At 52.2% G+C, this 57,671-nt stretch carries 53 protein-coding genes (2 of these 53 only partly in view); 42 read left to right on the top strand and 11 right to left on the bottom strand.

The window, feature by feature from the left end; all coding sequences use genetic code 11:
• A protein-coding gene (locus tag K6V98_RS02275; protein ID WP_222198928.1) for a LacI family DNA-binding transcriptional regulator crosses the window boundary here: on the bottom strand, nucleotides 1-450 show its 5' end (the start). The gene continues 741 nt to the left of window position 1, outside the view; the window shows 450 of its 1,191 coding nt (coding positions 1-450); the start codon lies at nucleotides 448-450; the stop codon falls past the left edge of the window.
• Between the two features lie 549 nt (nucleotides 451-999).
• Between K6V98_RS02275 and K6V98_RS02270 the strand changes: the two genes are divergently transcribed.
• From K6V98_RS02270 to groL, 19 genes are all read left to right on the top strand, one after another.
• Nucleotides 1,000-1,314 carry a PTS fructose transporter subunit IIB gene (locus tag K6V98_RS02270; protein ID WP_222198927.1) on the top strand — a complete coding sequence of 105 codons (315 nt, stop codon included), beginning with the start codon at nucleotides 1,000-1,002 and terminating at the stop codon, nucleotides 1,312-1,314.
• Between the two features lie 21 nt (nucleotides 1,315-1,335).
• Complete coding sequence (locus K6V98_RS02265; protein WP_222198926.1) at nucleotides 1,336-2,376, top strand: PTS fructose transporter subunit IIC; 1,041 nt, start codon at nucleotides 1,336-1,338, stop codon at nucleotides 2,374-2,376.
• A gap of 131 nt (nucleotides 2,377-2,507) precedes the next feature.
• Nucleotides 2,508-3,782 (top strand): class II D-tagatose-bisphosphate aldolase non-catalytic subunit, encoded by a 1,275-nt coding sequence (locus K6V98_RS02260; RefSeq protein WP_222198925.1) that lies wholly within the window; start codon nucleotides 2,508-2,510, stop codon nucleotides 3,780-3,782.
• A 28-nt stretch (nucleotides 3,783-3,810) separates the two neighbouring features.
• Entirely contained in the window at nucleotides 3,811-4,494 is a 684-nt protein-coding gene (locus K6V98_RS02255; RefSeq protein WP_222198918.1) for a transaldolase family protein, read from the top strand.
• A gap of 69 nt (nucleotides 4,495-4,563) precedes the next feature.
• The gene (locus K6V98_RS02250; protein WP_222198924.1) at nucleotides 4,564-5,385 is read left to right on the top strand and encodes a transketolase; all 822 of its coding nucleotides are present in this window, start codon (nucleotides 4,564-4,566) and stop codon (nucleotides 5,383-5,385) included.
• Between the two features lie 2 nt (nucleotides 5,386-5,387).
• The gene (locus tag K6V98_RS02245) at nucleotides 5,388-6,329 is read left to right on the top strand and encodes a transketolase family protein (RefSeq protein WP_222198923.1); all 942 of its coding nucleotides are present in this window, start codon (nucleotides 5,388-5,390) and stop codon (nucleotides 6,327-6,329) included.
• A 380-nt stretch (nucleotides 6,330-6,709) separates the two neighbouring features.
• Nucleotides 6,710-7,726, top strand: a complete 1,017-nt coding sequence (locus tag K6V98_RS02240) for a LacI family DNA-binding transcriptional regulator (protein ID WP_222198922.1) — start codon at nucleotides 6,710-6,712, stop codon at nucleotides 7,724-7,726.
• Between the two features lie 329 nt (nucleotides 7,727-8,055).
• Complete coding sequence (locus K6V98_RS02235; RefSeq protein ID WP_222198921.1) at nucleotides 8,056-8,742, top strand: ribulose-phosphate 3-epimerase; 687 nt, start codon at nucleotides 8,056-8,058, stop codon at nucleotides 8,740-8,742.
• 87 nt (nucleotides 8,743-8,829) lie between these two features.
• On the top strand, nucleotides 8,830-9,141 hold the full coding sequence (locus K6V98_RS02230; RefSeq protein ID WP_222198920.1) for a PTS fructose transporter subunit IIB: 312 nt from the start codon (nucleotides 8,830-8,832) through the stop codon (nucleotides 9,139-9,141).
• 47 nt (nucleotides 9,142-9,188) lie between these two features.
• Nucleotides 9,189-10,301: a PTS fructose transporter subunit IIC gene (locus tag K6V98_RS02225; protein WP_222198919.1), complete on the top strand. Its 1,113-nt coding sequence runs from the start codon at nucleotides 9,189-9,191 to the stop codon at nucleotides 10,299-10,301.
• Between the two features lie 60 nt (nucleotides 10,302-10,361).
• A complete protein-coding gene (locus K6V98_RS02220) occupies nucleotides 10,362-11,045 on the top strand; it encodes a transaldolase family protein (RefSeq protein ID WP_222198918.1) in 684 nt (227 codons plus the stop codon).
• A gap of 285 nt (nucleotides 11,046-11,330) precedes the next feature.
• Complete coding sequence (gene htpG / locus K6V98_RS02215; protein ID WP_222198917.1) at nucleotides 11,331-13,481, top strand: molecular chaperone HtpG; 2,151 nt, start codon at nucleotides 11,331-11,333, stop codon at nucleotides 13,479-13,481.
• Between the two features lie 105 nt (nucleotides 13,482-13,586).
• Nucleotides 13,587-14,606 carry a Gfo/Idh/MocA family protein gene (locus tag K6V98_RS02210; protein WP_371734512.1) on the top strand — a complete coding sequence of 340 codons (1,020 nt, stop codon included), beginning with the start codon at nucleotides 13,587-13,589 and terminating at the stop codon, nucleotides 14,604-14,606.
• Nucleotides 14,607-14,744: 138 nt separating this feature from the next.
• Nucleotides 14,745-15,524, top strand: coding sequence for an ABC transporter ATP-binding protein (locus tag K6V98_RS02205; RefSeq protein ID WP_222198915.1), 780 nt, complete (start codon nucleotides 14,745-14,747; stop codon nucleotides 15,522-15,524).
• Nucleotides 15,514-17,670 carry an ABC transporter permease gene (locus K6V98_RS02200; RefSeq protein WP_222198914.1) on the top strand — a complete coding sequence of 719 codons (2,157 nt, stop codon included), beginning with the start codon at nucleotides 15,514-15,516 and terminating at the stop codon, nucleotides 17,668-17,670. The genes K6V98_RS02205 and K6V98_RS02200 overlap by 11 nt, the downstream gene beginning before the upstream one ends.
• Nucleotides 17,671-18,427: 757 nt before the next feature.
• On the top strand, nucleotides 18,428-20,545 hold the full coding sequence (gene pflB / locus K6V98_RS02195; RefSeq protein ID WP_222198913.1) for a formate C-acetyltransferase: 2,118 nt from the start codon (nucleotides 18,428-18,430) through the stop codon (nucleotides 20,543-20,545).
• A gap of 74 nt (nucleotides 20,546-20,619) precedes the next feature.
• Nucleotides 20,620-20,871 (top strand): autonomous glycyl radical cofactor GrcA3, encoded by a 252-nt coding sequence (gene grcA3, locus K6V98_RS02190; RefSeq protein ID WP_222198912.1) that lies wholly within the window; start codon nucleotides 20,620-20,622, stop codon nucleotides 20,869-20,871.
• 353 nt (nucleotides 20,872-21,224) lie between these two features.
• A complete protein-coding gene (gene groES, locus K6V98_RS02185) occupies nucleotides 21,225-21,512 on the top strand; it encodes a co-chaperone GroES (RefSeq protein ID WP_222198911.1) in 288 nt (95 codons plus the stop codon).
• 39 nt (nucleotides 21,513-21,551) lie between these two features.
• Complete coding sequence (gene groL, locus K6V98_RS02180) at nucleotides 21,552-23,189, top strand: chaperonin GroEL (protein ID WP_222198910.1); 1,638 nt, start codon at nucleotides 21,552-21,554, stop codon at nucleotides 23,187-23,189.
• Nucleotides 23,190-23,633: 444 nt separating this feature from the next.
• On the opposite strand, the gene K6V98_RS02175 is transcribed toward groL, so the two are convergent.
• On the bottom strand, nucleotides 23,634-24,431 hold the full coding sequence (locus tag K6V98_RS02175; protein WP_222198909.1) for a mechanosensitive ion channel family protein: 798 nt from the start codon (nucleotides 24,429-24,431) through the stop codon (nucleotides 23,634-23,636).
• Between the two features lie 194 nt (nucleotides 24,432-24,625).
• Between K6V98_RS02175 and K6V98_RS02170 the strand changes: the two genes are divergently transcribed.
• The 8 genes from K6V98_RS02170 (at nucleotide 24,626) to K6V98_RS02135 (ending at nucleotide 33,068) form a co-directional block, all read left to right on the top strand.
• Nucleotides 24,626-25,645 carry an ABC transporter substrate-binding protein gene (locus tag K6V98_RS02170; protein WP_222198908.1) on the top strand — a complete coding sequence of 340 codons (1,020 nt, stop codon included), beginning with the start codon at nucleotides 24,626-24,628 and terminating at the stop codon, nucleotides 25,643-25,645.
• Between the two features lie 119 nt (nucleotides 25,646-25,764).
• Nucleotides 25,765-26,754 carry an ABC transporter substrate-binding protein gene (locus K6V98_RS02165; RefSeq protein ID WP_222198907.1) on the top strand — a complete coding sequence of 330 codons (990 nt, stop codon included), beginning with the start codon at nucleotides 25,765-25,767 and terminating at the stop codon, nucleotides 26,752-26,754.
• Between the two features lie 188 nt (nucleotides 26,755-26,942).
• A complete protein-coding gene (locus K6V98_RS02160; protein ID WP_222199023.1) occupies nucleotides 26,943-27,869 on the top strand; it encodes an ABC transporter permease in 927 nt (308 codons plus the stop codon).
• Entirely contained in the window at nucleotides 27,862-28,656 is a 795-nt protein-coding gene (locus tag K6V98_RS02155) for an ABC transporter ATP-binding protein (protein ID WP_222198906.1), read from the top strand. Before K6V98_RS02160 ends, K6V98_RS02155 begins: the two co-directional genes overlap by 8 nt.
• Before the next feature lie 24 nt (nucleotides 28,657-28,680).
• Nucleotides 28,681-30,477 (top strand): BglG family transcription antiterminator, encoded by a 1,797-nt coding sequence (locus K6V98_RS02150; RefSeq protein ID WP_222198905.1) that lies wholly within the window; start codon nucleotides 28,681-28,683, stop codon nucleotides 30,475-30,477.
• 110 nt (nucleotides 30,478-30,587) lie between these two features.
• On the top strand, nucleotides 30,588-31,664 hold the full coding sequence (locus K6V98_RS02145) for a PTS transporter subunit EIIC (protein WP_222198904.1): 1,077 nt from the start codon (nucleotides 30,588-30,590) through the stop codon (nucleotides 31,662-31,664).
• Nucleotides 31,649-32,449 (top strand): MBL fold metallo-hydrolase, encoded by an 801-nt coding sequence (locus K6V98_RS02140; RefSeq protein WP_222198903.1) that lies wholly within the window; start codon nucleotides 31,649-31,651, stop codon nucleotides 32,447-32,449. The genes K6V98_RS02145 and K6V98_RS02140 overlap by 16 nt, the downstream gene beginning before the upstream one ends.
• Nucleotides 32,450-32,489: 40 nt before the next feature.
• Nucleotides 32,490-33,068, top strand: coding sequence for a family 1 glycosylhydrolase (locus K6V98_RS02135; protein ID WP_222198902.1), 579 nt, complete (start codon nucleotides 32,490-32,492; stop codon nucleotides 33,066-33,068).
• Nucleotides 33,069-33,082: 14 nt separating this feature from the next.
• On the opposite strand, the gene K6V98_RS02130 is transcribed toward K6V98_RS02135, so the two are convergent.
• From K6V98_RS02130 to K6V98_RS02115, 4 genes are all read right to left on the bottom strand, one after another.
• Nucleotides 33,083-33,832: an ATP-binding protein gene (locus K6V98_RS02130; protein ID WP_222198901.1), complete on the bottom strand. Its 750-nt coding sequence runs from the start codon at nucleotides 33,830-33,832 to the stop codon at nucleotides 33,083-33,085.
• Nucleotides 33,816-34,343 carry an AAA family ATPase gene (locus K6V98_RS02125; RefSeq protein WP_222198900.1) on the bottom strand — a complete coding sequence of 176 codons (528 nt, stop codon included), beginning with the start codon at nucleotides 34,341-34,343 and terminating at the stop codon, nucleotides 33,816-33,818. The genes K6V98_RS02130 and K6V98_RS02125 overlap by 17 nt, the downstream gene beginning before the upstream one ends.
• A 174-nt stretch (nucleotides 34,344-34,517) precedes the next feature.
• Nucleotides 34,518-35,462, bottom strand: a complete 945-nt coding sequence (locus K6V98_RS02120) for an AraC family transcriptional regulator (protein WP_222198899.1) — start codon at nucleotides 35,460-35,462, stop codon at nucleotides 34,518-34,520.
• Between the two features lie 515 nt (nucleotides 35,463-35,977).
• On the bottom strand, nucleotides 35,978-36,904 hold the full coding sequence (locus tag K6V98_RS02115; RefSeq protein WP_222198898.1) for a tetratricopeptide repeat protein: 927 nt from the start codon (nucleotides 36,902-36,904) through the stop codon (nucleotides 35,978-35,980).
• A 298-nt stretch (nucleotides 36,905-37,202) separates the two neighbouring features.
• Here K6V98_RS02115 and asnS point away from each other — a divergent pair, with 298 nt between their 5' ends.
• Nucleotides 37,203-38,606: an asparagine--tRNA ligase gene (asnS, locus tag K6V98_RS02110; RefSeq protein WP_222198897.1), complete on the top strand. Its 1,404-nt coding sequence runs from the start codon at nucleotides 37,203-37,205 to the stop codon at nucleotides 38,604-38,606.
• A 163-nt stretch (nucleotides 38,607-38,769) separates the two neighbouring features.
• On the opposite strand, the gene K6V98_RS02105 is transcribed toward asnS, so the two are convergent.
• Nucleotides 38,770-39,054: a CsbD family protein gene (locus K6V98_RS02105; protein ID WP_222198896.1), complete on the bottom strand. Its 285-nt coding sequence runs from the start codon at nucleotides 39,052-39,054 to the stop codon at nucleotides 38,770-38,772.
• A 351-nt stretch (nucleotides 39,055-39,405) separates the two neighbouring features.
• On the opposite strand from K6V98_RS02105, the gene map reads away from it, so the two are divergent.
• The 4 genes from map (at nucleotide 39,406) to K6V98_RS02085 (ending at nucleotide 42,613) form a co-directional block, all read left to right on the top strand.
• Nucleotides 39,406-40,296: a type I methionyl aminopeptidase gene (gene map / locus K6V98_RS02100; protein ID WP_306792666.1), complete on the top strand. Its 891-nt coding sequence runs from the start codon at nucleotides 39,406-39,408 to the stop codon at nucleotides 40,294-40,296.
• 280 nt (nucleotides 40,297-40,576) lie between these two features.
• On the top strand, nucleotides 40,577-41,608 hold the full coding sequence (locus K6V98_RS02095; protein WP_222198895.1) for a 3-deoxy-7-phosphoheptulonate synthase: 1,032 nt from the start codon (nucleotides 40,577-40,579) through the stop codon (nucleotides 41,606-41,608).
• Nucleotides 41,609-41,937: 329 nt separating this feature from the next.
• Nucleotides 41,938-42,216, top strand: a complete 279-nt coding sequence (locus K6V98_RS02090) for a hypothetical protein (RefSeq protein ID WP_222198894.1) — start codon at nucleotides 41,938-41,940, stop codon at nucleotides 42,214-42,216.
• A gap of 157 nt (nucleotides 42,217-42,373) precedes the next feature.
• Complete coding sequence (locus K6V98_RS02085; protein ID WP_222198892.1) at nucleotides 42,374-42,613, top strand: glutaredoxin family protein; 240 nt, start codon at nucleotides 42,374-42,376, stop codon at nucleotides 42,611-42,613.
• 12 nt (nucleotides 42,614-42,625) lie between these two features.
• Here the strand turns inward: K6V98_RS02085 and K6V98_RS02080 are convergent, their stop codons facing one another.
• Nucleotides 42,626-43,612, bottom strand: coding sequence for an N-acetylglucosamine kinase (locus K6V98_RS02080; RefSeq protein ID WP_222198891.1), 987 nt, complete (start codon nucleotides 43,610-43,612; stop codon nucleotides 42,626-42,628).
• A gap of 3 nt (nucleotides 43,613-43,615) precedes the next feature.
• Entirely contained in the window at nucleotides 43,616-44,668 is a 1,053-nt protein-coding gene (locus tag K6V98_RS02075; RefSeq protein WP_222198889.1) for a hypothetical protein, read from the bottom strand.
• A gap of 353 nt (nucleotides 44,669-45,021) precedes the next feature.
• On the opposite strand from K6V98_RS02075, the gene K6V98_RS02070 reads away from it, so the two are divergent.
• The 3 genes from K6V98_RS02070 to rplL all read left to right on the top strand — a co-directional run bounded on the left by K6V98_RS02070 (nucleotide 45,022) and on the right by rplL (nucleotide 47,584).
• Entirely contained in the window at nucleotides 45,022-46,161 is a 1,140-nt protein-coding gene (locus tag K6V98_RS02070; protein ID WP_222198887.1) for a pyridoxal phosphate-dependent aminotransferase, read from the top strand.
• Between the two features lie 426 nt (nucleotides 46,162-46,587).
• Complete coding sequence (rplJ, locus tag K6V98_RS02065) at nucleotides 46,588-47,112, top strand: 50S ribosomal protein L10 (RefSeq protein WP_222198886.1); 525 nt, start codon at nucleotides 46,588-46,590, stop codon at nucleotides 47,110-47,112.
• A gap of 94 nt (nucleotides 47,113-47,206) precedes the next feature.
• A complete protein-coding gene (gene rplL / locus K6V98_RS02060) occupies nucleotides 47,207-47,584 on the top strand; it encodes a 50S ribosomal protein L7/L12 (RefSeq protein WP_222198884.1) in 378 nt (125 codons plus the stop codon).
• Nucleotides 47,585-47,698: 114 nt separating this feature from the next.
• Here the strand turns inward: rplL and K6V98_RS02055 are convergent, their stop codons facing one another.
• On the bottom strand, nucleotides 47,699-48,202 hold the full coding sequence (locus K6V98_RS02055) for a hypothetical protein (protein WP_222198882.1): 504 nt from the start codon (nucleotides 48,200-48,202) through the stop codon (nucleotides 47,699-47,701).
• Nucleotides 48,203-48,576: 374 nt separating this feature from the next.
• Here K6V98_RS02055 and K6V98_RS02050 point away from each other — a divergent pair, with 374 nt between their 5' ends.
• The 5 genes from K6V98_RS02050 (at nucleotide 48,577) to K6V98_RS02030 (ending at nucleotide 52,742) form a co-directional block, all read left to right on the top strand.
• The gene (locus tag K6V98_RS02050; RefSeq protein ID WP_222198880.1) at nucleotides 48,577-49,569 is read left to right on the top strand and encodes a glutamate ABC transporter substrate-binding protein; all 993 of its coding nucleotides are present in this window, start codon (nucleotides 48,577-48,579) and stop codon (nucleotides 49,567-49,569) included.
• Nucleotides 49,570-49,680: 111 nt separating this feature from the next.
• Nucleotides 49,681-50,340 (top strand): ABC transporter permease subunit, encoded by a 660-nt coding sequence (locus tag K6V98_RS02045; RefSeq protein WP_222198878.1) that lies wholly within the window; start codon nucleotides 49,681-49,683, stop codon nucleotides 50,338-50,340.
• Nucleotides 50,337-51,191: an amino acid ABC transporter permease gene (locus tag K6V98_RS02040; protein WP_222198877.1), complete on the top strand. Its 855-nt coding sequence runs from the start codon at nucleotides 50,337-50,339 to the stop codon at nucleotides 51,189-51,191. Before K6V98_RS02045 ends, K6V98_RS02040 begins: the two co-directional genes overlap by 4 nt.
• Nucleotides 51,192-51,240: 49 nt before the next feature.
• Complete coding sequence (locus tag K6V98_RS02035) at nucleotides 51,241-51,999, top strand: amino acid ABC transporter ATP-binding protein (protein ID WP_306792665.1); 759 nt, start codon at nucleotides 51,241-51,243, stop codon at nucleotides 51,997-51,999.
• Nucleotides 51,996-52,742, top strand: a complete 747-nt coding sequence (locus K6V98_RS02030; RefSeq protein ID WP_222198875.1) for a gamma-glutamyl-gamma-aminobutyrate hydrolase family protein — start codon at nucleotides 51,996-51,998, stop codon at nucleotides 52,740-52,742. The genes K6V98_RS02035 and K6V98_RS02030 overlap by 4 nt, the downstream gene beginning before the upstream one ends.
• 32 nt (nucleotides 52,743-52,774) lie before the next feature.
• On the opposite strand, the gene K6V98_RS02025 is transcribed toward K6V98_RS02030, so the two are convergent.
• Complete coding sequence (locus K6V98_RS02025; protein ID WP_306792664.1) at nucleotides 52,775-53,047, bottom strand: GNAT family N-acetyltransferase; 273 nt, start codon at nucleotides 53,045-53,047, stop codon at nucleotides 52,775-52,777.
• Nucleotides 53,048-53,262: 215 nt separating this feature from the next.
• On the opposite strand from K6V98_RS02025, the gene K6V98_RS02020 reads away from it, so the two are divergent.
• Nucleotides 53,263-54,171, top strand: coding sequence for a UTP--glucose-1-phosphate uridylyltransferase (locus K6V98_RS02020; protein ID WP_222198873.1), 909 nt, complete (start codon nucleotides 53,263-53,265; stop codon nucleotides 54,169-54,171).
• A gap of 272 nt (nucleotides 54,172-54,443) precedes the next feature.
• On the top strand, nucleotides 54,444-57,671 hold the 5' portion of the coding sequence (rpoB, locus tag K6V98_RS02015) for a DNA-directed RNA polymerase subunit beta (RefSeq protein ID WP_222199020.1). Its footprint extends 249 nt past the window's final position; 3,228 of the gene's 3,477 nt are visible here — the first part of the coding sequence; it begins with the start codon at nucleotides 54,444-54,446; its stop codon lies off the right edge, out of view.

The raw sequence follows: 57,671 nt of genomic DNA, 5'->3' as shown, positions 1-57,671 counted from the left end.
TGTTCCCGTTTTTTCAATGCGCTCGGTAACCACTTTAAAGTTTTGCGTGGGCTGGATAATAAAGCCATCAACACCCATGGAGAGCATCTTCTCCACATACATGATTTCAGTCTCAGGGTTGAAATTGCTCGCGCAAACAATCGTGGCGTATCCATTGGCAAGGGCAACGCGCTCAACACCCTCTAAAAACTTCCCTGCCCAGTCATTTGCATTGTCTTTGATAATGATTGCAATGACGTGCGTTTGTTTTCCTGAAAGACTGCGTGCTTGCGCACTTGGAATATAGCCCGTTTCTCGAATGACGTGCTCAATGCGTGCTTGAGTTTTCTGCCCGAGTTTTTCTAGGCGGCCATTTAAGAAATAGGAGACAGATGCGGTAGAAACTCCTGCTGCCTGAGCAACATCAGATATGGTAACCCTCGATGCGGCCTCTGCCTTTTTCTGCACCATAGCCCCCTCCTGTATCAGCCGATAGGGTAGCAGACTGGCGATCTTTTCGGGGGTATTGAGCATCGCGGGCTCGATGCGTACCAAGTTGGACGGAGCGAAGGCACGGTTGACGTATGCTGTTTGAGCATCGCGAGACTGATGCGTGCCAGGGTAGGCACAGCAAAGGCGTTGCCGACGTTTCCTCTATGGACATCGGGAGCCTACTGCGCCAAGCTGGAAGCACCGAGGCAGAAGTTTGAGTGAGATGCTTTGCCCATACAGCGCGAGCGATGATATGAAGAAACGATGCCTCCCGCCGTTAGCAGAAAGATAAAAGAAAAATCTTGACTTTTCCGCTCGGCAATTCTTTGTCATGTAGATTCATTAGTTAACGCATTAACTAAAATCCTAAATTCAGCTATCTATCAGGCCTTTTACCGAATCAGCCTGGCCTTTCGCACGCTTTGCTCAAGATAATGGCCTCATCGGAGCGCGTGGGGCGAGGGTGAGAAAGCTTACCGAGGTCTGCCCCCGCGATGAGACGAGATGTCCCAAAGAGAGGGGAACGGTATGAAGATCGTCGCAGTAGCAGCATGCACGGTGGGAATTGCCCACACCTATATGGCTAAGGAGGCCATTGAGAAAGAGTGCACACGTCGCGGGTTTGAATACAAGGTTGAAACCCAAGGCGGCATGGGCATTGAGAATGAGCTTGAAGACGAAGACGTCGCTGATGCCGATTTCGTCCTTTTAGCAGTTGCAATTGGTATCGAGGGCGAGGAGCGATTTGAAGAGATGGCCGATGCAGGCAAGGTGCTCACGGTCGATCCCGCTCATGTCATTGGTCATCCCGTTGAGGTTATTGACGAGCTTATTGCTCTGTAGGACTCGAAAGGAGAGCGATCCATGTTCAAAAATATCGGCAAGGATCTCGTCAAAGCATTTAATACGGGCGTGTCCTACTTTATTCCTGTGGTTGTTATTGGTGGTGTCTTTCTCGCGTTCTCCCTGGCTACTGGCCAGGCGGGAGACGCTGGCATGGAGATCACCAATCCGGTGATGAAGAATCTGAATGCCATTGGTATGGCCGGCATTCATATGATGATTCCGGTACTGGCGGCCTATATTGCCTATTCCATTGGAGGCAAACCAGCACTTGCTCCCGGTTTTGTTCTGGGATACCTCGCTAATAACCCAGTAGAGATTAACGAGACCAATGTTTCTACAGGTTTCTTAGGTGCCATGCTCTTAGGTGTTGCGGCAGGATACTTCATCAAATGGATGAAGACGTGGAAGGTAGGCAATACCGTTCGCACCATCATGCCGGTTCTCATTATGCCAACGCTTTCTGCGTTGGCGCTTGGCATGGTCTACATCTATGTTCTGGCATATCCCATCAGCCTGTTTATGGGTTGGATGACTCAGATACTTTCGAGCTTAGAAGGCGGATCTGCAGTCGTGCTCGGTGCGGTCATTGGACTCATGACTGCGGTAGATATGGGAGGTCCCATCAATAAGACCGCTTCAACCTTCACCATGGTATTGATGGCGGAGCATATCTATATGCCAAATGGGGCATTCCGTGTTGCCGTGGCTGTACCGCCGTTGGTATGCGGCATTGCTTCGCTTATTGCGCGGAGTAAGTATGAAGAGGCCGATCGCCAGCTGGGAATTACGGCGATCTTTATGGGTCTCATCGGTATTACTGAAGGTGCAATTCCTTTTGCCGTGAAGGACCTGAAGCACACGTTGCCTGCCATTATGAGCGGCTCTGCGGTAGGCGCGGCGCTTGCAGCGTTCCAAGGAGTTGAATGCTTTGTTCCGCACGGCGGCATGATTGTTGTCCTTGCTACGAGCAGCCCGCTCTTATTCACCATTGATATGGCAATCGGTGTTGCCGTTGGTGTGGTTCTCTTGGTTGTTATGAAGCCAAAGCTCGAGAAGTAATTTTTGAATATGAGGGATCGGGGGCAACTCCGATCCCGTCTTATGCATGAAGCAAGTCGTTGTACATGCACGGTATCCGCCTGCTTTAGGCGAGCGGTTCCATACGTCATGTCGAGAAAAAGGAGTAACGCATGTCAGATCTTACGATTCGCGAAGCCGTACAAGGAATGCTCAAGTTGGTGGAAACGGGAGATCACGCCACGATGGTGGGCATTGGTCCTATGAGTCCAAACCTCATTCAGGCCGTGTTTGAGCTGGCAAAGGATGAAGACTTTCCTCCGATGTTTATTGCATCGCGAAACCAAGTCGATATGGACGAAATGGGTGCTGGCTATGTGAATGGTTGGGATCAGTTCCGCTTCGCAGCTGATATTAAAAAGGTTGCCGACGAGGTTGGGTATATCGGGCCGTATTATCTGTGCCGCGACCACGGCGGTCCTTGGCAGCGTGACGAGGAGCGCAATGCCCATCTTCCAGAGGAAGAAGCAATGGAGCTCGCTCGTAAGTCGTTTGTAGCGGACATGGAGGCAGGCTTTGACCTGCTCATGGTTGACCCTACAAAGGATCCCTACCAGATTGGTAAGGTTATTCCTTTAGATGTGGTGCTGCGCCGGACCATCGATCTGATTGACTACCTTGAGCAGTATCGTCGCGAGCATGGTCTGCCCGAGGTTGCCTATGAGGTGGGTACGGAAGAAACCAATGGCGGCCTGACCTCAACCGAAAAGTATGAGGAATTCATCGCTCAGCTCAAGCCAGAGCTTGAATCGCGTGGCTGTCCTATGCCTACGTTCATTGTGGGCCAAACCGGCACCTTAACGCGCTTGACCGAGCAGGTTGGCCACTATGACTTTAAGGCAGCTCGTGAGTTGGCTGATATGGCCAAGCGCTACGGCGTTGGTCTCAAGGAGCACAATGCCGATTATCTGGATGATGCAACGCTTTTGGAGCATCTCCCGGCTCGTGTGACTGCCTCGAATGTTGCGCCTCAGTACGGTACCGAAGAGACCCGCGCCTACCTCAAGCTTTGTGAGACCGAGCAGATCTTGGTCGACAATGGACTTTGTGATGATCCTTCGAATCTTTATCACACACTGCTCGTTAAGGCCATTAAAACCGAACGTTGGCGGAAGTGGATGACAGGCGACGATGTGAAGCTGCGCGTTGATGATATTCTTAGTGATAAGGAGCTTTCGCTCAAGATTCTGGACATTTCGGGGCACTATGCCTTTAACGATCCTGAGGTAAAAGCAGAGATCGCCAAGATCTACGCAAACCTCGCAGCCCAGGATATTGACGGTAAGCGCTTTGTGATCGAGCACATTAAGCGCCCGATCAAGCAGTACGTCGTTGGGCTCAATCTGACGGGCGTAACGTCGCGGATCAGAAAGGCACTCGAGCAGTAAGTATTGGAGCATACGAAGGGATGCGCACATGAAATTCTTTATCGACACTGCTGATCTTGATGAGATTGCAGAGGCAAAGGGCTGGGGTTGTTTGGCAGGCGTTACTACCAATCCAACTCTGTATGCAAAAACCGGAGGCAAGCTTCAAGACTTTGAGCCTCATATGTTAAAGATCGCCAAGCTTTGCGAAGGCCTTCCAGTCTCTGCTGAGTCTACAGCCACCGATACCGAAGGCATGATTGAGGAAGGAAAGCGCTTAGCTGCCCTTGCCCCCAATATCGTGGTAAAGCTTCCGGTATGTGAGGCTGGCCTTGCGGCTTGTCGCGCTCTTGCCGATGCTGGCATTCGCGTCAATATGACTCTAGTTTTTTCTGCCGCCCAAGCACTGCTTGCAGCAAATGCAGGAGCTCGCTATATCTCTCCGTTTGTAGGACGCTTTGACGATATTGCAGAAGATGGCATCTCTCAGTTAGGAGATGTGATTGCCTGCATTGGTAACTATGACTGGTCAGGCAAAAACGTTGATGGTGAGGTAGAGATCATTACCGCCTCTGTACGTACACCAAACCACGTGGTACAAGCAGCTCTTATGGGAGCAGATATTGCAACCGTTCCTATGGCAGCTCTTAAGAAGTGCGTACGCCATCCACTCACCGATCAAGGTCTTGCATCCTTTGAGGCAGACTGGGCAAAGGTAGTTGCTGGCGCTTAGAATGTTTGAAGCGGCGGGGGCGAATATCCGTCCCCGCTTCTTTGTTGTTGATGGAGCGAAGGAGGGTTCATGCACGACGAGGAGTTGGTGCAGATCGCGCGAGAAGTTCGCCGTGGCATCTTAGAGGGTGTGCACGCGGCCAAGTCGGGACATCCCGGAGGATCGCTTGGTGCAGCGGAGATCTTTACCTATCTCTATTTTGAAGAGATGAATATCGACCCCAAAAATCCCCGCATGTCTGAGCGTGATCGCTTTGTGCTCTCTAAGGGTCACTGCGCACCGGGGCTGTATGCCACGCTTGCACATCGAGGCTTTTTCCCCAAAGAGGATCTCGTTACTTTGCGCCATATTGGCAGCCACCTGCAGGGGCATCCGAATATGAATGACACTCCCGGCGTAGATATGTCTACCGGCTCGCTTGGTCAGGGCATTTCTGCTGCAGTTGGTATGGCACTTGCTGCCAAGCATTGGGGAGATTCGTATCGCACCTATGCGCTTTTGGGTGACGGTGAGCTTGAGGAAGGCCAGGTGTGGGAGGCGGCCATGTTTGCCGGTAATCACGGCTTGGATAACCTCGTAGTGATTGTTGATCACAATGGTCTGCAGATTGATGGCACGATTGAGGAAGTAAATTCCGCCATGCCTATTGCAGATAAGTTCCGCGCCTTTAAGTTCCACGTTATTGAGCTTGCCGACGGCAACGATATGGCTCAAGTTCGTGCAGCCTTTGCTCAAGCGCGAACGGTTTCTGGCTCACCGGTCTGCATTGTGGCAAATACGGTTAAGGGCAAGGGCGTCTCTTTCATGGAAAACCAGGTTGGCTGGCACGGTAAGGCTCCGAACGACGAGCAGTACGAGCAGGCCATGGCCGAGCTCGTCCAGGAGGTGTAATCATGGCCGACGTACAAAAGATTGCTACGCGCGTAAGCTACGGCGAAGCCTTGGTGGAGCTTGGGGCTCAGCACGATGACTTTGTTGTGTTAGATGCAGATCTGGCAGCCGCTACGCAAACCGGAAAGTTTAAGGCCGCCTATCCGGATCGTTTTTACAACGTAGGCATTGCTGAGGGTCACCTCATGTCTATGGCTGCAGGTATTGCTACAACGGGGCATGTGGCCTTTGCGAGCACCTTTGCTATGTTTGCTGCCGGGCGTGCGTTTGAGCAGGTTCGTAATTCCATTGGCTACCCGCACTTGAATGTAAAAATTGGTGCTACGCACGCAGGCATTTCTGTAGGCGAAGATGGTGCCACGCATCAGTGCAATGAGGATATTGCGCTCATGCGTACCATTCCTGGCATGACGGTCATTGTTCCAGCAGATGATGTTGAGGCGCGTGCCGTTGTACGTGCAGCATATGAGCTGGAAGGTCCGGTATACATGCGCTTTGGTCGCTTGGCTACACCGGTTATTAATGATCCTGAGACCTATTCGTTTGAGTTAGGTCGTGGCATGGTCATGCGTGAGGGTACCGACGTGACCATTGTGGCCTGCGGTTTGATGGTTGGCCGTGCTCTTGAGGCAGCAGAGCAGCTTGCTGGTGAGGGCATTTCTGCTGAGGTCATCAACATCCATACGATTAAGCCCTTTGATGATGAGCTAGTAATCAAGAGCGCATCAAAGACTGGCCATGTGGTGACCTGCGAGGAGCATTCAGTCATCGGCGGCTTGGGTGCTGCCGTGCTCGATGCTCTGGCACCTACCTGCCCCGTTCCGGTGCGTAAGCTTGGCGTGAATGATGTCTTTGGCGAGTCTGGCCCAGCTGTTGATTTGCTAGACAAGTATGGCCTGAATGCCGAAGGTGTTATCAAGGCTGTGCGTGAAGTGCTGGCATAGGCTACTGGCCTGAGGTGGCGCTTACAGGCGCTGGGTTGCGTGCGTAAGGGTTGAGCGGTTTGTCTGCTCGAAACGTTGAGAAGGTTGTTTGAGCCTTTCGCACATCGGCAGTGATGTATTCAGTTGTTTGATCGATTGAGCGTCATATCCTCGCTCTTAGACATTTGTTTGAAAGCCTCCTTTTCTGTCGGCGATCACTGCCACAGGAGAGGAGGCTATTCGTACTTCTGTGCCAGCTCGTCTGTGTTGCTTTCTCGCTACATGCTAGGATGTCAGGCAGGTAAAGGATGAGATCTCATTGCGCCCAAGGTGCCCAGCGACCTGTGAGCTGGGCTGCCAGGTAAGGAGTGCACACGTGAACACGAGGCAGGTGGCAAGAGGTGGCGGATGATCGTCAGGTAACGGCAAAGGATATCGCCGAGATGTGTGGCGTCTCCGTTGCAACGGTATCTCGTGTTATTAATCAAAACGGCCGCTTTTCTCCAGAGACCGAGAAGCGAGTACGAGAGGCAATAGAAAAGTATAATTACCAGCCCAATTCGCTTGCGAAGGGCTTGCGCAAGAAGCGCAGTAATGTTGTTGGCGTGGTAGTTCCAAATATCTCAAATGAATACTTCTCAAGCATGATCCTTGCTATGCAGCAGGTGTTCTTTGAGAATGACTATTCAATTACAATTTTTAATACGAACAACTCGGTAGAGATGGAGCGCGCTTGTCATGCCCAACTTTCCGCCTTAAGTGTTGCGGGAGTGATTAGCGCGAATAGCCGTGAAGATGTTCGTGATGCCTTAAAGCGCGTTGTTCCAACCATTTACGTTGATCGATTTGTAGATACCGGCGTGGGTGGAAAGGTCGCATGCATTTCATCTGATAATCACCGAGGAGGCATGCTGGCAGCACAAGAGCTCTGGGAGAGCGGAAGCCGAAATCCTGTGGTGATTACCGCAAGTGCTGAGTCGCCGGTAACACAGGCGCGAACAGACGGCTTCCTTGCGGGTTTGCGCTCACTTGGCCTTGAGCTGGATCCAGATCGAATCATCTCGCCTGTTAAGTCCTCTATCGATGCTGGCAAAGAAATTGTTTCAAGCCTCATTGCAAACGGTGTGGAGTTTGATGGACTCTTTTGCGAGACCGATCGTCTTGCAGTTGGTGCGTTAGAAACGCTGAGCGCTCGCTATATGTTGGTGCCGGACGAGGTGGCAGTTGTTGGCTACGACGACATCACCTTAGCGCGATTTGCACGTCCGCCACTGACCACAGTGCACCAAGACTCACACAAAATAGGGGAACGAGCCGCATTATTGATGCTTGAGATGGTGCGGGGCGCTGAGCCCAAAGAGGCGCACATCACGCTTCCCGTCGGCTTGGTTCGTCGCGAAACCACACGGCGCGAGTAGACGCTGCAGACCCCATTAGGGACTCTCTATGCCGTATATGAGTAATCGTATTCTCAATTATTCAACGTGCAAAGCCTGGAAATCGTTCTAAAACACGTGAATAAAAGTCCGTAAACGGTCGGTATTTATCCGTGAACGGTCATTTTTCCCTTTCTGCTTGACCCCTGTTTGAGTAAACGATTACTCTACACCAAGGAATTGGGTAAAGGATTTCTCACTCTGCTTGCATGTGAGCGTACTGATCGTGAATGCGCTCATCGAACGTGCGCATCGAACTCGCGCCTGAGGGATCAAAAGCCTACAGACGTGCGTATTTCTAGGAGGATATTGTGACCAAGCCACTCATTGCCCCGTCGCTCATGTGTATTGATGTGCTTCGCGTAAGCCAGGAACTTCCTGTTATGGATCAGGCCTTTGATCTATATCACGTCGATGTCATGGACAGTCATTTCTGCCCCAATATGGCGCTTACTCCGGCCTTTGCAAATTCTTTGCGGAAAGCCAGCTCGATTCCAATGGATGTTCATCTGATGGTTGAGAATCCGACACTGTTCACAGAGATGTTTCAGCTCGGTGAGCAAGATTGCCTATCGTTTCAGGCTGAAACGATTGAGCGCAATGCATTTCGCTTGATTAAACGTGTGCGCGAGAAGGGCAATCAGTTTGGTGTGGTTTTAAGTCCTGCCACGCCGCTTGCTACAACCGCCGCTTATCTTGATCAAGTCGATATCTTAACGATCATGACGGTTGATACGGGCTTTGCAGGTCAGACCTTTATTCCTGCCATGCTGGACAAGATCGCCGAGGCGCGTTCGGTACGTGCGGAGCGTGGGCTGAACTTCAAGATTCAAATTGATGGACAAGTCAATATGTCAACGTATAAGACGTTGTATGAGGCTGGTGCAGACATTTTAGTTGTTGGCAACTCAGGCCTTTTTGATTTAAAGCCAACCCTTCCAGAGGCAATTTCAGAGTTTCATCGTCAGCTTGAGGATGAAACAGGCGTGGCGCTCTAGTTCGCCTAGATAACACAGGAGCGCTCGTTTCTTATTTGCAGTCGTTGTAGTCTGCCTGAAAAGGCTGAAATGTAAAGGAGATCAGTCATGAACATCGTTGGAGTTAGTGCGTGCACAGTCGGAATCGCCCATACCTATATGGCGCAAAAAGCCCTGGTGGATGCGGCAGTAGCTGCAGGGGATTCGATAAAGATGGAAACACAGGGCACGATCGGAATTGAGAATGCGCTTTCTGCCGAAGATATTGCCCAGGCAGACATTGTCATTCTTGCAGTAGACGTAAAGATAGCGGGAGAAGAGCGCTTCGAAGGAAAGAAGACCGTCAAGGTTCCCACTGAAATGGCAATCAAGTCACCTAAGAAGTTGATCGCAAAGCTCCATGAGCTGGCAGGCAAGTAGGTTCACATCAAGCTAGGAGCTGCTGGCTTATTGAGAAAGGTAAGACGATGAAAGATCTATTCAAGCGTCTCAATATTAAAGGTCATCTGCTGACCGCCATTTCTTACATGATCCCTGTGGTGTGCGGAGCAGGTTTTGTGATCGCTATTGGCATGTCGATGGGAGGCGGTGCTCAGGATTCGCTTACGATCGGTGAGTTCTCGTTCTGGGATTGCTTGGCAACCATTGGTGCCAAGGGCTTAGGTATGCTTCCTGCCATTATTGCAACAGGTATCGCATTTTCGATTGCCGGAAAACCTGGTATTGCGCCCGGTTTTGTAACTGGCATGATGGCGCAGGCAATTAGCGCGGGCTTCATTGGCGGCATGCTTGGCGGCTATCTTGCGGGATGGATTACACTGGCAGCACTGAGCTATATTAAGGTGCCTACGTGGGCAAAAGGTCTTATGCCGACCCTGATCGTGCCGTTTGTGGGCTGCTTGACGTCTGGCTTGATCATGGCGTATGTCATTGGTGCTCCCGTTTCTGCATTTACCGACTGGCTGACCGGAGTACTGACGAGCATGAGTGGGGCTTCCAATACCGTATTTGGTGCGCTTATTGGAGGTTTGTCGGTTATTGACTTTGGTGGCCCGATTAACAAAACAGTCTATGCATTTACCTTAACGCTGCAGGCAGAGGGTATTAACGGACCGGTGACTGCCTTGCAGCTCGCAAATACGTCTGTGCCTATTGGTTTTGGATTTGCCTACCTTGTTGCCAAAGCGTGCAAGAAGAATATCTTCACGAAAGGAGAGATTGAAAATCTCGAGTCAGCCGTTCCTATGGGTATAGTGAACATCGTTGAAGGTGTTATCCCAATCATCATGAACAATATGGCACGGGGCATTATTGCTTCTATGTGCGGTGGTGCTGCAGGTGGAGCTGTTTTGATGACCTTTACCCAGGGTGCTGGTGCAACGGTTCCTTTTGGCGGCTTCTTAATGCTTCCTACGATGGGTGGTCTTTGGTGGGCAGGACTTGCTGCAATCGCTACAAACGTTCTGGTGACAGGCGTGGTATATGCCTTAATCCATCCGCATGTGACTGAAGAAGAGGCTCCTGCAAATGCTGAGGCTGAAGAAGAAGATCTTGACCTCGACAGCATCGTAGTCATGTAGTTGCTCTCCCGAAATACCTGTAAGTTTGCTCTGAAGTGCGCATTTAGGAGATAGATACCTATGAAATTCTTTATCGACACTGCTGATCTTGATGAGATTGCAGAGGCAAAGGGCTGGGGTTGTTTGGCAGGCGTTACTACCAATCCAACTCTGTATGCAAAAACCGGAGGCAAGCTTCAAGACTTTGAGCCTCATATGTTAAAGATCGCCAAGCTTTGCGAAGGCCTTCCAGTCTCTGCTGAGTCTACAGCCACCGATACCGAAGGCATGATTGAGGAAGGAAAGCGCTTAGCTGCCCTTGCCCCCAATATCGTGGTAAAGCTTCCGGTATGTGAGGCTGGCCTTGCGGCTTGTCGCGCTCTTGCCGATGCTGGCATTCGCGTCAATATGACTCTAGTTTTTTCTGCCGCCCAAGCACTGCTTGCAGCAAATGCAGGAGCTCGCTATATCTCTCCGTTTGTAGGACGCTTTGACGATATTGCAGAAGATGGCATCTCTCAGTTAGGAGATGTGATTGCCTGCATTGGTAACTATGACTGGTCAGGCAAAAACGTTGATGGTGAGGTAGAGATCATTACCGCCTCTGTACGTACACCAAACCACGTGGTACAAGCAGCTCTTATGGGAGCAGATATTGCAACCGTTCCTATGGCAGCTCTTAAGAAGTGCGTACGCCATCCACTCACCGATCAAGGTCTTGCATCCTTTGAGGCAGACTGGGCAAAGGTAGTTGCTGGCGCATAAGGCCAAGCTTGTATACCTGTCTGTCTACGTTGTATTGCGGTGCGTATACCGACTTGATGCGTTGGTAGTGAAGCTATTCGCATAAGTGCAGCGCGCTCCTTTAGTGCCTGCAGTTGAAGGTTCCTTTTAGCGGCCTCCTTTCGTATCTAAGAGCTTAGAGCGAGAGGAGACCGCTTTTTTCTTGAGCATGCATATCTCAGCGCATTCAGGTTATAAGATCTAAGTCTGAATATAGTAGGTTTGCCACTTTGGCACTGGATCGTGCATGGGAAGGAACGTATTTGTATGCGTAAGTTCAAGACAGAGAGCAAAAAGCTCCTCGATCTCATGATCAATTCTATTTATACAAACCGTGAGATCTTTTTGCGTGAGCTGATCTCTAACGCATCTGATGCGGTGGATAAACTCAACTTCAAGGGTCTAACTGACTCGAGTGTGCAGGTAGATCAGGATAGCCTAGCAATTCGGCTTTCGGTTGATCCTGAGGCTCGCACGCTCACGGTGTCAGATAACGGTATTGGTATGACGGCCGATGAGCTTGAGCGCAACTTGGGCACGATTGCGCACTCGGGAAGCCAGGAGTTTAAGAGCGAAAATGCTGAGCACCAGGGCAATACCTTGGATATCATTGGTCAGTTTGGCGTGGGCTTTTATTCCGCCTTTATGGTTGCCAAAAAGGTTCGCGTGGTAAGCCGAGCCTTTGGCGAGGATGTTGCGCATGTGTGGGAGTCGGACGGCCTTGAGGGCTATACCATTTCTGAGGGCGAGCGTGAGACCCACGGTACCGATGTGATCTTGACGCTTCGTGATAATCTGCCTGGAGAGCAGGGCGAGCCTGGTGAGAGCTTTGAGACCTATCTCACGGAGTGGGGTCTAAAGGATCTGGTAAGGCGCTATAGCAACTATGTGCGCTATCCGATTCAGATGCTGGTGACCAAGAGCCGTCCTAAGCCTGAGCCTGCAAAAGACGATGAGCAGCCTTCGAGTTCTCAGACAACAGATGCGCAAGGAGATAGCAGCGCCGAACATGGCACAGCCAGCGCTTCGGATAGTGAGGGCAAGGCCGACGCAAGCGATGTCGCCCACGCTGCCGATGCCTCTTCCCATGCTCCCGAGTACGAGGAGTATGAGGAGCTTGAGACTTTAAACTCCATGACGCCCATCTGGAAGAAGCGCTCATCTGAGGTAGAAGATGAGGAGTACGCCGAGTTCTATAAGAGCACCTTCCATGACTGGGAGGCACCGGCGCGCACGATTTCTTTCCATGCAGAAGGTACCCTTGAGTACGATGCCTTGCTCTTCATTCCTGGCAAGGCACCCTTTGACCTCTATAGCCGCGAGTATGAGAAGGGTTTGGCGCTCTACAGTTCAAATGTCATGATCATGGAGAAGTGCGCTGACCTTTTGCCTGATCACTTTAATTTTGTACGTGGCATCGTAGATTCTGCAGACGTTTCCTTAAACATTAGCCGTGAAACCTTGCAGCAAGATCGCCAGCTGCGCGCGATTGCAAGCCGTATTGAGAAAAAGATTGGCTCTGAGCTTGCTGAGATGCGCGACAAGGATCGCGAAGCATACGAGACCTTCTTTGAGAACTTTGGTCGTGGGCTTAAGTTTGGTATCTATTCAAGCTATGGCATGAAGGCGTCCGAGCTGGCAGATCTCTTGCTCTTCTGGAGTGCTCGGGAAAACCGGATGGTCACGCTTGATGAGTACGCTCGCTCAATGCCGGCTGGCCAAACTGCAATTTACTTTGCTGCAGGAGATGACCGCACCCGCCTCTCCAAGATGCCCGTGGTACGCAGCGTGCTCTCCCGTGGATACGACGTGTTGCTCTGTACGGCAGATGTGGATGAGTTCACGCTGCAGGCCATGCGCGTCTATGAGGCAAAGGGTCTGCCGAAGGTCTTTGAGGATGAGACAGCACGTGCGGCTGCTGAGACTGCTGTGGCCGATGGCGCTGAGCCCGAGCTTGAAGATCGGAGCATTGAGTTTAAGAATGTGGCGAGCGGTGATATTGATCTAGCTTCAGAGGATGAGAAGAAGACCGCTGAGGAAGCAACCCGGGCACATAAGGATCTGTTCCAAGCCATGAAAGAAGCGCTGGATGGCAAGGTGGAGCGGGTCTCGGTATCTGCCCGCCTAGTAGATGCTCCGGCAGCTATTACCACAGAAGGTCCGGTCTCTTTGGAGATGGAAAAGGTCATGGCGCGAGGCCCTGAGGCTGAAGGTGCCGATCTACCCCGTTCGGTGCGCGTGCTCGAGCTCAATGCCGAGCATCCAGTCTTTGCCAAGTTAACAGCTTCATTTGAGCAAAAAGACCAGGAGCGTCTGTCTCTGTATACCGGGCTTTTGTATGATCAGGCGCTGTTGGTAGAGGGCATGCTGCCTGAGGATCCAGTTGCCTTTGCCGAACGTATCTGTGAGCTGATGTAAGGAGGCCTTATCGTGGGCGAGAAAACATGCAGAAGTAGCGAGCAATTACCTGGAGCTTCAGGTGCCTTAGATGCGGAGCAGGCAGCAAAGGCTGCCTTTGCCGCTGTGGCAGATCGCCCATTTCCGGCTGATATCTTTGCTGCTCCTCAGCTTACGTGGGCAGTTATTGGTTGCGGTGTTATTGCAAATCAAATGGCTCAGTCGTTAGCGCTGGCCGGTCGCGGTCTTGCTGGTGTTGCGAATCGCACATACGCGCGGGCAGAAGCCTTTGCCAAGACCTATGGCATTCCTCGCGTGTATGAGAGCTTCGAGGAACTCTACGCTGATCCTGAGATTGATGCGGTGTATATCACCACGCCTCATAACACGCATATCGAGTATTTGCGCGGAGCTCTCGCTGCAGGCAAGCATGTGCTTTGCGAGAAGGCAATTACGTTGAACTCCGCTGAGCTTACCGAAGCACGTGAGCTTGCTCGCACTCATGGCGTGGTACTCATGGACGCTACGACTATTTTGCACATGCCGCTGTTCTATGAACTGCGCCGCCGCGCGACCGAAGGAGACTTTGGCTCGTTCAACCTCGCTCAGGTGAATTTTGGCAGCTATAAGGAGTATGGCGACCTTACCAATCGCTTTTATAATCCTGCGCTTGCCGGTGGTGCCATGCTCGATATTGGCGTCTATGCCTTAACGATTGCTCGGCTGTTTATGACTAGCTGTCCTGCTGAGGTGGTATCGCTTGCGAATCTTTCGAGCACCGGCGTTGATGAGACGAGCGGTTTTGTAACGCGCAATGCTGAGGGCGAGTTGGGCATCTTTTCTCTTTCTCTGCACTCCAAGCAGCCCAAGCGTGCAGTCTTGAGCTTTGACAAGTGCTATATCGAGGTCAACTCCTATCCCCGGGCTGATCGCGCCGAGATTGTGTGGACTCACGATGGACACCGCGAGGAAGTATGTGTGGGCGAGGAAGCCTATGCACTGTGCTATGAGGTTGCCAATCTGGAGGCGGCAGTTGCAGGAGATGCACAAAAAGCAGGGCTTTTGGATATTGCTGCCGATGTGATGGAGATCATGACGCGCCTGCGTGCCGATTGGGGCGTGGTATACCCCGAAGAGCGGGTGTAAGGCTCAGGTGCAAACCTTACGAAAGCGCAAGCAAGCTGTAAGCAGAATCGATGGCTGTACATCTTTGTCCCTGACAGTATGGAATGCGAAGATATCCGTATCTGGCGGCATGTCCGCTCAAAGAACCGGGAGGTACGCATGCAACAAGGGACGCATCCCGTGCTTGATGTACAGCATGTTGAGAAGGTGTTTGGCTCGCGCGGGGCAGTAACTCGTGCTCTTGATGACGTGTCATTTTCTATTGACTCCGGAGAGTTTGTGGCAATCATGGGACCTTCGGGTTCCGGCAAGTCTACGCTTTTGAATTGCGTGTCCACCATTGACTCGGTAACCAGTGGATCGGTGCATATCAATGGCGTAGACATTACAGCTTACCGCTCGGATCAACTCACGCGCTTTCGCCGCGAGCAACTGGGCTTTATCTTCCAAGATGCGAACCTGTTAGACACCTTGAGTATTCGCGAGAATATTGCCTTGCCGCTCACCATTGCTCGCGTTTCCCCGAAAGAGGTGCTTGCGCGCGTAGATGAGGTGGCTGAGCGCTTTGGCATTGCCCAGACCCTTGATCGCTATCCCTATCAGCTATCTGGAGGCCAGCAGCAACGAGCGGCAGCAGCGCGCGCTCTGATTACGAACCCTGCCATCATCATGGCAGATGAGCCCACCGGCTCGCTTGACTCAAAAAATGCTCGTCTGCTTCTTGAGAGCTTTGAGGCGATGAACAAAAAGGCGAGCGCTACGGTGCTGATGGTTACGCACGATAGTTTTGCCGCGAGCTATACCTCACGTGTGCTTATTATTCGCGATGGTCGACTTTTTACTGAGCTCCGTCGCGGAGATATCGATCGGCGTGCCTTCTTTGATCGCATCATGGAAGTTGTTGCCATGATGGGTGGGGAGGACTCCGATGCTTTGTAAGCTCGCATGGGGCAACGTTCGCCGGGCGGGCAGTGATTACCTCATTTACCTTTTGACGCTTACCATTGGCGTCGTCATGTTCTACGCATTTAATACGATTTCGTTGCAGATCAACTATACCGGCATCACGGATCAGAGTCTGGTGCCCTTCACTTCCAGCCTGATCGGTGGACTCACGATGTTTTTGGCGGTCGTCATGGGCTTTTTGATGGTCTACGCCAATAACTTCATCATGAAGCGCAGAAAGAAAGAGTTTGGTCTTTGCCAAGTACTCGGTATGACGCGCAGTCAGATCGCACGGATGATGACCTTAGAAACGCTTTTGGTTTCAGGTGTGGCTTTTGTTCTCGGCATTGTGCTTGGCATTGGCTTATCGCAGCTCATGACCCTACTGACTGCGGCTCTTTTTGGAACAACAATCGCAAGCTTCCATTTCTTTTTCTCTGTTCCGGCATTTTTCATCACGCTGATGTGCATGGCTGCGACCTTCCTTGTCACGCTTGTGTTTAATCTGCGCGTGGTTGCTCGCGCCAAGATTATCGACCTCATGAGTGCAAGCCGTCGCCACGAGCGTGTTCAGATCAGAAACCCCTGGATTGGTGCAATCGTCTTTATTGTGGGCGCGATTCTTGTGGGTATTGCCTACTCGCGTCTTTTGGCCGACGGCCTGCCCATCTATGGGAAGAGTGATGGTCTTGAGCGCTTCGCGGTGACGACTGCGATTGTTATCGTGGGTACCTTGCTTGTCTTTTTTGGCTTTTCGAGCTTGATGCTTCGAGCCCTTTCTTTTGTACGCGGACTTTATTGGCGCGGACTCACCATGTTCACGCTTCGCCAAATCTCGGCTAAGGTGAACACAGTTTCTATTTCTATGGCCGTGATCGCGATGGTGCTTTTCTTAGCTGCAACTTCCGTTTCGGGTGGCATGTCGATAGCGAGCTCGATGGCAGAGAGCGCTGAGCGTTCTACTCCTGCAGATTACTCGCGTGCCTTTATGTACCTTGATGCTCGTCATGCAGAGTCGCAGGTGGAGCAGGAGGGAGGTACGTATCCTTTCACGAAACACCCGATCGATCTCATGGCAGATACGCGGTATGAGCGACCTGATGGTACGGTCTTTGATCTTGCTAAGATTGCCGGTGATACGGTGCAGTTCGAGGTGTACTGTGCCATGCGTCAGGATAGTGAGAGTGGCATCCCAGAGCTGAGCTATGGGGGTTTGGCAAAGCAGGTGGGGGTAGACCTGCCCCCGGAGATGAAGTATTCCAACGTAGATGTTCTCGGCATTGACCTCATGCGTGAGAGTGACTATAACCGCTACCTTGCCTTTCGGGGTCTGCCCTCGGTTTCGGTTGGTAGGGATGGTTACATTCTTACCAGCGATGGTGGCGGTATTATGAATAGCGTTTACGATGAGGCGCTTAAGAAAAAGGAACCTATTGAGCTTTCGGGTCATCGCCTGCATCCGGTAAACGAGAAGATTGATGCAGCAACGAGTGTGTTCCACAATGCTCAGACGACCAATCCGGGAACGCTCATCGTGCCCGACGCAGTTATTGATAATTCAAACTATTGTTTGATGGAAAGCAATCTGCTCATGCGCTATCGCGATGGTATCACCACCAAGGAGGGGGACGACTACGTCGCGCAAGGCGCAGACGCTCCAGAGAGTGCCTTGACTGACATTGGATTTTGGACAAATGACGCAACACGCACCAGCATTGTTGAGTCTTCCGGCACCTTCAAAGGTCTCATTTCTTATCTGGCCCTCTACATTGGTTTTGTACTCGTGATTGCTTCTGCTGCGATTCTAGCGATCCAGCAGCTCTCGAATGTATCGGATACGGGGTCTGCTTATCGAGTGCTCTCTGAGATCGGCGTTGCCAGGCGGCAGGTTATGCGTTCAGTCCTTATCCAGCAGGCAGTTTTCTTCTTGCTGCCCCTCGTGGTAGCCACGGCGCACTCGTATGTAGCACTTAAGGTGGTGACACGGATCGCTCTTCTCTTTGGCGGTCTTTCCATTGCTGGAACGGTAGCTTTAACGCTTGGCATCTTTGTAACGGCTTATGGTGGGTACTTCCTCATTACCTACCTCACGAGTAGGAGAATCGTGCACGATGCTATCCGTGTGCGCCATACCTTATAGGATGTATTGCGCGGCTGGCACAGGCAGCGCGAGCACGTTGCCTGTGCTGGTACATGACTGTGGGATAGCGTGCCTCTGCTGAACGCGGAAAGCTTGCGCTCTAGAGCGTCCCTACTAAGTCCTTTTCTAAAAGATGCGCGCCTAAGATATGGAGGCAAGCACTAAAGGTGAACATGCAGGTGTCTCGCAGGCCTTAGAAAGTACTTTCGATACTTGCTCGCAGCTCACCATTCAACTAAAGTACTGGGGAAAGCAGGTGGCTCAGGATTCGCCCGGGGAATCGGATCCCGGCTCTGTCTCCAAGGCCTCCTGCTTTTTCTTTTTGCGCGAAGTTGAGCAAATGCTGATATGGCGTGAGGCTATCTGATGGAGTGGAGCGTTGCATCCACACAGAGGGCGTGAAAAATTCAGCGTACTCATACGTATATTCACACGTAAGTAGGCGAGGTTCGAATCCATCCGAGCCTCGCTTTTTCGTGACTCAGCTCACCCGAGGCGAATTTTTACCATGACCCTGTGGGGATAAAAAATGACAGTATCCGGTAAGCTGCTTGTCAAGAAAATAGCAGGGATAATCGGTGAACGGTACCGAATAAAAAGTAATCGAATGATATCATTTCCCGTACAGACTTCTGTCGGCGCCAAACTGCTTCTTTTTTTCGTTACAAAAAGACGGCTGCAGCGTCGGGTTCGGTTCATACGCGGGTTCGCAAGAGCGTTCCTCGCGTCAGGTGGCAACAAGGAGCGTGGTCACAGAATGCAGGAGGCATGGGACGGATTCGAGGGTGGCAATTGGGAGCAGGAGGTGGATGTCCGGGACTTTATCCAGCAGAACTACACCCCTTACGAGGGAGACGATTCCTTCCTCGCGCCCGCAACTTCGCGCACTGAGGAGCTTTGGGGCAATGTGCTCGATTTGCTCTTAAAGGAGCGCGAACAGGGCGGTGTTCTTGATATGGACACCAAGGTTATTACCGGCATTTGCAGCCATCCAGCTGGCTATATTGATGCGAAGCACCCCGAGAAGGAGACCATTGTTGGCCTCCAAACCGATAAGCCGCTCAAGCGCGCCTTGCACGTAAACGGCGGTATTCGTATTTCTGTGCAGGCAGCAGCTCAGCACGGATACGAGATTGATAAAGACGTGGTAGAGACATACACCACGCGCCGTAAGACCCACAACGCCGGTGTCTTCGATGTATATACCGACGAGATGCGTGCCTGCCGCTCGGCGCATATCATCACGGGTCTTCCCGACGGGTATGGCCGTGGCCGTATTATTGGCGACTATCGTCGCGTTGCACTCTATGGTGTTGATCACCTGATTGAGGACAAGAAGGCTCAGAAGGCCTCCACGCCCGTTGTGATGAACGAAGAGAATATTCGCGATCGCGAGGAGCTACAAGAGCAGATTCGCGCCTTGGGCGAGCTGAAGGAAATGGCTCAGCTCTATGGCTTTGATATTTCTGCTCCGGCAACCAACACGCAAGAGGCCATTCAGTGGATGTACTTTGCCTATCTTGCTGCAACCAAGGAGCAAAATGGTGCCGCTATGTCCATTGGACGCACCAGCACCTTTATTGATATCTATGCTGAGCGCGACCTTGCTCGTGGCACCTTTACCGAGGAGCAGATCCAGGAGTTCATCGATCACTTCATCATGAAGCTTCGCATGGTTAAGTTCGCTCGTACCCCCGAGTATCAGGCGCTCTTCACCGGCGACCCGCAGTGGGTAACCGAGGCGATTGGTGGCATGGGAGTAGATGGACGTACCCTCGTTACTAAGACGAGCTTCCGGTATCTGCACACGCTTGAGACCATGGGCACCTCGCCTGAGCCAAACCTCACGGTGCTTTGGAGCACCAGGCTTCCCCAGAACTTCAAAGAGTTTTGCGCCAAGACCTCAATTGCCAGCTCGTCCATCCAGTATGAGAATGACGATCTGATGCGCGCCTATCACGGGGACGATTACGCTATTGCGTGCTGCGTGTCTTCCATGCGTGTTGGCAAGGAGATGCAGTTCTTTGGTGCCCGCGCTAACTTGGCAAAGTGCTTGCTTTATGCTTTGAACGGTGGCGTGGATGAGGTTTCCAAGAAGCAGGTTGGTCCGAAGTATCGCGTGGTTGAGGGCGATACCCTCGATTTTGACGATGTAATGGCCAAGTATAACGACATGATGAAGTGGCTTGCTGGCGTGTATGTAAACTCGCTGAACATCATCCACTATATGCATGACAAGTACTGCTACGAGCGCATCCAGATGGCTCTGCACGACAAGCACGTGCATCGCTGGTTTGCTACTGGCATTGCTGGCCTGTCTGTTGTGGCAGACTCACTCTCTGCAATTAAGTACGCCAAGGTGCATCCCGTTCGCGATGAGGATGGCGTGATTGTAGACTTTGAAATTGAGGGCGATTTCCCCAAGTACGGCAATGATGATGATCGGGTTGATTCCTTGGCCCACGACATTGTCCACCGCTTCATGGAGTATATCCGCATGAACGGAACCTACCGTGATTCGGTGCCTACGACTTCGGTGCTGACCATCACCTCAAACGTGGTGTACGGTAAAAAGACCGGCGCTACGCCTGATGGCCGCGCAGCTGGCGTGCCATTTGCACCGGGTGCCAATCCCATGCACAAGCGCGATAGCCACGGCGCTATTGCTTCTCTGTCCTCTGTTTCCAAGCTTCCGTTCCGCGATGCTCAAGATGGTATTTCCAATACCTTCTCTATTGTGCCGGGAGCCTTGGGTAAAGACGGCGAGGTTATGTTTAACGAGATCGATCTGGATGATATTGTCTTCGAGAATCCGGTTGACTGCGCCTGTTGTGCTGATGCCTCAGCTCCTGAGGGTGCGGTAGACGGCAAGTAGTTGTTGGTTGGTTGATTGTTTTGTACGGGAGCTGCGCCTCATGCGCGCAGTTCCCAACCTAAAAGGAGGAACTCATGAAGGTTAGCGATGTACCCCAGGCTCAAGCTGATAACCTCGTTGGTATGCTCGATGCATATGCCGAGAAGGGTGGTCACCATCTGAACGTCAACGTCTTTAACCGCGATACCCTGCTGGATGCCCAGGCTCATCCAGAGAAGTATCCGCAGCTTACGATCCGCGTGAGTGGTTACGCTGTGAACTTCCATACGCTTACTCGCGAGCAGCAGGATGAGGTCATCTCTCGTACCTTCCACGAGAGCATGTAGTTAGAGGGCAAAGTTTCGCTCTCTTGGCCTAGTAGCTGTATGCGCAAGACGTTTGCTTAGTGAGTACGCACGGATACGTGTTTAGAAAAGGGTTGGGATGTATGTCCCAGCCCTTTTCCTTAGGTTTCTGTGGCTCACACAGCTGCACTCGTTTGCACTCAGGAGTACAGCCCAGACAGACCTTCTCAGTCTTTGCTACCTATATAGAATATCATCATAAAATCTAAGTGCTGATATTTAGATTTTTTGATGTTGCGTTGTATAGCTCTGAGCCGATGGGTACTATTCACACCGTACGTACGAGTGATCGGTGCGGGCAGCACGTGCCCGACCCATCGATGAAGGAGGAACCCATGAGTCTTAAGCCTCTCGCAGATCGCGTTCTGGTCAAGCCTGATGCCGCCGAGCAGAAAACGGCATCTGGTCTGTATATCGCCAGCAACGCACAGGAGAAGCCTCAGCGCGGAACTGTTGTTGCCGTGGGCGAGGGCAAGCGTGCCGAGAATGGTGAGCGCATTCCTGTTGATGTTAAGGCCGGCGACGTGGTGATTTACGGCAAGTTTGGCGGTAATGAGATTAAGGTCGACGGTGAGGATTATCTCCTCATGCGCGCCGATGACATTTACGCAGTGGTTGAGTAAGGAAAAGAATCCAGCTCATATTTGGAGGATTTGAAAACTATGGCAAAGAACATTGTTTTTAACACCGATGCCCGCGCAAAGCTTGCTAAGGGCGTCAATACGTTGGCAGATGCCGTAACCGTTACGATGGGTCCGAAGGGTCGCTATGTTGCCCTGCAGCGCTCCTATGGTGCCCCGACCATCACCAACGATGGTGTCTCTGTTGCTCGTGAGATTGAGCTTGAGGACAATATTGAGAACATGGGTGCTCAGCTGGTAAAAGAAGTTGCCACCAAGACCAACGACACCGTTGGTGACGGCACCACCACCGCTACCCTGCTTGCTCAGGCTATTGTGAATGACGGTCTGCGCAATGTTGCTGCTGGCGCAAACCCGCTGGCCATTCGTCGCGGTATTGATAAGGCTGTTACCGCCGCTGTTGAGGCTATGAAGGTTGCCGCTCGCCCGGTTGAGACCAAAGAGCAGATCGCCTCTGTGGGTACCATCTCTGCAGGGGATCCCGAGGTGGGCAACAAGATTGCCGAGGCCATGGACGTTGTTGGCAAAGACGGCGTGATCACCGTTGAAGACGGCCAGACCTTTGATATTCAGATTGATACCGTTGAGGGCATGCAGTTCGACAAGGGCTATGTGTCTGCCTACTTCGTGACTGATAATGATCGCATGGAGGCTGTGATGCGGGATCCGTATATCCTCATCACCGACCAGAAGGTCTCCAACGTGCAAGACATTATGCCGGTGCTTGAGGCAGTGTCTCGCGCTGGTAAGGGTCTGCTCATCATTGCTGAGGATATTGATGGAGAGGCTTTGCCGACCCTCGTACTCAACAAGATCCGTGGTGCCCTCAATGTCTGCGCGGTAAAGGCTCCGGGCTATGGTGATCGCCGCAAGCGTATGCTCGAGGATATTGCTGCTCTGACTGGCGGCCAGGCTGCCCTGGATGAGCTGGGCATTAAGGTTGCAGATATTACTGCAGAGATGCTCGGTACGGCTAAGTCGGTAACCGTTACCAAGGACTACACCACCATTGTTGATGGTGCTGGCGAGAAGAGCGCGATCGACGCTCGCGTTGCCGCTATCAAGGCCGAGATTGAGCACACCGATTCTGACTTTGACCGCGAGAAGCTTCAGGAGCGTTTGGCTAAGCTTTCTGGCGGCGTTGCCGTGCTGAAGGTTGGTGCTGCAACTGAGACTGAGCTCAAGGAGATCAAGCACCGCGTAGAGGATGCCTTGCAGGCTACCCGCGCTGCAGTTGAGGAGGGCATTGTTGCCGGCGGCGGCGTTGCCTTCATGGACGTTGAGGATGCCCTCGACAAGATTGAGATCATCGATCCCGAGGAGCAGATTGGTATCGAGATCGTTAAGAAGGCGTTGACTGCTCCGGTTGCAACCATTGCGAAGAACGCCGGTTTTGAGGGCGCTGTTGTGGTTGATAAGGTTCGTGAGCTGCCAGCTGGCCAGGGCTTGAACTCTGCAAATGGTGAGTGGGGCGACATGATTGAGATGGGCGTGCTTGACCCGGTGAAGGTTACGCGCACCACGCTTCAGAATGCCGCATCGGTGGCAAGCTTGATCCTCATCACTGAGGCTACGGTAACCGATGTTCCTAAGAACACCCAGCTTGAGGATGCTATTGCTGCTGCCACTGCTGGCCAGCAGGGCGGTGGCATGTACTAAGACACGCGCTGTCTTGGCTCTGTAAGGTGAGGGCTTCAGGTTCGAGTGTAAGAGAGTCTGAAGTCTCACCGCCTGAGAGCACGCTTGCTTTAGGCGTTCTCGCTGCGGCTCGGCTGTGAGCTCGATGTGTAGCTCGCACGTCCTCGGCCGTAGTTTTTAAGACCCGCAGGGTCTTCTTGTAAGAGGAGAGGGATCGATGTTCCCGCCTGTTATAGGAAGGCCAGCGGGTCTTTTTTTGTTTGGGCGCGGCTTGCGGTTGCGTGAGACTCTGCCTGTGCGCACCTCATACCTGCGAGCACTCCGCAGTTGCTCGAGACTCTGCCTGTGCGCGCTCATACCTGCGCACGTCCCGCATCTGCGCGAAGCCTTGCCCGGCGCTCCGCACTCGCGCATTCCGCATCTATTTGTACTCGCGTCTGTATGCACATCACGCTTGTACGCGCGTCACGCCTTGGCTGAAACCTCGTGCAACGTGCTCGCAATGGCTCTCACGGCAGCGTCTGTTGCAGCGGCTCGTCGCTCCGGGGCGTGAATGAACAAAATGAGAGAGCCAGTAATCCAGTCGCGTGTGATCTCAGAAAAGATCACGCGCGGCTCTTTTTCTAAAGAGCTTATTGGTTCCACTGCTCGAGATACTGCTTCAGCAAGGTTACCGGCAAACTCATCAATTCCTGCCTCAGCGTGGCTGGTGCGATCAAGCGGGATTGAGATGGGAATCTTTACCATATTTGCTTGAGGGATGCGCACCAGTACCGAAGAGGCAATCATAGCGTTGGGCACAATTACGGTTCGTCCTTCGCGGTTTCGAATCGTTGTATGCCTCCACGTTACGTCTTGTACCGTTCCTGATACGAGTCCGACCTCAATATCGTCTCCTGGTTTGACCAGGCCGGTAAACGTAATAGTAATCCCGCTAATTAGATTAGAGAGGGTATTTTGAAAGCCCAGCGAAACCGCAAGTCCTCCAATACCTAAGGCGGCAACAAGGGCGTTCGCACTGATTCCAAAACAGCTATCGAGAATGATGCTGCCGCTGGTTGCCCAGATTGCTACACGAGCAATATTTACGATGATGGTCGAGGTTGGGAGCTGATTGTCTTTGCGCCAAAGCAGATGGCGGAGTGCGCGTGCGGAAAGGCGAGAGAGTATGAGGGTGGCAAGTACGAGGCCTGCGGCAATGAGGACATTGTGCCCCCAGGGCATGTTTTGGATGGGATGAAATTGTGCGGTTCCGCTTTGCATACAGCCTCCTTTTTGTATGTGCGTGCGTACAGGTAGATCATCATACGCGCAGATGCGCGCCTGCACTCAACAAGATGCGCGTTTCTATGTAACGAACGGGTAACAAAAGCCCATATAACTGGCAGGGTCGTTCGTAATGAGCGCCCGGCGGCGTACACTTCCCTCTTAGATGATTCTATGAGAAAGGCCTTGCCATGTTCGAGTTGTACGATCGACCTTGTACCCGCCGTGCTGCGCTGAGGTATGCCTTTGCCGGTGTGGCGGCTGTGGCAGGCCTGGGGCTTTCTGGCTGTGGAGGCACTTCTTCTGAAGGGTCAGCGCTTGGCGCGGGCACGAAGGCAGTCAAGATCGGCGTACTTCAGCTGGTTGAGCATGCAGCGCTGGATGCATCAAATAAAGGCTTTGTCGCTGCCCTTGATGCATCGGGGCTTTCTTATGAGATTGACCAGCAAAATGCCCAGGGTGACCAGTCTGCTTGCCAAACCATTGCACATAAGTTTGTGAGTGACGGAGACACTCTCATTTTTGCGATTGCAACTCCTGCTGCTCAGGCCGTGGCCAGCGCCACATCTGAGATTCCTATTGTGGGAACGGCGATTACGGACTTTGCAGCAGCAGGTCTTGTTGAAAGTAACGAAAAGCCGGGTGGCAATATTACAGGCAGCTCAGACCTCACACCAGTGGATGACCAGATTGATCTTTTGGTACGTACTCTTCCCAAGGCTCGCCAGGTAGGGCTTTTGTATTGCACGGCAGAGGCAAACTCACAGATTCAAATTGAGATGGCTGAGCGTGCCTTAGACGCAAGAGGCATTGGCCACACTCGCTATACCGTAGCCAGCTCAAACGAAATCCAGCAGGTGGTAGAGTCTGCCGTTGGCAAGGTAGATGCGCTGTATGCGCCTACTGATAATACGATTGCTGCCGGTATGGCAACGGTAGCCATGGTTGCAAAAGAGAACCGCATTCCTACGGTGGTGGGCTGTGACACCATGGTTAAAGACGGTGGTATGATGAGCTACTCAATTAACTATGAGGATCTTGGTCGTAAGGCCGGTGAGATGGCCGTCAAGATTCTTACTGGTAAGGCCACGCCTGCTGAGATGCCAATTGAGACCTTGAGTGCCAGCGAGTGCAAACTCATTGTAAATGCCGCTATGGCAGAGGCTTGCGGCGTGGATATCTCGGGGCTTTCGGCAGATATTACGGTGTAGTACGCCTCGTTTGAGCTATTTGAGTCCTGCTCGTATGAGCGCTTTGGCGCTTGCATCTGAGCAGGTAAAAGGAGAAAAGCGGACATATGCGCCGCATACGAAAGGAAGGACAGATCCCTATGCAGGACCGTACTATCTCTCGCCGGAGTGCTCTGGCTCTTGCTGGCGCGGGTATTGTAGCTGGGCTTGGCCTTGTTGGCTGCGGGGGCGCTTCTGCTCCTTCAGGCTCGGGTACCAGCTCGTCTACGTACAAGATTGGCATCTTACAGCTCACTGAGCATCCAGCACTTGATGCAGCGAATAAGGGTTTCATTCGCGCTTTGGATGCCTCGGGCATTTCCTACACGGCTGACCAGCAAAATGCGCAAAATGACCAGTCTGCTTGTCAGACTATTGCTGCAAAGTTTGCTGGTGACGGTGACGATTTGATCTTTGCCATTGCTACTCCGGCAGCTCAGGCAGCTGCTGGAGCAACTTCAGAGATTCCCATTGTGGGAACCGCGATTACCGACTTTGTAGAGGCAGGCCTTGCTGAAGCGAGCGATCGACCAGGTAAAAATGTTACGGGCACATCTGATCTTTCTCCGGTGGCCGAGCAGCTCGATCTTATGAAAAAGGTGTTGCCTGAGGTGAAGCTCGTTGGCATTTTGTACAGTACCGCCGAGGCCAACTCGGCAGTTCAGGTGAAGGCTGCAGAAGATGAGCTTGAGCGTCTAGGCATTGCATCAAAGCGCTTTGGTGTTTCGAGCTCCAATGAAATCCAGTCCATGATGGAGGCAGCAGTTGGCGAGGTAGACGCTGTGTATGCGCCTACCGACAATACGGTTTCTTCGAGCATGGCTCAAGTTGCCCAGATTGCGCGCGATGCAAAGGTTCCGGTTATTTGTGGCGAGGAAGCTCAAGTTGATGCCGGTGGCCTTTTCTCACTCTCGGTGAGCTATGAAGAGCTGGGCTATAAGGCTGGCGAGATGGCTGTTAAAATCTTGACCGGTAAAGCCAAGCCAGCAGAGTTACCCATTGAGCATATGGCTGCAGATGAGCTCAAGGTTGTTTCTAATAAAGAGACGGCCGATGCGCTGAATGTGGATCTCTCTGCGCTCAAGGCGTAAGCATCGTTTGCTTGTTCGAGCCGCTTGAGCCTGCTTCGTACGCGTGGGGCTTGGTAAGGCTCGTCCATGCTCGCATGCGCTGCTTTAGCTTTGTAGCCTCTGAAGAGTTGGTCTGGCTGCGGCTTTTTGTGTGCTTGCGAGCTTGTGTTGAGCTTGTAAACTGTGTGTTTGAACTATTGGAGGACGTTATGCTCTTAGCCCTGCAGGGCGCTATTTCTCAGGGAATTCTCTGGGGCATCATGGTGCTCGGGGTGTTTATCACCTTTAAGCTGCTCGATATTCCCGATCTTACGGTGGATGGCAGCTTTGCGCTTGGTGGTTGCGTGTGCGCCGTGTTGGTTGTGGGCTTTGGTGCCGACCCGCTCGTGGCAATCCTTGCAGCCACACTTGCTGGAGCCCTAGCAGGTGCGATTACCGGCTTTTTGCATACCGTCTTTGAGATCCCGGCTATTCTCGCGGGCATTTTGACGCAGATCTCACTTTGGTCGATTAATCTGCGCGTGATGGGCAAATCCAACACGCCCATTCTTGCCAATGAGACGGTATTTAGCCGTCTCTCAGAAATTGCTGGAGTTTCCCAAAGCACGGCGGCAACGATTATTGGTGTTGCGGTTGCCGTAGGCATGATCGCGTTGCTCTATTGGTTTTTTGGCACTGAGATCGGTAGTGCCCTGCGCGCTACCGGCAATAACGAGGATATGATTCGCGCCCTTGGTGTGAATACCAAGGTAACGAAGATGGTCGCCTTGACGCTCTCAAACGCGCTGGTAGGCCTTTCGGGTGGTCTCATTTGTCAGAGCCAAAAGTATGCTGATATTGGCATGGGAACTGGCGCGATTGTGATCGGTCTTGCAGCCATTGTAATCGGCGAGGTCTTGTCTCGACTCTTGCCGCATCGCTTTACCTCAAGCTTTTTTGCCCGTCTTACGGCAGCTGTTATTGGCTCGGCCGTGTATTTCTTGATTCGTGCCATCGTCTTACAGATGGGCATGAACGCAAATGATATGAAACTCCTTTCTGCCATCATTGTTGCTCTGGCTCTCTGCATCCCGGTTGTGTGGGAGCGCTTTAAGTTGCGCCGGAGCTACACGAAAGGCGGTGAGGCAGATGCTTAAGCTTACGAATGTTAAAAAAACCTTCAACCGTGGCACGGTCACAGAGAAGCGCGCACTTACCGGCGTCGATCTCACGCTTGCAGATGGGGACTTTGTAACGGTCATTGGTGGTAACGGTGCAGGAAAATCTACCTTGCTCAATATGATTGCCGGTGTTTATCCAATCGATTCTGGCGTCATTGAGCTTGATGGTAAGGATATCTCCCGCCTTTCGGAGTCTGCCCGCGCTCGTTATCTTGGTCGTGTATTTCAAGATCCCATGCGCGGTACTGCGGCAGACATGTGGATTGAGGAAAACTTGGCACTTGCCCGCCGCCGTGGGCAACGCCGTGGTCTTGCCTGGGGCATCTCTTCTCAGGAGCGCGAGGAGTATCCCGGTCTTTTAGCCTCTCTTGATCTGGGGTTGGAGAATCGGATGCGCGCTAAGGTGGGGCTGCTGTCGGGCGGCCAGCGCCAGGCACTCACCTTGCTGATGGCCACCCTTACGGATCCGCGTGTGTTATTGCTTGATGAGCATACAGCAGCGCTTGATCCCAAGACTGCTTCTAAGGTGCTGGCACTTACCAAGGAGCTGGTGGAGAGCAGAGGGCTTACCACCATTATGGTGACCCACAATATGAATGACGCGATTAGGCTTGGTAATCGCCTCATTATGATGCACGAGGGCTCAATCATCTACGATGTGTCGGGGGCAGAAAAGGCAGCTCTTACGGTCTCTGAGCTTTTGCAAAAGTTTGAAGAGGTCTCTGGCGGCGAGCTTGCAAACGACCGCATGCTGCTTGGTTAGTGAGGCAGGAGAGCGGGCAGTAACGTGAGAGAGCGCAGACAGCGGGTTCTCGCTTATGTGAGTGGTTGTCGCGGATGGGTTCTTGGCAAACACATCGCTCGAGCCTTTGGCGTAAGTCTGCGAACTGTTCAGACAGACATTGCCCGCATCAATGCTGAGAGCGGCGTGGTGCGAATTGAATCGAATCGTCGTCTTGGCTATCGTTTGTGCCAGCCGCTTGCTGATCTTCCTGAACATGAGCTTGCTCGATTAGAAGATCTTGCAGGGGAGGGTGCTTCCTATCTGCTTGAATGCCAGATCATCATGGTTTTGCTTTTTGCAGATGACTGGCTGGGAATGGAAGAAATTGGTAAAAGACTTTTCACCTCTCGTTCTTCGGTTGCTGCTCGTCTTCCACGAGTAAAGCGCATTGTTCCAAGAACAAAAGGTGCTCGCCTTGTTAGCAGGCCGGGCTATGGGATCAAACTTGAGGCAGACGAGGCAGCTGCTCGATCTCTTTGCATGAAAATACTAGGTACACAATTTGATCCAACGCTTCTCGTAGGAATTGGTGAGTTTGACGGACTTACAAGGGACGTTGCCCAGCTCGAACGTGTGCTGATTGGTGTGTTAGTGAAACATAGCCTGAGGCTGACTGGGGCAGGAGTAGCCTCGCTAGTTGCCTGTATTGCTGTGGCTATCTTGCGATCGTGTTTTGGATTTTGCCTTCCAAATAAAGTAGTTGAGACACAAGAGCCTGCGCTCATTACAGATATTCGAAAGGCAATTTTTTCGAGCATAGGTTATGTATTAAGCAGTGCTGAGTGTCAGCAATTAGAAGAGCTCTTGAGCGGGTTCGGATCAATTCCGACGGCTGACGCGCAGGTCTCGTTTGACTCAGATATGCTGATGCTCGCAGATCAGTTTAGTGATTTTTTGTCTGCCCAGCTTGGATCTCGTGTTGAGATGGACGAAGACATACGTACCGCCTTTGCCCTCCATCTCAAAAGGCTGAAAAATAGGTTGTGCACAGGAATGGTCTGGTATGGCCGAAAAACAGGAGAGCTCTTTCGATCACAGGTGTTTGCCGTACATGTGCTTCGTATCTTTTTGGATCATGCATTTGAAGAGCGCGTGCCAGACGCAGAGCTTGGATATCTCGTTCCCTATGTAACTGAGCTGCTTGAGGCGTATGCAGAGCCCATTCGCGTATTGATGATTACAGAAAATGGTGCGGCAGAGAGTTTGCGGTTGCAGCGAGTGATTCGACGAATGCTTTCACCAGCACCCACATCAGTTTCCTGTATGACTGAAGCTTGGCTACAAGAACTTGGGTCTCACGTATGTGAGGACTACGACATTGTTGTTGCAACCGATCCCAGGCATGCCCTGTCAATACCAGAGGCAATCCTTGTGAGCGATAGGGTGAGTTCTGATTTGTCGGACGAGCTTCTACAACATTTGACGCACGCTCGAGAGCGAGTACACACAAGCAGGCGAGCTGAGCAGGCAAGGCGTTATCCGGTGCAAACGCCGCCGAAAAGCGCGGCTCTCGCCATCATTAAAGCTTGTGCCAAAAATGATAATGCAGCTATCGTCCAAGCACTGGCGGGTCTATGCCATGTACTTCCTGATGACCTCTCAGTAGAAGTACTTGGGGAACATGATATGTGTATTGTTGCCAGCACTACTTTGAACCACACGTTCATGTATCGAATTTGTCCTGCTCTGACGTTTCGGGGGAAGCATATAGAACGAGTGTGGATCGTGATCTATGAGCGAGGAAAAGACGTATATTCACTTTTCTCATACGTCTCTGAATTGCTTCAATCGTATCGATAGTTTCGCTTCTACTCCTGCATTTTCTTGCTCTTCTCAGTATGAGCTGTAACGCACATACTACAAATACAGGCTTTAGGCTTGCCTGAAGGTAAAGAGGAGGAGATATAGCAATGGCGAAAGATTACAACGCACTCGCATGTGAGATTCTAAAAAATGTCGGAGGCGATGGTAATGTTGCGAAGCTCTTTCACTGTGCAACCCGTTTGCGCTTTACGTTAAACGATTCCAAGCAGGTTGATTTTGAACAGCTTAAAAAGAACCCGCATATTTTAGGCGTTGTGGAAGATGCAGCTGGAATTCAGCTTGTTATTGGCAATGATGTTACTCAGGTGTATCAGCCTTTACTGGATCAATATCCGCACTTTGCTGGTCATGAAAATGCAAAGCAGCAAAGCGAATCCTATAGTGGAAATCCAATATCTCGTCTGCTCAATATGCTCTCTGCAATTGTGGGGCCTGTTATTCCGTTGATCATGTGCAGCGGGCTCATTTCAGCGCTCTTGGTGATTCTTACACGCTGGGGAGGTCTTGATGCAGAGGGCTCAACGTATGCCCTGCTCAATATGGTTGGAACGGGAGCCTTATATTTTCTTCCGCTTCTGATTGCATACACCTCATCAAAGCGTTTTGGCTGCGACCCCATGATGAGTCTTTTTCTTGGGGCACTCTTAGTGGCTCCAACGCTCATTGATCTAGCTGGTAAGGGGGAGTTTGTAGATCTATTTGGCCTACCAGTAAAGACCGGTGGCTACGCTTCATCTTTAATTCCTGCGATTATAACAATCTGGGTTTTGAGCCATATTGAGCGGCTTGTTGCTCGAATTGTGCCCGAGGCAGTTCGGTTTGTTTTTCGCCCGCTTGTTTCGCTCATGATTATGGTTCCGATTACATTGTGTGTGACCGCGCCACTTGGTGGCTATGCGGGCACGCTTTTGATGGACGCAATTGCCGCAATTAATGCAGTTGCTCCGTGGGCAAGCGTTCTTATTGTGGGCTGCCTGACACCTGCCCTTGTACTTACCGGCATGCATCTTGCAATTATTCCGTTGGTTATGATGCTGTTCTCAACTGTTGATTATGACAACATGCTGTTCCCTGCGTTTATTGGAATGAATTTTTCTCAGTTTGGCGTAGCGATTCTGATCTCTATGTCATTACCGAGACAGATAGTGTGCACTGCTACCTGATAATTGGAAAAGAGCGCGCTCTCGTCTTTGATATTGGCTATGGCTATGAAGATATTCGCCCCTTGATACGAGAGCTTACTGATAAGCCATTACAACTTGTAGTAAGCCATGGAGACCCGGATCATAGTTTAGGGGCGAGTTGGTATGACGAAGTGGGAATCCATCCGCTTGATTTCGGAAAAATGCACGCAAATGATGCGGATGATCTCAAAAAACGCGCTGTTTCATATCGCATTGGCAAGCGCCCCGATCTTACAGATGAGATTGATCTTGCTGCCTTTTTGAATAGACACTTGAATCACGTGGTTCCAAAGTTTTTGCGCCATGGAGATCGAATTGAGTTGGGCGGTACCGACCTCGAAGTGGTTCATGTGCCTGGGCATAGTTACGGACATATCATGCTGTTAGATGCTGCGCGCAGGCGTTTGTTTTCAGGTGATGCGGTAACTGAGCATAACGTTTGGTATTTCCTTCCTGCAGATGAGCAAGCTCCGTTTTCACTCGCGGTATCCGCTTTGCGAAATCTTTTGAAAAGAGCGCCTGAGATCCGAGAGATATATCCGGCGCATGACGTCTTCCCGCTCGGTGTAGAGGCAATTGCAGAGCAGATTGAGTGCCTTGAGGAAGATCTTCCAAAGACGTATCAGGATGATGTGCCATTTCACTCATTTATGGGCGACGGTTATCAGCATCGTTATAAATCGGTTGAGCTGATTTATTCAGATGAGCGGCTTGCTGAGTGGCTTGGTCATGATATCGACCGTAGTGCTGATTTGAAAACATAAAGAGAAGCGAAACAGCAAATGCTGTTCTGAGGAGGGGAAAATGTCATTTCCAAAGAACTTCTTATGGGGTGGAGCTACTGCTGCATCTCAGCTTGAAGGTGCTTGGGATGTAGATGGAAAACAGCCGAGCATACAAGATTATGTGCGAGGGTGCTCGGTGGGCGAGAAGCGCATGTTCAGCACCAAGCTGAACCGCGAGGCTCACTATCCAAGTCATGAGGCTGTTGATTTTTATCATCATCTCGATGAGGATATGGCGCTCATGGCGGAGATGGGATTTTCTTGTTACCGAATGAGCATATCGTGGTCTCGAGTTTTCAGCGATCCAGCATGTACGGTGGTAAATGATCAGGGTTTAGCATTTTACGATCGGATTGATTATCTGCGCGAGCATATCCGGCAAATGGGGCTTGCCATCCATGAGGGTGCCGAGGTTTTAGGCTATACGATGTGGTCACCAATCGATCAGGTAAGTTCAAGCACTGGTGAGATGAGTAAGCGATATGGCTTGATATATGTTGATCGGCATGATGACGGCAGCGGGGACTTTTCTCGAATCCGAAAAGACAGCTTTTATTGGTATCAGCAATGTATCGCGAGCAATGGTGCTGATTTGTAGATAAGCAGGAGAGCCTAGGGTGCGAGTGTGTCAATTGGGATGACTTGAATGCCGTCTTCAGTTACATGAGCCGGTGCACCAAAGCCGATAATGACGCACTCCCGCACTGCTGGCATATTGCCTTCTGCCTGCATCTTCTTTCTCAGTTTCCGTAGACTTTCGCAGGCAGCATCAATACCTGCAGCTCCAAGTTTAATTTCAAGAGCAAGCCAGGTTCCGTCTCGCTTTGCAACAATAGCATTCACCTCTAAGTCAGCCGTATCGTGATAATGAAAAACACGAGCATCAGATACCGGGGCGTATACCAAAAGATCGCGGAGGACAAGAGATTCAAATAGGAGCCCGAGCGTTTTGGGATTCTGAATGAGGGATGTTTTACTTGCGCCAAGTGCAGCTGCTGCCAGTGAGGGATCGGCCATGTGCCGCTTTTTTGAGCTGCGCAGCGGTATAGGGGAGCGAAGAGCAGGATTCCACGCTGGGATATCTTCGATAAGATGGAGGCGTGCAAGCAAGGATAGGTACGTGGCTGCAGTTTGACGGGTGAGTTCGCCATTCAAGTCACGCACAAGCGCTTGATTCGATGCGAGCGTAGATTCATTGTGGGCAAGTGAAGTGATAAGCGCTCGGACTCGATCGGGATCGCGGGTAACCCCGTCAATGCTTGAGATGTCTGCTTCACAAACAGCATCAATATATCCACGGGTAAGGGCAGCAGCTTGGCGGCTTGTTGCATGGATGACAGAAGGCCTAGCCGCCGCGAACAATTAGCTCGGCAATGCGCTCGAGTCCAAGTGAGCCCATGCCAGTAGTGGTTTTGCCTGCAAAGAGTTGCGCCAACGAGACGGCTCCATTTGAGATTCCTAATTCTTTAAGCGTCATCGTGCCCATGGAGAGGCGTGTAATACGTCCAACGCCACTGTGCATAGGGGCATGATTGTCGTGGGGAGTAGCTGAACCGGTGAGAATAAAAAGACCAGGTGTTCCAATACGATCACACTCAAAGCGCACGGCGCCCCAGAGCTTGGGAATCTCTTGCCACTCATCAATAAGGCGAGGATGATCTCCAGCAAGTGCCAGGCTTGGATCAAGTTCTGCCAGGGTACGGTTCGCAAAGTCTCCCGTAGGGTCAGCAAGCATGAGGCTGGAGGCAGCGGTGGTTTGTGCGGTCGTGGTTTTTCCGCACCATTTGGGACCTTCAATCAAAACCGCGCCAAAGCTCGCAAGAAGTTCTTGGAGCTCTCGATCTACAATGCGCGGAATATATGTTGAGTTCATCTTCTGTAACGCCTCATATTCTGTGATTGCTACCAGCCTATTTAACAGAAAATAGGAGTTTCAAATAACAAGATCTGAGAGTTTGAGCTAACCGAAACTTATTAACGTAAGCCATCTGGTGATAACCCCGTCGTTCAAGCTTGAGCGGCGGGGTGTACCGTTGGCAAAAAATCGTTAGCGAATTTGGCTGGGCGAGGATCCATATGCGCGGCGAAAGGCTGCAGAAAAGGCAGCGGCGCTCCTGTAACCCACGCGTTCAGAGATTTCTTCGATTGAGAGGCGCGTGGTAGAGAGTAAATCCTCTGCATGCTCCATGCGCTGAGCGGTGACATAGGCATTAGGAGCAAGCCCAGTTCTGGTTTTGAAGAGACGCTTGAGTTTCGTCTGGCCGATGTATGCGCGAGTAGCAAGGGTCCCGCAGGAGAGATCTGACTCTAGATTGGCGCTGATGTATGCACGTAGTGAGTCAATGAGCTCAGCATCCTCATCACTCAATATTGAAGGGTGTGATGCTATGCGTGAAGCGGCAGCAAATACAATTTTAAATGCTTGAACAACTGCTTGACGGTAAAACGTATCTGCAGTTTCGCCAATTCCGCGGTACGCCCGAACATGACGATACAGCGAGGCAAGTTCAGGAATATCAATTCTGCCATCTGCACGCGCTAGGTCAGCTCGACGCTCATCGAGAGTGCCAAAATGCGGCTCAAGATGGTCATGATAATACTCAGGAGATACGGTGATAGAAATTGCCTTCGTGAATGAATCTCGCTGGCAATAAGCCTCAAACTCACTTCCGTTGCCCGTATAAACGCTCGTACACCCCGGTTCGAGATCTCTTCCCGCACATTGAGAAATGCCTTGGGCTGCTTCGTAGAGGGCAATACTAATATGCTGTGGATTGCGATAGTTCATTTTAATGGAATGCTTAAAGCTCATCCGATACATATTCACCGCAAACTCTGCTTGTTTGAAATACGCCCAGTATTCACCTGATGCATAAGGGCTATCGCATAAAAACAGGGTTCCTGCTGGCCCATATCCAAGCGTATGGCCGGCAGGAGAGAAGCCCCATCGACGGATTGCATCTCCGTAAGTGGCAGATGTCTTGTTGCGCACGTCGAGGCTCCCTTCGCAGTTGTTTGGAGGTTGCACGCGCAGGTTAGGCGGGAACCGATTCGGCTCGGTTCCCGGCCGTTGATCGCATGAGTACTATGTACAAATGCCAGTATAGATCAAGTTTAATTATGCTGACTAATTCTTCAAACGGCGTCGAAATGAACTGATTGTCTCATTTGTGCTGCTCAAGGGGGCTATTAAATATGCTCATATTTAGAACAGAGGGGTAGAGGAAGACGGCTTCTCGTATGTTTCGATATGCATACGGTATGAAAGAACACCAGTTGTGCTTTTGAAAATATCAATGAGCGTCATGTTCTTTTGGGCAGGAAATTCTTTGAAACACATACGGAGCAGACTGAAAGTAGCTCGAGCAAGCTGTAAGCCTCTTGCACTGAATACTCTGCTGGGGGGGGGTAGTTCCAAACGGGCTTTTGAAGACGTTTGTACGTGAAATCCCTTGGAGGGTGTGGCCTGCAGGGAAGCTCCAAACAGTTCTGCTCCGCTTTCTAGCGCTATCGGAGTGTTTCAACCTCAAGCAACTCGCGTGCCTTTTCCTGTCCTTCAATCGCTTCTTGTAGCCTGCCCCGGTAGTACTCCATGCCGTTGGCAATATCGATCCGAAGACCAATTTCTGCCTTTTGGAAGAGTGTTAAGGCACGCATAGGATCTCCGGTAAGGCCTGCATCAAGTGCATATTCGTCAATGAGGCTTTTTGCAATGCGGAGAGCTGGCTGGGCATAGATGGCAGGGTCATCAGCGAGCTCTAAGCTCTTTTCCCAGAGCTCACGAGCCACGATGGGATCTGCCTGAACGAAACGCCCGCGTGCAAAGAGATCTCCTAGCTTGTAATACGCCTCAGCAGATTCAGCCAGAAGGGCACCAAGGGAGTAGCACTGATATGCCAGCTTGTACTCAGGTGTGCCGAGGCGACCATATTCATAGATATAGCCAAGGTTGACATAGGCAAGATAAAAACCATGCCTGCAGGCAAGCTCGTAGAGTTCGGCCGCCTTGTGGTAATCCTGCTCCACTATGCTGCCCATATAATATGCAGCACCAAGATTGTGCATACAAAGACCACTACCTGCCTGAATGCCCTTGCGGTATCCAATAACAACGAGCGTGGCAATGGCGGGATCGACGAAACTGAGCTGCAAGATTTTTTCTTGGTTGGACTGAACAAGATCTGCAAACTCATCTGGATCAAAGCTTTGAATAGCGGCAATGAGCATGTCTATGAGCTGATCTGCCTCTTTTTGTGCATCTGCCACACGGGCATCTTCATACGAGATAGAGGCGAAGTGCAGCGTGGATTGATCACCATGCTGTGCTGTATGTTCGTCTGCTTGCTCATTGTCTGCATCACGACGCCTTTGGATGATTGCATCAAATTGCTCGGTGTCCTCTTGTGACAATACATACTTTTCTACCTGTGGCATGGCTACCTCCTCCTTAAGGTTAAGCTCATGTTTGAGCATGGCTTGAGTATAGACGGCTACGCGGACATGAAGCGCAGGATATACTGCGTTCATGCAGCTTAGATGCTTGGTAGTGTGATTTTTCAGCGCGATGAAATGAAAATATAAGAGAGTGAACTGCACTCCGGGCGGCGAGCCTATACACACGTGCCCGCATAGCCCCACGCCCTGTTATCATATGCAGCGGAAATACCTTGCGCTGCGTACAAAACGTGTTCGCAGTTGCACGAAGGCATATAGCTCAAAGAAAGGCCAGGTCATGGATCGTACAAAGATTGCTCAGCTCTATGCAGATGCTGAGGAGTTTGGGGGGCAGGTTGTAACGGTTGCAGGATGGGTGCGATCCATTCGCGACATGAAGAACTTTGGATTTGTGACCTTAAACGACGGCAGCTGTTTTCGCGATTTGCAAATCGTAATGAACCGAGATGACCTGGCAAACTACGATGAGATTGCTCATCAAAATGTATCAGCTGCCCTTATTGCGACCGGTACGGTTAAGCTCACGCCTGATGCGCCTCAGCCCTTTGAGCTCGCAGCAACTCAGATTGTTGTGGAGGGTGCTTCTGCACCTGATTATCCCCTGCAAAAAAAGCGTGCAACCCCTGAGTTCTTGCGTACACAGCAACATCTGCGTCCGCGCACGAATCTTTTTCGTGCAGTGTTTCGGATCCGCTCGGTTGCTGCTGCGGCGATTCATACGTTTTTCCAAGATCGAGGCTTTGTTTATGTGAACACGCCCATCATTACTGCGAATGATGCTGAGGGTGCGGGCGAGATGTTTCATGTAACCACGATCGATCCGGCAAATCCGCCCCGCACCGAGGCGGGAGCGATTGATTACCGTGAGGATTTCTTTGGGAAGAAGGCATCACTTACGGTATCTGGCCAGCTGAATGCCGAGAACTTTGCTCTGGCCTTTGGTGATGTGTACACCTTTGGACCAACCTTTCGAGCGGAGAATTCAAATACCGCTCGTCACGCTGCAGAGTTTTGGATGATTGAGCCTGAGATTGCTTTTGCAGATCTTTCGGACGATATGGATCTTGCAGAAGCCATGCTGAAATATGTCATTCGTCGCGTTATGGATACCTGCACCGATGAGCTGGCGATGCTTGCGCGCTTTGTAGATAAGGGTCTGCTTGAGCGCCTTGAGCATGTGGCAAGCTCGCCCTTTGTGCGCATCACCTACACCGACGCAATTGCCATTCTTGAACAGGCAGTAGAGGCCGGGCATCACTTTGACTATCCGGTTTCGTGGGGTATTGATCTGCAAACCGAGCATGAGCGCTTTTTAACCGAAGAACATTTCCGCCAGCCAACCTTTGTGACCGATTACCCGGCAGCAATCAAGGCTTTCTATATGCGCTTGAACGAGGGTGGAAAAACAGTTGCTGCCATGGACTGCTTAGTGCCAGGCATTGGAGAGATTATCGGTGGCTCACAGCGTGAGGAGCGCCTTGACGTGCTTGAGGCACGTATTGCAGAGCTTAAGATGGACGCTCAAGAATATAGCCACTATCTTGATCTTCGCCGGTATGGCAGCTGTCGTCATGCTGGGTTTGGCCTAGGCTTTGAGCGTTTGGTGATGTATCTCACGGGCGTTTCAAATATTCGCGATGTCATTCCTCATCCGCGTACCGTTGGAAATGTAGAGTTCTAAGCAGCTTGTATACGCAGCTTGTATAAGAACGGGAACAGAAAGAGGGTCGCAAATGCTTGGCGACCCTCTTTGACCCTCTGCGATCTTTTGCGCGCGCATGGCGCTCTGCGCAGTATGCATGGCGTATTGCAGAGTGCCCACCATGCATTGAGGAGAGAAAAGCTTACTTGCCCTCAACGGCGTGCTTTACGCGGTCAGCGACCTCCTTAGCAGCGCCCTCGGCATCTTTTGCCAGCTCATCAATTTTCTCAGCTGCGGCCTCTTTTACGCCCTCGGCCTCCTCAGCCAAGTCCTCAGCGGCATCCTTAACGTTGGTGGCAACCTCTTTGGCCTTGCCCACTACCTGGTCTACCAGGCCTTCACCCTTGAGCTTACCGTCACCTGCGACGTCGCCTGCAACCTCTTTAGCCTTACCAGCGGCCTTATCAAGCATTCCGTTGTCAGTCATAATTCCTCCTTCAATAGACTCGGACTGATGTCCTTGCAATTACTTATTTCCGAGCAACATGGCCTGATTGTCTGATTTTGTGCAGGTGTTAGCGATTACATATAACAGACACATATCAACTAGGAAAATGAGAGCTAACACGGGGATTTTGAATGAAGATCCAAGACTCTACCGTCATGAGTACGGTCATGTTCTCAAAGCTGCCCTCCGTACTATTCTCATGTTTGATTTAGGTAACTTTTCTGTCAGCTTGCTGCATAATAAAGATGAACAAGACCGCAGGGCGCAAGCCTTACACGGAATATATCTGTGAGCTTGCTGCATAATAGCGGTGATAGAAAGGATGTTTCGATGTCTATGTATGACGGTGAGCCGCAGCTCGGCAGAAACGATGTGTGTTGGTGTGGGAGCGGAAAAAAATATAAGAAGTGCCACCTTGCCTTTGATTCACACTTACAAGAGCTTTGGGATCAGGGCGAGGATGTTCTCCCACGCGCTTTGCTCAAATCACCCGCTGATATTGAGGGAATTAAACGGAGTGCTGAGGTCAATAAGGCAGCGCTCGACTTGGTAGGAGAAAAGATTTGTGTTGGCTGCACAACTGCCGATATTGATCGTTGGGTGCATGATCTGACGGTCTCCCGTGGTGCTGTTCCTGCTCCCTTACACTACCAGGGCTTTCCAAAAAGCTGCTGCACATCGGTGAACGGGGTGGTGTGCCACGGTATTCCCTCCGATGATGAGGTGCTGCACGAAGGAGACATCATCAATGTTGATTGCTCAACCATTCTGGATGGCTACTTCTCAGACTCCTCCCGAATGTTTGCGATCGGCGAGATATCTGCTGAGCGCTCGCGTTTGATTGAGGTTACTGAGGAGTCAGTTCGCCGGGGCCTAGCTGCAGTAAAGCCTTGGGGTCATCTCGGTGATATTGCCCATGCTGTTCAAACCTATGTGGAAGCGTCGGGCATGAGCGTGGTGCGTGAGTTTGGTGGCCACGGTATTGGCTTGGAATTTCATGAGGATCCCTTTGTGAGCTTTGTTGGTGCGGCGGGCACCGGACCTGTGCTCACACCAGGCTTTTGCTTCACGATTGAGCCGATGGTAAATGCTGGTGAGCACCACATTGATACGTCTGATCCCAACGGGTGGACGGTGCGCACGAAAGATGGTTCAGACTCCGCCCAGCGTGAGGTACAGCTGGTGATCACAGAGGATGGCTACGAGAAGTTGAGCTGGTAGCCTGAGCCATACTGAGAGGTCTGTGCCTTACTGTTGTGTGCGAGCCAATGTAATCTCGATACGTCTGCTGGTTATCTGCACTGATGGGCATCTTGCATGGTATCGGTCGTGTGACCGTGCGTGCTTCGATAATCGCCCACCCTGGTGAAGGCCTTACAGGCTTGTGTGCATTGACGATCCGCTTGCATTGTTACGGTCTCGCGGCGGTCTTGTTCTTGCGTCTTAGCCGGGTGATAATGACGCCCATTGAGATGCAGACACCTATGGGCTGGAGGCTCACATGGCGATGACGTTCAAGCGGCTGCTCCCCATTCCTCGAGATATTCGACAGGAGATGCCCCTTCCTGAGGGTTTTGCTCAGAAAAAAGAAGCCTTTGATGCTGAGGTTGCCGCCGTACTCTCAGGGCAAGATCCGGCACGTCGTCTCTTGATTATCGGCCCCTGCTCTGCTGATCGGGAAGATTCAGTTCTTGACTATATGCACCGGCTTGCAGCTTTGTCTGAGCGGGTGTCTGATCGCTTTATTGTGATTCCGCGTGTGTACACCAATAAGCCACGTACGCGCGGTACGGGCTATAAGGGGTTGTTACATAATCCCAATCCTTCAGCTGCTCCTGATCTTTTGGAAGGGGTTAAGGCAATCCGCCGGATGCATCTGCGTGTGATTACCGAGACGGGCATGTTTACTGCAGATGAGATGCTGTATCCGGCAAATTATCAGTATCTTATTGACCTTTTGAGCTATATCGCGGTCGGTGCGCGTTCAGTTGAAAATCAGGAGCATCGCTTGGTGGCTTCAGGTGTTCCGTGTCCAGTAGGCATGAAAAATCCTACCGGCGGCTCCATGGGTGTGATGCTCAACTCAATTTTGGCAGCACAAGCCCCACAAACCTTCATATTTAGAAATTGGGAAGTAGAGACTCAGGGCAATCCGCTTGCCCATGCCGTGCTGCGAGGCTTCATTGGGCCTGATGGAACGAACTACCCGAACTATCACTATGAGTCAATTGAGCGTTTGGTGGCTGTGTATACCGAGGCTGATTTCTTACATCCAGCGGCAATTATTGATTGCAATCACGATAATTCGGGCAAGCGCCCCTTGGAGCAGATGAGGATCTGCCACGAGATTGTGGATTCCTGCCAGCGGAGCCGCGAGATTGCACGACTCGTGCGTGGCTTCATGATCGAGTCTTATCTGATTGATGGTAACCAGCCGGTAGATGGGGGCACCTATGGTCAATCCATCACCGATGCGTGCCTTGGCTGGGAGCGTACGGAACGCTTAGTGCTTGAGATGGCAGATCGTTTATAACGCTTGCAGTTTAGCCTTGCGCGCTCGATGCGGTCGCTTGAACAGGCTGGTATATCTTTCTTTTTACCCGCCCTTGCGGGAGGTTCTCGCGCGGAGCTTCTTTGCCCGCTGGTATATCTCTTCTTTCGCTCACCCTTCGTGGTGCTTTCTCTTGACATCCCGACTTTGCGCCCTACCTGCTGATTGCTCATATCCTACGGAGTGCTCTATTACGGGTTGCTCTATGTGACAGGACTGCAAGGCAGGTGTAAGCCAGATCGATGGCACCGCTCATGCGTATTGAGAAGAATAGAAGGTGAAAGAGGTGCGCGAGAAGGGCGGTGTTCGACATGTTGAAAGAGCAGCTGGTAGGTGGAGCAGGTACAAACAAACTTGCATACGCTACAGCAGGCCAGGCAGTGCTTGAGCCGGTGTATGCTGAGGGAGCTCACGATACGTTCAACCGCTCAATTCATATTAAGAGTCCATATGCCCAGGTTACTCCTGCGAGCAAGCACGGGTTTCCAGGCTCGGTAAAAGGAGCCTTGGGTTGCTTGTTCACGTTGGTAGTCATGGCGGCCCTCTGCTTTGGCGTGATCTATCTGCTCTCGCGTGTCGGTAACCACTAGTGCGGCGTACTTGATGTGCCGTGGCTGATGCATGGTTTGTGCAAGTTCGCGCTCATGGGTGCAGGCCGTACATGCAATGAGGGTTGGTTCTTTGGCTCGGCGGGTATAGGAGTCTGTGATCGCCGCTTCTGCGGAGCCAAACCTTTAGGAGATGACCATGGCTACATCACATGTACTGTACTATCGCCCTATGTGCCCATTTTGCCGCAAGGTGCTTACCTATATGGAAAGCAAGGGCATTGAGCTTGAGCTGAAAGACCTCACCAATGACGAGGAGGCTCGCGCTGAGCTTGAGCGGGTTGGCGGCAAGGCTCAGGTACCCTGCCTCTTTATTGATGGCAAGCCAATGTATGAGTCGGATGACATTATTGCCTACCTCGCTAAGACATTTGCCTAAGCCTACAAGCTTTTAGATGAGCCCCACCTGGGTAGCGAGTAAGAGGGCGGCACCTGCTTCAGGCCCAAACAGTGGCTGAGTCAGCACACATTGGCGGGGCAGGGCTTCTGCCAGTGGATCGAGAACGAGAGATCCTGCAGCGAAGGTGCCGCCCACATAGCTCACCGGAATGGTGCCATCCTCTGACTGGAAGAGGTTCGTTGCGATGGTGCTCACAAGTTCAGCCTCTTGCTGGGCAGCTGTGGCAAAAATCTCGAGTGCGTCAAGATCTCCTGCTTTTGCTGCTTCAGTAACCAGTGGGCTGAGCGCGGAGATTGTTGCTCGACTACCAAAGTGCTCATGCGCAAAGCTAATCAGGTCAAAGGGATCATCTAAGCTGAGTTTTTGCGTAACGAGATCAAAAAGTGGACCTTTGGGGCGGCGGCCATCAGCTTGGCGAGTAAAGGCATAAAGGAGCTCTTTTCCCATCCAGCCTCCGCTGCCCTCATCCCCTAAAAGATAATCCCAGCCGCCACATCGCATCTGCTGGCCGTGGCGCGAGCCAAAGGCAATTGAGCCGGTACCAGCGATGATGACAATGCCGTCTTGCAGGGCGAGACTACCTGCCCAAGCAGCCTCAACGTCATTCACAATGAGATGCTCGCGTCCACCTGCCACTGTGCGGCAGACTGCTTCGATGGTTTGGGATATTTCTGCGCCCTCACCGTAGCCGCAGATTCCATATGCGATGCCAAAGGAAGCTGCACCCGCTCGTTCATCTGCCCACGCAATAGCTTTTGAAAGCACGTCTTGCATGCCTTCGGTTCCTGCTTGCGCCCAGTGACAGGTTGGAAGTCGTAAGGAACCCAAGGCTCGGGGCGCGAGACTGTTGGCAAGAGATGCATCGTCTTTGGGCATGTAGCGCGTATCCGATGTCGTATTTCCGCTCAGATCGCTATCTATTTCAAAGAGCGTGCATGAGGTTTTAGTACCTCCACCATCGATTCCCAGTATTAGCATGTGCTAGTACTCCTTTTGAGGCTGAAGATATTTTTTGTACAGAGGATAGACCCAGGGAGGCAAAGGAGCAGGTGCATAGACGATGCCTTCTCCAGCAGCTTTGGCGTGGGTGGAGGTTGACCCAAAGGCATGAGCGGCGTCTTCTACTGTTCTTCCACTTCTCACGGCTGCAACGAGACGATCCATAGCTCCTGAGCGCTTACGCAACAGCATGCCCATGCGAGGACTTTTTCTGAGCGGCGTGATGAGGTCTCCGCCTGCAATGGCAAGGCCTCCGCACCATATGGCTCCTGCAGCTTCACGCGTAGGTTCTTGCATGTGTTCGAAGGCATGTTTGATCTCACAAAATGCCTGGTATGCAGGGCGGGAGTCCAGTCCATCAACGCGCGCTATAGCATAGATTCGAATCCTATGCATAGCATGGCGTATGGCATGGTGCTCGTTTCCTACCAAGGCTTGTGAGCTGGTCGGCAAGGTGCTCTTTTGAGCCGCACCCGTACTGCCATTCATTCTGATAGCGCATACGTTCTCAATGAGTTGCATGAGGCCTTTGGGTGCGTGTCCAGACGTCGCATCAAATGCCAGAACAAGAGCATCGCAGGTGGCAAGGGTATCGAGGGTATCCTGTCCTGCTGATGCATTGCTCGAGTCTTGGGTCGTGTGACTGGTACCGTACGTTGCTGGTAATGTGGCAGCAGGTATATGAAAGTAGGGGAGTGCCGGAGCCGTATCGAGACCTTCTATTCCTGCTGCCGAGGCTGCGTTATATGCAAGCAGAGCTGCAGCAAAGTCATGGATGAGGATCTGAGAAGGTGCCTGATGCCCAGCTGCATCTGCATTTATGAGTCCAATTGTTGTTGGAATATGCGGTCTGATGCGCGGAGCTGCTTGTCCGACTGGCATCTGAGGAGCTGCCTCACGATCGCTGGTGCAAGCGTTGGGGCGAGCGCTGGTGCAAGCGCTGGAGCGAGCGTGGGAGCCGCGATGGGGTTGCTCTGACAGAGCAGCTGTGTGCGCCGGGCTAGCTTCAGTGGCATCTTTTTTCTTCAGAGGCATCTGCGGTCCTCCTTTCTGTAAAACCAGCATGACAGAAGGCACCGTCTTGGGCGAGACTTGTTTAATAAGTCGCTGTCTCTTTTGAGCAAGATTGCAGACCAAGCAGCCTCAGCACGTCGCATGGCTCATCATGTCACACAGACTTGCGAGCCAAGCAGGCTGGCAGATCAAGCACGTCTGCGAGCCAAGCATACCTGCAGATCAAACAGGCTTTTCAGATCAGCAGGCTTCATGGTGTTGCATCCCTCACGATCTGTTGCATTTCGTACCAGGCGTGTTACGAGCTGCTCGCGATCTGTCCATATCTGGTGTGGCAGTCTATGCTAGTTCTCAACACGTCACGGGAGGGTTTCATGCGCCGACCAACCAATAGCCGCCTTGCACGCTTGCAGCCAAGTGGTATCCGCCGCATTCATGCACTATCGCAACAGCATCCCGGTTGTATTGCCCTTGCGCTAGGCGAGCCCGAGTTCGACACGCCGAAGGAAATCTGCGAAGAGGTAAGTCATGCGCTTGATCGGGGTGAAACCCACTATCCTCCCAATAATGGCACCGCTCACCTTCGGGAGGACATTGCTCGATTCATGGCGGCATCAGGCGTAGCCTTTTCTCCGCAAGAAATTATTGTTACTGCGGGAGCAACCGAGGCCTTATCTGCAACTTTTTTAGCTTTGCTCGATCCTGGAGATGAAGTCATTATTCCGCTTCCGGCATTTGGGCTCTATGAGTCCATCGTGACAGCCTGCCATGCGCAGCCGGTGTTTCTGGATACATGCGCTTCAGGTTTTCAGATCAGCGAAGCAGCACTTGCACAGGTGGTGAGCTCGCGCACAAAAGCGATCGTGATAACCTCACCTAATAATCCAACGGGCTGTGCGCTCAACGCTGCCTCTCTGGATGCGATAAGGCGCGTAGCTGCCCAAACTGGGATTTATGTGGTGTGCGATGATGTCTATTATCGTTTGGTCTATACCTCGTGCTTTGAGCGAATGGCTGTGCGCCATGCCAGCCTGGCCGAGCAGCTCATTGTGGTGGAGAGCTTTTCAAAGCCTTGGGCTATGACGGGCTGGCGCTTGGGTTGGGTTGGAGCAAAAGAGGATGTATCGGTTGAAATTGCCAAGGCTCACCAGTATCTGGTGAGTTCAGTGCCTGCATTTTTGATGCCAGCCGCCCAGCGCGCGCTTGCTGTAGATCCAGCACCGATACTTGATGTGTATCGAAGGCGGCGTGAACTCGTTTTGTGTGAGCTGAAAGCGATGGGCTTGCCGGTAGTGGTTCCCGATGGAGCCTTTTATGCGTTTCCAAGCATTCAGAAGACAGGGCTTGTTTCAGAAGACTTCTGTGAGCGGGCAATTCGTGAGGCAGGTGTGGCAGTGGTGCCGGGCACGTGCTTTGGAGCTGAGGGCTTTATTCGATTGTCATACTGCGTATCTGATGACGATCTCCGTGAGGGCCTTGTGCGGCTCAAGCGTTTCGTGCAACAGCTTATCTAAACCCAAAGGCGATGCTGAGTTCTTTCGCCATGGGATCCTTATGCAAGCGAGTGAAAAACGCCGGGGGACTTCCCCCGGCACTTGGAGGTAGCTATGATAGCCACCAACATTTATGTACCAAATAAAAGTCTGCTTTTCAAGGTGAATATGGACGAGGCGTGCGCATGAGGCCTGGAGCACGATTAAGCTTGACGGTCAGGAGCTGGCTTGGCATACTTCCTATGTTCAACGCACGATTCGCTGCCAGAGACAGCCGGTGCCAGAGGGCTTGCCCAAAGGCGTAAAGGGGTATCCCGCCAGCCGAGGTGGTCGAAAGTCATATGACTTCTGACCCCCGTCGCTCTTGCAGCGCGGGGGTTTCCTTTTCGAGACGTCCGCGTCATCTGCGCGGGTCGTGCCAGAAAAGTTGAGAGAGGAGGTATAGATATGGCAGTCAAGCAGTACAAAATCGACCGCGTTGCCGAGATCGAGTCTCGCATCGCAGAGAACGCTGGTGTCTTTGTCGTCAACTACAAAGGTCTGACGGTGAAGCAGGCTCAGGATCTGCGCAAGCAGCTTCGTGAGGTTGGCGCTGAGATGAAGGTCTACAAGAACAATCTCGCGCGCATCGCCCTCCAAAACCAGGAGCAGCCCAATCTTGATGAGTTGCTCGTTGGCCCGATCGCCTATGTCTTCTACGAGAATGAGCCCGTTGAGGCCGCTAAGGTACTCAAGGATTTCTCCGCTAAGACCAGGAACGTGCTCGAGGTTAAGGGCGGTATTTCTGAGGGTAAGGCAGTTACGGCAGACGATGTTAAGGCTATTGCCGAGCTTCCCACCAAGGATCAGCTCCTCGGTCAGCTCGCTGGCCTCATCAATGGCTTCGCTCGCGATCTCGCCGTGTGCGTCAATGGCGTATCTTCCGGTCTTGCCCGCTCTATTCAGCAGGTATCCGACCAGAAGGCGGCCTAACTCTGCGCGTATGTGCGCATCCGTTACGCATCTTGCGTGACAACATCGACAGATCCCCGCACCTAAATGGGCGGGAACCGAAAGGATTTGAACTATGGCTAAGCTCACCACCGATGAGATCATTGAGGCTCTGAAGGAAATGACTCTGCTCGAGGCTTCCGAGCTTGTTAAGGCAATTGAGGAGACTTTTGGTGTTTCCGCTGCTGCTCCTGCTGCTGTTGTTGCAGGACCGGCCGCTGCTGCTCCTGCTGAGGAGGAGAAGACCGAGTTTGACGTTGTTCTCGAGGGCTTCGGCGACAATAAGATCCAGGTCATCAAGGTTGTCCGCGAGCTCACCAGCCTTGGCCTGAAGGAGGCCAAGGAGGTCGTCGAGGGCGCTCCCAAGGCTGTTCTCGAGGGTGTGAAGAAGGAGGACGCCGATGCCGCCAAGGAGAAGCTCGAGGCTGCCGGCGCTGCTGTTTCCGTAAAGTAAGTAGCATCCTTTAGCTCGTTACCTTTGAGTTAAAGCCCCCGTCTTGTTTCCGTTGTTGAACGGGCAAGGCGGGGGCTTTGCGTGCGGTGGACCCATACGAGTGTGAGGGGTTACTTATGAGGTTGCTTCAGGTGTGCGCTGAAACTCTTTAGGATCCGTCATATCTTGCGCAATATGCTCATCCATCAATGCATATCGCTCAAAATGTTCGCCATCCTTGCTGAAATACAGCATGCCTTCCCCCGCATTCATATAGTTGAGATGAACGATGCCATATCGCTCGACTGTTGCTTTTGTAAGCATGTAGATATGCGGATCTTCAGTCGCAGTGGCGGTGCCGGTTACATAAAAGGTTTCTCTCGTACGTGATCCCCAGGTAATCGTGGCATCTTCGGCACTATCATCAAAATAAATTGATACCGATGGATCGCGCGATATAGGGCCTGATCCACTGTAAGGGACGTATGTTCCTTTGAGCTCAAAACCTTCCTGTATGCCACGAATCATGTTAGCGAACTTATTTTGCTGCCCGATAAGCATAAAGAGCAGAACGACAACCAGAGCTGATACAGCAGCGCTCAGAATAAGAAGGATCCTTCGCTTCATAGTATGCGGCATATACCTGCACCTCCTTGGTATAGGCGGTTGATCGCGTGGAGATACGAGTAAGTTCTACGTAGATCTTATCTATTTCTCACTATTCGTCTGTTTTGATCGGTAAAGGTAAAATTTGACGATAAACGGTACGTCAAATATTAGAATATTTCTGGCGAACGATCATAGCGGGTTCGACCATGCTGCTCTGTTGGCAACCGTAACAATGCGAGCAGCGCGAGACGGGTAGAGGCAGCTGAAAAGCCTGCTCCTCGCGTGAATAGACTTGTGGCTACTTAGGTAGAATACCTCCAAGCTCAGCTCAGAGAGGAAAAAATATCCTTATGTTTGGGCTTTTGGAGGGGATAATCCCCCCACACAGAGGGGAAGGAGCACCTATGAAAACCTCTGCATCGAATATGTTCACTATGAGCCGAAGGAAGGCTCTGAGTATGGGGGCAGCAGGCCTTATTGCTGCGGTTGGTCTTGCAGGATGTGGACGAGGCGGCTCATCGCAGCCAGCGGGCTCTGCAGCTGGAGCGGGGTCTGAGAAAGATTCGACGGTGGCCATTAATGCGGCAGCCTACGACAAGTTAATTGCATCGGGTGCGGTGGCAGATGCAGCAAGCATTGAAGCAAATGCATGGGCGAAGCGTATTCATGACGCGGGTAAAATCCGCCTTGGTGAAGTGCATACCTCTACACTCTTTAGCTTGCTTGATGAGAAGGATGGCAAGCTGCGTGGTTTTGACGCAGGTATTTCTCAGTTGCTCACACGCTACATTTTGGGCGATGAGTCCAAGCATGAAGGCACGCAGGTAACCTCAGATACGCGTGAATCCGTCCTGCAGAACGATCAGGTAGATGCCGTATTTGCTACCTATTCCATTACCGATGATCGCAAGAAAGTAATCTCATTTGCCGGCCCTTATTATGAGACGCAGCAGGCAATTTTGGTTCTCAAAGATGAGAATGGCATTTCTGGCGTGGATGATCTGGCGGGTAAAAAGGTTGCCGTTCAGTCTGGTTCTACCGGCCCCGCACTGATGGAAAAGCTGGTGCCTGAGGCTAAGCTCCAGGAGTTTAAGACCGATGAAGAGGCGCGCAGTGCCCTTATGCAAAAGCGCGTGGATGCCTATGTGATCGATCGGAATATGCACCTTGGTTCCATGATCAAGCAGCCTGGTAAATACAAGCTGGTAGGAGAGGCCTTTGGGCCGGTTGACCCCTACGGTATTGGGTTACCACTCAACTCCGATGGCGTTACTTTTGTAAACGACTTCCTGCGCAAGATTGAAGAAGACGGTACCTGGGAGGAGCTGTGGAAGATCTGCATCGGCGAGCGAGCTGACGTGCATGAGGTTCCGGTACCCCCGGCCATTGGTGCCTAAGCGTTAACGATTGAAAAATCCGCACCGCTTGTAACGACTCGGCGTTTAGTGCGGGCTATGATCGTTAGGGTCGCCCGATTGTGGCGGCCCTAACGTATCGAGGGAGGGTGCATGGGTCTCGCGGAGTTGCTTTCCGCATATGGTACGAATTATCTTTCTGCCCTCGTGGCTACTTGGGGGATGACGGCAGTTTGCTTCGTGGCTGTGATGCTGCTTGCTGCTGCTATTACGGTTCTTCGGGTCTCTCCTTTTCGGCCACTGCGCTTCTTAGGTGATCTATACGTTCAGATTTTTCGGAATATTCCGGTCATTTCTCTGCTCATTATCACGGTCTATGCGCTTCCGTTTTTGAATATCACCCTCGATTATTTACCGAGCGTCATGCTTACCGTGGTGCTGGCAGCTGCTGCGTTTGGATCAGAGAATTTTATGAGTGGCATCAATACGATCGGCGTTGGTCAAATCGAAGCTGCGCGCTCGCTGGGAATGTCATTTAAAAGTATTTTGGCGCGCGTGGTAATCCCGCAGGCGCTCCGCACAACGGTTTTGCCCATGACGAATTTGCTTATTGCTGTCATGCTCACCACTGCCATTGGCTCTCAGGTACCGCTTGATACCCCAGAGCTCACCGGCGTCGTGTCGTTTATTAATACCCGTTCTACGGGTGGCATTCTTGCATTTGCTATCTCTGCCGCAGGCTATGCGCTGACCGCTGCAGCAATTGGCTTTGTGGGGACGCGGCTTGACCGGAAGGTGAGGATCTTGAGATGAGCCAAGCTGGTGAAGCCCCCCGGTCAATTCGAGATGCCCTCTATGAGGAGCCAGGACCTAAGATGCGCCGTCGCATCAGGATCGGCACGGCAGGAGCGGCCGTTGTGGTGGCTGCCCTCGCTGTTTTGATTGTTCGTCAGTTTTGGATTACTGGCCAGCTCGACGAGGGCTATTGGGCGTTTTTTACCTGGCCAAGTACCTGGGCGTTTCTGTTTTCTGGCTTTCGGGGCACCCTCTCGGTTTCTTTGGTGGCAGCAGCCATTGCACTCGTCTTGGGCTTTTTGCTCATGCTTGGGCGCATTAGCGCGCCGAGGCCGATCGCTGCCATATGCCGCGTGGCGACGGATTTTTTCCGTGGCGTGCCCAGTCTTCTGCTCATCTACTTTTTCTTTTTGGTGGTTCCGCAATACGGCATTAAGCTTCCCGCTTTTTGGATGATCACGCTGCCGGTAGCCCTTGGAGCTTCAGGTGTTTTAGCTGAAGTGCTTCGCGCTGGTATCAATGCTGTTCCTGCTGGTCAAACCGAGGCAGCACTCTCAATTGGCATGCGGCCATTTCGTGCCCTCATGCTCATTGTAGTTCCCCAAGGTGTGCGCTACGTTATTCCGTCCTTAATTTCTCAGCTCGTAGTTGTGGTCAAAGATACGACCCTTGCTTATGTGGTGAGCTACCCTGATCTGCTGCAAAACGGGCGCGTGCTCATTACAAACTATGATGCCTTGGTTTCAACCTATTTTGTTATTGCGGTTATCTATATCCTGTTGAACTACGCTATCAATCATGTGGCCGTTACCATGGCGCGGCGCTCAGGACAGGAGCGTGCAGATGATCTTGCGGCGAGTGCCTTATAGGTATGCAGCCAATACGATCTCTAGCATGTGAGAGGTGTGATCGGAGGTTATGAACGACATGAATACAGACGTGCCTGTCATTGAGTTGCGCCACGTAGAAAAGTGTTTTGGCGACGCACATGTGCTCAAAGACGTCAGTCTTTCTGTGATGCCAGGTGAGGTCGTCGTGGTCATTGGACCTTCTGGTTCTGGTAAGTCGACGCTTTGCCGAGCAATTAACCGCCTCGAGCGGATTGACTCAGGCGAGATTCTCATTTTGGGAGAGCCATTGCCCGAGGAGGGTCATGAGCTCGCAGCTGTTCGCGCAGAGCTCGGTATGGTCTTTCAGAGCTTTAACCTCTTTGCCCATATGAGTGTGTTGCGCAATGTAACGATTGGTCCCACTGAGGTGTTAGGCGTAAGTAAGGCCGAGGCGGAGCGCGAGGCTTTAGAGCTCCTTGAGCGGGTGGGTGTTGCATCACAGGCCAAAAAGGTTCCGGCTCAACTTTCTGGTGGTCAGCAGCAGCGTGTGGCCATTGCGCGTTCTTTGGCCATGCATCCGCGTGCCATGTTGTTTGATGAGCCAACAAGCGCGCTTGACCCCGAGATGATCAATGAGGTTTTGGAAGTCATGGTGAGCCTCGCGAGCCAAGGTATGACTATGATCGTGGTCACGCATGAGATGAGCTTTGCACGGCGTGTCGCAGATCGCGTGGTCTTCATGTCTGATGGTGCAATCCTTGAAGAGGGGACACCTGGCGCGTTCTTTGAGCATCCAAAAACTGAACGTGCACGTGAGTTTCTCGACTCTATCCGGGAGCACGTATGAGACGTCCGCTGATTTTAATTTCTCCCTGTGTTATTACGCGGGAGCTACCCCCTGGCATACCTGAGCTGGGCATTCCCGACCAGGGTGCGAACGAGATGTTTCTTGCAGCGATTCTTGAGACTGGCGGCATACCCCTTGTGATGCCCATAACTGAAGATATGGATCTTTTGGATCACTATCTTGCCATGGCTGATGGCGTTGCCCTGCCGGGTGGACACGACGTTAACCCTGAGCTATGGGGTGTCACGGGATATGATCAGCCGGAAAAACTCTGTCCTGCACGCGATGCTTTTGAGATTGAGCTGGTGCGCCGTGCGGTGGCGGCAGATTTGCCGCTCTTGGCAATCTGCAGAGGCATGCAGCTCATGAATGTCGCCCTAGGTGGCAGTCTCAATATGGATGTTCCCTCGGTGTCACCGCGCGAGGGTACAGAGATCTGGGAGCATATGGGTGGCTTGGGCGGCCCAATTCACCCGGTTGAAGTTAGGCCAGGAACTGGTCTTTTTGCTGCCGTGGGGAACCGGGAGCGCTTGCAGGTGAACTCTGCTCACCATTGCTGTGTTGAGCGCTTAGGCGAAGGGCTCGTGGTCACCGCCGAGGCAACTGATGGGATTGTGGAGGGCATTGAGCTGCCAGAGGCACGTTTTATGCTGGGTGTTCAATGGCATCCTGAGTACACCTGGAAGAAGCTCCCGGGCGATCGAGCGCTGTGGGAAGCGTTCGTATCCGCTGCCCGCTCGTAGGCGCGCGTCTTCAAGAGATCGCCCGGAGCGCTTTAGGCAAGAAGATCGCTACGGTCGGGGTGGCGCTCAAACCAACTGGCAGCATATGAGCAGGTCGGACGTACTTTGAGCCCTTCGCGCTCAATCACTTTGAGCGCTTGCTCCATGAGCTGGCCTGCAATACCTTGTCCGCGAAGTGTGGGATCCACACATGTGTGATCGATGGTTGCAATGCCAGCTTCAGTTTCGGGAAAGGTGATCTCTGCGAGCATCTTTCCCGCATGGTCTACGTAGCGAATGCTGTGGTTGCTTTCAATAAACTCCATCGGAGCCTCCATTCTTGGGCGTCTTATATCTATCTCAGGATTGCCTCATTTGTGTTGGAATACTCAGATGATTTGCACTCCTTCTGCTTTTCACATAGGACGGGCTGATACGGCTGTCTGGTTGCTATGATGGTTGGTCAGAGTGCCATAGAGGATATGGCTTGAGCATACGAGCTCCTCCGTACGCCGCTCAGGCGCCACCGAAAGGACGTTCCATGAAGGCGATCATTCCCGCAGCCGGTCTCGGGACCCGGTTTTTACCCTCCACAAAGTGTACTCCCAAGGAGATGCTTCCCGTGCTGGATAAGCCAGTTATTCAGTACGTGGTAGAGGAGGCAATTGAGCCAGAAGAGGTCGATGGCGCAATCATTGTCACGAGTCCTGGCAAGCCTGAGTTGCTCTCATATTTTCAGCCGGATCGCCCCTTGGAGGCCTTGCTGCGCGAGCGCGGTAAGGATGAGTATGCAGATGCGGTAGAAGAGGCTGGTCATCTCCCAGTAGATTTTCGCTATCAGTATGAGCCGCTTGGGCTCGGCCACGCTATTCGGAGTGCTGCCGATGCAACAGCAGGGGAGTCCTTCCTCGTTTTGCTTGGCGACTATGTAGTTCCTCATCGAGACATTTGCAAGGCAATGCTTGAGGTGAGCGCTGCTCGCAGTGGGGCTTCTGTTGTTGCGGTTGCGCCGTGCGCTCCTGAGGATGTATCTCGCTATGGCGTAATTGCAGGCGATCGGGTAGGCTCGCTCGCTGGCCGTGAGGCAGCAGGAGACGAGGAGCCGGGTGCGGTATGGCGCGTTTCTGGTCTTGTGGAAAAGCCAGCTCCTGAGGAGGCTCCGAGCAATCTCTATATTGTTGGACGCTATCTGCTCTCACCTCTGGTGATGGATTTGCTGTCTGACCAAGAGCCGGGCAAGGGCGGCGAGATTCAACTTACTGATGCTATGGCGCGAAGCCTTGAGCGTGAGGCTATGTATGCTGTGGTCGTCGATCCGCTTTCTGGCTATGACACGGGCACCCCTTCGGGCTGGATTGCGACCAATGCACTCATGGCAGCCGCTGATCCTCGGCTTGCTGAGGGCTTTTGGTCTGCAATTGAGGAGCGCGGAGGTCTTCGCCGCGCCTAGGCTCAAAGAGCAGGTGCAGAGAGTCCTTCACTCAAAGAACATGAACATATGTTCGCTACACGATATATAACCAGCGAAAATAATGAGAAAATTTTTCGCTAACTCAAAATGCCTCTCAGGTCAAGAACTTTCTTGTCGAGCGGCAAATCGCTGATACACTAATACGTTGCTATACCAGCAGGATGGCTGGCATCGTGTGGATGTCGATCACGCCCACAACTCTTCCCAAAAGGAGGGAACACCTGGTGCTGAGTGCAAATGTTATCCCGGCCATGACGGCCACCGAGCGCGAACGCGTGAACTTCGCTAAGATTCCCGAGGTCATGGAGGTTCCGAATCTCATCTCGGTTCAAAAGAAGAGCTTTACGCGCTTCATGGGAGAGGGTCTGTTTGAGGCCTTCAAAGAATCAAGCCCAATCCAGAGCCAAAATCACGTCCTCGAGATCACCTTTGGTCAGCACCAGTTTGGTGATCCCTCCCACTCAGTAGAAGAGTGCCGCGAGAAGGACATGACCTATCAGGCTCCGCTTTTGTGTGAGGTTCGCCTGACCAATAAGGAAACCGGCGAGATCAAAGAGCAGCTCGTATTCATGGGTGATTTCCCCATGATGACCGATGCTGGTACCTTTATCATCAATGGTACTGAGCGCATTGTAGTTTCTCAGCTCGTTCGTTCTCCGGGTGTGTATTTCTCTACGGAGATGGACGGCGGCAAGCAGGTGTTTAAGGCTCAGATCATTCCTGCTCGCGGTGCCTGGCTTGAGTTTGAGATTGACAAGCGCGATCAGCTCGTAGTCTCCATTGACCGCAAGCGCAAGCAGTCTGCCACCATGTTCTTGCGCGCCCTAGATATTGCACCCACCAACGATGACCTCATTGAGCTCTTGGGCGATGCCGACATTGTCAAGCGTTCCATCGAGCGCGATACTGCCTTGACCCGCGAAGACGCCTTGATTGAGATCTATCGTCGCCTGCGTCCGGGCGAGCCGCCCACCGTTGAGGCTTCACGCAGCCTGCTTGAGGGCTTGCTCTTTAACCCGCAGCGCTATGACCTTGCTCGCGTTGGTCGTTATAAGGTTGACAAGAAGCTTAACCTTGACACGACTGAGGATGTCACGGTGTTAACTGACGAGGATATTGTGGCTACCCTGCGCTATCTCTTGGCGCTTGCCGCAGGTGATCCGGGTTGCAAGGTGGATGATATTGACCACTTTGGCAACCGTCGTATTCGTACTGTGGGTGAGCTTGTTGCCAACCAGTTCCGTATTGGTATGAGCCGTATGGAGCGCGTGGTTCGCGAGCGCATGAACTCCCAGGATGTGGATGAGATCACGCCTCAGAGCCTGATCAATATCCGCCCGATCGTGGCAGCCATTAAGGAGTTCTTCGGCTCCTCACAGCTCTCCCAGTTTATGGATCAGTCCAACCCGCTGACTGGCCTTACGCACAAGCGTCGTCTCTCTGCGCTCGGTCCCGGTGGCTTGGCCGGTCACAAGTCTGGTTCCAGCCGTCGTACGAATGTGCCCACGGCCGTGCGCGACGTTCATAACTCTCACTACAGCCGCATGTGCCCGATTGAGACGCCCGAAGGCCCCAACATTGGTCTTATTGGTTCGCTCGCCCTCTATGCACGGGTGAATGACTATGGCTTTATTGAGGCTCCGTATCGTCGGGTAGAAAATGGCGTTGCTACCAATCAGATTGACTGGATGACGGCCGACGAGGAAGAAAGCCATATCATTGCCCCGGCCAACACGCCGCTTGACCCTGAGACGGGCGAGTTTGTAGCGCTTGACGCCGATGGCAAGCTGGTGCGTCCTCACACGGTGGTTGCTCGTACCCGCGACTTTGACGGCTCCTTTGGTGCTCCTGCAGATGTGCCGCTTGAGACCGTTGACTATATGGATGTCTCGCTGCGTCAGATGATCTCGGTCGCCGCGACCCTCATTCCGTTCTTGGAGCACGATGACGCCAAGCGTACCCTCATGGGTGCTAACATGCAGCGCCAGGCTGTGCCGCTGGTACGTCCTGCCGCTCCCTATATTGGTACGGGTGTTGAGCGCCGCGCCGCTATTGACTCTGGCGAGGTTACGCTGGCTCGCCGCGCAGGCGAGGTTATCTTTGCCGATGCCTCCAAGATTACGGTCAAGACTGACGAGGGCTTAGACGAGTACGCCCTGCCTAAGTATCAGCGCTCCAACCAGAGCACCTGCATCAACCATCGCCCGCTTGTTCGCGCTGGCGACACGGTTGTGATGGGTCAGCCCCTAGCAGACGGTCCTTCCACTGATCACGGCGAGCTTGCCCTCGGCCAAAACCTCACCGTGGCCTATATGCCTTGGGAGGGCTTCAACTACGAGGACGGTATTGTTGTTTCTGAGCGTCTGGTCTCCGAAGACCTGCTCACCACCATCAATATCTCTCGTCACGAGATTGATGCTCGTGATACCAAGCTCGGTCCTGAGGAGATCACGCGTGAGATCCCGAACCTCTCTGAGGACATGCTTGCCAACCTTGATGAGGACGGCATCATCCGCATTGGTGCTGAGGTAGGACCGGGAGACATCCTCGTTGGTAAGGTGACCCCGAAGGGCGAGAGTGCGCTAACGGCTGAGGAGCGTCTGCTTCGCGCCATCTTTGGTGCCAAGGCTCACGACGTGCGCGATACCTCTTTGAAGATGCCCCATGGTGCCTATGGTCGCGTTATTGACGTAGTGCGTTTTAGCCGCGAGGCTGGAGACGATCTGGCTCCGGGCGTCAATGAGATGGTTCGTGTCTATGTGGCTCAGCGCCGCAAGATTCAGCAGGGTGACAAGATTGCTGGTCGCCACGGTAACAAGGGCGTTATCTGCGAGGTTTTGCCAGTTGAGGACATGCCGTATATGGCAGACGGTACGCCTATCGACGTCATCTTGAACCCGCTGGGCGTTCCTTCTCGTATGAACGTTGGTCAGTTGCTTGAGTGCCACCTTGGTTGGGCGGCAGCTGCAGGCTGGGATCCTGAGTCTGACGACTCTGATCGCTACGTGCCCGGCCCCTTCTTTGTCTCCACGCCTGTCTTTGATGGTGCCAAGGAAGACGAGATTGCCGAGGTCATTCGTCGTGCGAACAAGAACCTCTTGAACCTTGCTACTGAGCGTTTTGGCGAGCATATGGATCCTTCTTTTGTGACCCAGCTCGACGAGCGCGGTAAGGCAGTTCTTTATGATGGCCGCTCTGGTGAGCAGTTCCGCGAGCCCATTACCGTGGGTACCTCCTATATCTTGAAGCTCGGCCACATGGTTGACGACAAGATCCACGCACGCTCAACTGGTCCTTACAGCTTGGTTACCCAGCAGCCCTTGGGTGGTAAGGCTCAGTTTGGTGGTCAGCGCTTTGGTGAGATGGAGGTTTGGGCACTGTATGCCTACGGTGCCTCCAACGTGCTCCAGGAGATTTTGACCGTCAAGTCTGACGATACGATCGGTCGTGTGAAGACGTACGAGTCCATCGTCAAGGGT

Origin of the sequence: Collinsella ureilytica (assembly GCF_019795105.1) — a bacterium.
Classification (GTDB): Bacteria; Actinomycetota; Coriobacteriia; order Coriobacteriales; family Coriobacteriaceae; genus Collinsella; species Collinsella ureilytica.
Note: the sequence above shows the minus strand (reverse complement) of the source record. Positions and strands in the feature narration are given on the sequence as shown.

Coding starts and splice junctions, on each gene's coding strand:
- K6V98_RS02270 (WP_222198927.1), top strand. CDS start 1,000: ATGAAGATCGTCGCAGTAGCAGCATGCACGGTGGGAATTGCCCACACC.
- K6V98_RS02265 (WP_222198926.1), top strand. CDS start 1,336: ATGTTCAAAAATATCGGCAAGGATCTCGTCAAAGCATTTAATACGGGC.
- K6V98_RS02260 (WP_222198925.1), top strand. CDS start 2,508: ATGTCAGATCTTACGATTCGCGAAGCCGTACAAGGAATGCTCAAGTTG.
- K6V98_RS02255 (WP_222198918.1), top strand. CDS start 3,811: ATGAAATTCTTTATCGACACTGCTGATCTTGATGAGATTGCAGAGGCA.
- K6V98_RS02250 (WP_222198924.1), top strand. CDS start 4,564: ATGCACGACGAGGAGTTGGTGCAGATCGCGCGAGAAGTTCGCCGTGGC.
- K6V98_RS02245 (WP_222198923.1), top strand. CDS start 5,388: ATGGCCGACGTACAAAAGATTGCTACGCGCGTAAGCTACGGCGAAGCC.
- K6V98_RS02230 (WP_222198920.1), top strand. CDS start 8,830: ATGAACATCGTTGGAGTTAGTGCGTGCACAGTCGGAATCGCCCATACC.
- K6V98_RS02225 (WP_222198919.1), top strand. CDS start 9,189: ATGAAAGATCTATTCAAGCGTCTCAATATTAAAGGTCATCTGCTGACC.
- K6V98_RS02220 (WP_222198918.1), top strand. CDS start 10,362: ATGAAATTCTTTATCGACACTGCTGATCTTGATGAGATTGCAGAGGCA.
- htpG (WP_222198917.1), top strand. CDS start 11,331: ATGCGTAAGTTCAAGACAGAGAGCAAAAAGCTCCTCGATCTCATGATC.
- K6V98_RS02205 (WP_222198915.1), top strand. CDS start 14,745: ATGCAACAAGGGACGCATCCCGTGCTTGATGTACAGCATGTTGAGAAG.
- K6V98_RS02200 (WP_222198914.1), top strand. CDS start 15,514: ATGCTTTGTAAGCTCGCATGGGGCAACGTTCGCCGGGCGGGCAGTGAT.
- pflB (WP_222198913.1), top strand. CDS start 18,428: ATGCAGGAGGCATGGGACGGATTCGAGGGTGGCAATTGGGAGCAGGAG.
- grcA3 (WP_222198912.1), top strand. CDS start 20,620: ATGAAGGTTAGCGATGTACCCCAGGCTCAAGCTGATAACCTCGTTGGT.
- groES (WP_222198911.1), top strand. CDS start 21,225: ATGAGTCTTAAGCCTCTCGCAGATCGCGTTCTGGTCAAGCCTGATGCC.
- groL (WP_222198910.1), top strand. CDS start 21,552: ATGGCAAAGAACATTGTTTTTAACACCGATGCCCGCGCAAAGCTTGCT.
- K6V98_RS02175 (WP_222198909.1), bottom strand. CDS start 24,431: ATGCAAAGCGGAACCGCACAATTTCATCCCATCCAAAACATGCCCTGG.
- K6V98_RS02170 (WP_222198908.1), top strand. CDS start 24,626: ATGTTCGAGTTGTACGATCGACCTTGTACCCGCCGTGCTGCGCTGAGG.
- K6V98_RS02165 (WP_222198907.1), top strand. CDS start 25,765: ATGCAGGACCGTACTATCTCTCGCCGGAGTGCTCTGGCTCTTGCTGGC.
- K6V98_RS02160 (WP_222199023.1), top strand. CDS start 26,943: ATGCTCTTAGCCCTGCAGGGCGCTATTTCTCAGGGAATTCTCTGGGGC.
- K6V98_RS02155 (WP_222198906.1), top strand. CDS start 27,862: ATGCTTAAGCTTACGAATGTTAAAAAAACCTTCAACCGTGGCACGGTC.
- K6V98_RS02145 (WP_222198904.1), top strand. CDS start 30,588: ATGGCGAAAGATTACAACGCACTCGCATGTGAGATTCTAAAAAATGTC.
- K6V98_RS02135 (WP_222198902.1), top strand. CDS start 32,490: ATGTCATTTCCAAAGAACTTCTTATGGGGTGGAGCTACTGCTGCATCT.
- K6V98_RS02125 (WP_222198900.1), bottom strand. CDS start 34,343: ATGAACTCAACATATATTCCGCGCATTGTAGATCGAGAGCTCCAAGAA.
- K6V98_RS02115 (WP_222198898.1), bottom strand. CDS start 36,904: ATGCCACAGGTAGAAAAGTATGTATTGTCACAAGAGGACACCGAGCAA.
- asnS (WP_222198897.1), top strand. CDS start 37,203: ATGGATCGTACAAAGATTGCTCAGCTCTATGCAGATGCTGAGGAGTTT.
- K6V98_RS02105 (WP_222198896.1), bottom strand. CDS start 39,054: ATGACTGACAACGGAATGCTTGATAAGGCCGCTGGTAAGGCTAAAGAG.
- map (WP_306792666.1), top strand. CDS start 39,406: ATGTCTATGTATGACGGTGAGCCGCAGCTCGGCAGAAACGATGTGTGT.
- K6V98_RS02095 (WP_222198895.1), top strand. CDS start 40,577: ATGGCGATGACGTTCAAGCGGCTGCTCCCCATTCCTCGAGATATTCGA.
- K6V98_RS02090 (WP_222198894.1), top strand. CDS start 41,938: ATGTTGAAAGAGCAGCTGGTAGGTGGAGCAGGTACAAACAAACTTGCA.
- K6V98_RS02085 (WP_222198892.1), top strand. CDS start 42,374: ATGGCTACATCACATGTACTGTACTATCGCCCTATGTGCCCATTTTGC.
- K6V98_RS02080 (WP_222198891.1), bottom strand. CDS start 43,612: ATGCTAATACTGGGAATCGATGGTGGAGGTACTAAAACCTCATGCACG.
- K6V98_RS02075 (WP_222198889.1), bottom strand. CDS start 44,668: ATGCCTCTGAAGAAAAAAGATGCCACTGAAGCTAGCCCGGCGCACACA.
- K6V98_RS02070 (WP_222198887.1), top strand. CDS start 45,022: ATGCGCCGACCAACCAATAGCCGCCTTGCACGCTTGCAGCCAAGTGGT.
- rplJ (WP_222198886.1), top strand. CDS start 46,588: ATGGCAGTCAAGCAGTACAAAATCGACCGCGTTGCCGAGATCGAGTCT.
- rplL (WP_222198884.1), top strand. CDS start 47,207: ATGGCTAAGCTCACCACCGATGAGATCATTGAGGCTCTGAAGGAAATG.
- K6V98_RS02055 (WP_222198882.1), bottom strand. CDS start 48,202: ATGCCGCATACTATGAAGCGAAGGATCCTTCTTATTCTGAGCGCTGCT.
- K6V98_RS02050 (WP_222198880.1), top strand. CDS start 48,577: ATGAAAACCTCTGCATCGAATATGTTCACTATGAGCCGAAGGAAGGCT.
- K6V98_RS02045 (WP_222198878.1), top strand. CDS start 49,681: ATGGGTCTCGCGGAGTTGCTTTCCGCATATGGTACGAATTATCTTTCT.
- K6V98_RS02040 (WP_222198877.1), top strand. CDS start 50,337: ATGAGCCAAGCTGGTGAAGCCCCCCGGTCAATTCGAGATGCCCTCTAT.
- K6V98_RS02035 (WP_306792665.1), top strand. CDS start 51,241: ATGAACGACATGAATACAGACGTGCCTGTCATTGAGTTGCGCCACGTA.
- K6V98_RS02030 (WP_222198875.1), top strand. CDS start 51,996: ATGAGACGTCCGCTGATTTTAATTTCTCCCTGTGTTATTACGCGGGAG.
- K6V98_RS02025 (WP_306792664.1), bottom strand. CDS start 53,047: ATGGAGTTTATTGAAAGCAACCACAGCATTCGCTACGTAGACCATGCG.
- K6V98_RS02020 (WP_222198873.1), top strand. CDS start 53,263: ATGAAGGCGATCATTCCCGCAGCCGGTCTCGGGACCCGGTTTTTACCC.